Origin of the sequence: Halonotius pteroides (genome assembly GCF_003605635.1) — an archaeon.
GTDB lineage: Archaea > Halobacteriota > Halobacteria > Halobacteriales > Haloferacaceae > Halonotius > Halonotius pteroides.
Genome location: NZ_QMDW01000016.1, coordinates 1 through 54,022 on the forward strand (window position 1 = coordinate 1; position 54,022 = coordinate 54,022).

Annotated in this window: 46 protein-coding genes and 3 tRNA genes; 28 read left to right on the plus strand and 21 right to left on the minus strand. The window is 61.0% G+C overall.

Going from position 1 to position 54,022, the window contains the following annotated elements:
• On the minus strand, positions 1 to 629 hold a 629-nt coding region (locus DP106_RS10875), incomplete at its 3' end, for a DUF4399 domain-containing protein (protein ID WP_133305133.1).
• 465 nt (positions 630 to 1,094) lie between these two features.
• Here DP106_RS10875 and DP106_RS10880 point away from each other — a divergent pair.
• Positions 1,095 to 2,186, plus strand: a complete 1,092-nt coding sequence (locus tag DP106_RS10880; RefSeq protein WP_120085275.1) for an aminopeptidase — start codon at positions 1,095 to 1,097, stop codon at positions 2,184 to 2,186.
• Positions 2,187 to 2,258: 72 nt separating this feature from the next.
• On the opposite strand, the gene DP106_RS10885 is transcribed toward DP106_RS10880, so the two are convergent.
• Positions 2,259 to 3,521, minus strand: coding sequence for a DUF7094 domain-containing protein (locus tag DP106_RS10885; protein ID WP_120085277.1), 1,263 nt, complete (start codon positions 3,519 to 3,521; stop codon positions 2,259 to 2,261).
• A 121-nt stretch (positions 3,522 to 3,642) separates the two neighbouring features.
• Between DP106_RS10885 and DP106_RS10890 the strand changes: the two genes are divergently transcribed.
• From DP106_RS10890 to DP106_RS10900, 3 genes are all read left to right on the plus strand, one after another.
• Positions 3,643 to 4,842 (plus strand): helix-turn-helix transcriptional regulator, encoded by a 1,200-nt coding sequence (locus tag DP106_RS10890; RefSeq protein WP_120085278.1) that lies wholly within the window; start codon positions 3,643 to 3,645, stop codon positions 4,840 to 4,842.
• A gap of 96 nt (positions 4,843 to 4,938) precedes the next feature.
• Complete coding sequence (locus DP106_RS10895) at positions 4,939 to 5,781, plus strand: polyprenyl synthetase family protein (RefSeq protein WP_120085279.1); 843 nt, start codon at positions 4,939 to 4,941, stop codon at positions 5,779 to 5,781.
• Positions 5,782 to 5,837: 56 nt separating this feature from the next.
• Positions 5,838 to 7,151, plus strand: a complete 1,314-nt coding sequence (locus DP106_RS10900; RefSeq protein ID WP_120085280.1) for a HEAT repeat domain-containing protein — start codon at positions 5,838 to 5,840, stop codon at positions 7,149 to 7,151.
• A 480-nt stretch (positions 7,152 to 7,631) separates the two neighbouring features.
• On the opposite strand, the gene DP106_RS10905 is transcribed toward DP106_RS10900, so the two are convergent.
• Together DP106_RS10905 and DP106_RS10910 are read right to left on the minus strand one after the other, a co-directional pair.
• A tRNA-Ile gene (locus DP106_RS10905) sits at positions 7,632 to 7,706 on the minus strand.
• A 272-nt stretch (positions 7,707 to 7,978) separates the two neighbouring features.
• Positions 7,979 to 8,051 (minus strand) — tRNA-Asn (locus DP106_RS10910).
• Positions 8,052 to 8,150: 99 nt separating this feature from the next.
• Here DP106_RS10910 and cca point away from each other — a divergent pair.
• Positions 8,151 to 9,506 (plus strand): CCA tRNA nucleotidyltransferase, encoded by a 1,356-nt coding sequence (gene cca, locus DP106_RS10915; protein ID WP_120085281.1) that lies wholly within the window; start codon positions 8,151 to 8,153, stop codon positions 9,504 to 9,506.
• 40 nt (positions 9,507 to 9,546) lie between these two features.
• Here the strand turns inward: cca and DP106_RS10920 are convergent, their stop codons facing one another.
• The 3 genes from DP106_RS10920 to DP106_RS10930 all read right to left on the minus strand — a co-directional run bounded on the left by DP106_RS10920 (position 9,547) and on the right by DP106_RS10930 (position 12,623).
• On the minus strand, positions 9,547 to 10,554 hold the full coding sequence (locus tag DP106_RS10920; protein WP_120085283.1) for a histone deacetylase family protein: 1,008 nt from the start codon (positions 10,552 to 10,554) through the stop codon (positions 9,547 to 9,549).
• On the minus strand, positions 10,554 to 10,985 hold the full coding sequence (locus DP106_RS10925; protein ID WP_120085284.1) for a histone: 432 nt from the start codon (positions 10,983 to 10,985) through the stop codon (positions 10,554 to 10,556). The genes DP106_RS10920 and DP106_RS10925 overlap by 1 nt, the downstream gene beginning before the upstream one ends.
• Before the next feature lie 114 nt (positions 10,986 to 11,099).
• Positions 11,100 to 12,623 carry a single-stranded DNA binding protein gene (locus DP106_RS10930; protein WP_120085286.1) on the minus strand — a complete coding sequence of 508 codons (1,524 nt, stop codon included), beginning with the start codon at positions 12,621 to 12,623 and terminating at the stop codon, positions 11,100 to 11,102.
• A gap of 204 nt (positions 12,624 to 12,827) precedes the next feature.
• Between DP106_RS10930 and DP106_RS10935 the strand changes: the two genes are divergently transcribed.
• From DP106_RS10935 to DP106_RS16415, 4 genes are all read left to right on the plus strand, one after another.
• Positions 12,828 to 12,900, plus strand: a tRNA-Arg gene (locus DP106_RS10935).
• 363 nt (positions 12,901 to 13,263) lie between these two features.
• A complete protein-coding gene (locus DP106_RS10940; protein ID WP_120085287.1) occupies positions 13,264 to 13,995 on the plus strand; it encodes an SDR family NAD(P)-dependent oxidoreductase in 732 nt (243 codons plus the stop codon).
• 204 nt (positions 13,996 to 14,199) lie between these two features.
• Positions 14,200 to 15,780, plus strand: coding sequence for a cell division ATPase MinD (gene minD / locus DP106_RS10945; RefSeq protein ID WP_120085288.1), 1,581 nt, complete (start codon positions 14,200 to 14,202; stop codon positions 15,778 to 15,780).
• Between the two features lie 39 nt (positions 15,781 to 15,819).
• The gene (locus tag DP106_RS16415) at positions 15,820 to 15,948 is read left to right on the plus strand and encodes a hypothetical protein (protein ID WP_276310083.1); all 129 of its coding nucleotides are present in this window, start codon (positions 15,820 to 15,822) and stop codon (positions 15,946 to 15,948) included.
• On the opposite strand, the gene argS is transcribed toward DP106_RS16415, so the two are convergent.
• Positions 15,949 to 17,706 (minus strand): arginine--tRNA ligase, encoded by a 1,758-nt coding sequence (gene argS, locus DP106_RS10950; RefSeq protein ID WP_120085290.1) that lies wholly within the window; start codon positions 17,704 to 17,706, stop codon positions 15,949 to 15,951.
• 182 nt (positions 17,707 to 17,888) lie between these two features.
• On the opposite strand from argS, the gene DP106_RS10955 reads away from it, so the two are divergent.
• From DP106_RS10955 to DP106_RS10965, 3 genes are all read left to right on the plus strand, one after another.
• On the plus strand, positions 17,889 to 18,599 hold the full coding sequence (locus DP106_RS10955) for a DUF120 domain-containing protein (RefSeq protein ID WP_120085291.1): 711 nt from the start codon (positions 17,889 to 17,891) through the stop codon (positions 18,597 to 18,599).
• Positions 18,596 to 19,327, plus strand: a complete 732-nt coding sequence (gene ribB / locus DP106_RS10960; RefSeq protein WP_120085293.1) for a 3,4-dihydroxy-2-butanone-4-phosphate synthase — start codon at positions 18,596 to 18,598, stop codon at positions 19,325 to 19,327. Before DP106_RS10955 ends, ribB begins: the two co-directional genes overlap by 4 nt.
• Before the next feature lie 90 nt (positions 19,328 to 19,417).
• Positions 19,418 to 20,362, plus strand: coding sequence for a branched-chain amino acid transaminase (locus DP106_RS10965; RefSeq protein WP_120085294.1), 945 nt, complete (start codon positions 19,418 to 19,420; stop codon positions 20,360 to 20,362).
• Positions 20,363 to 20,584: 222 nt separating this feature from the next.
• On the opposite strand, the gene katG is transcribed toward DP106_RS10965, so the two are convergent.
• Together katG and DP106_RS10975 are read right to left on the minus strand one after the other, a co-directional pair.
• Positions 20,585 to 22,747, minus strand: a complete 2,163-nt coding sequence (gene katG / locus DP106_RS10970) for a catalase/peroxidase HPI (RefSeq protein WP_120085295.1) — start codon at positions 22,745 to 22,747, stop codon at positions 20,585 to 20,587.
• Between the two features lie 742 nt (positions 22,748 to 23,489).
• Positions 23,490 to 24,173: a DUF502 domain-containing protein gene (locus tag DP106_RS10975; protein ID WP_120085297.1), complete on the minus strand. Its 684-nt coding sequence runs from the start codon at positions 24,171 to 24,173 to the stop codon at positions 23,490 to 23,492.
• A 94-nt stretch (positions 24,174 to 24,267) separates the two neighbouring features.
• Between DP106_RS10975 and DP106_RS10980 the strand changes: the two genes are divergently transcribed.
• Complete coding sequence (locus tag DP106_RS10980; protein ID WP_120085298.1) at positions 24,268 to 24,810, plus strand: CDP-2,3-bis-(O-geranylgeranyl)-sn-glycerol synthase; 543 nt, start codon at positions 24,268 to 24,270, stop codon at positions 24,808 to 24,810.
• An 8-nt stretch (positions 24,811 to 24,818) separates the two neighbouring features.
• Here the strand turns inward: DP106_RS10980 and DP106_RS10985 are convergent, their stop codons facing one another.
• From DP106_RS10985 to DP106_RS10995, 3 genes are all read right to left on the minus strand, one after another.
• Positions 24,819 to 25,337, minus strand: coding sequence for a hypothetical protein (locus tag DP106_RS10985; RefSeq protein ID WP_120085299.1), 519 nt, complete (start codon positions 25,335 to 25,337; stop codon positions 24,819 to 24,821).
• 82 nt (positions 25,338 to 25,419) lie between these two features.
• Positions 25,420 to 26,049: a protein sorting system archaetidylserine decarboxylase gene (locus DP106_RS10990; protein ID WP_120085300.1), complete on the minus strand. Its 630-nt coding sequence runs from the start codon at positions 26,047 to 26,049 to the stop codon at positions 25,420 to 25,422.
• A gap of 2 nt (positions 26,050 to 26,051) precedes the next feature.
• Positions 26,052 to 27,083 carry an AAA family ATPase gene (locus DP106_RS10995; RefSeq protein WP_120085302.1) on the minus strand — a complete coding sequence of 344 codons (1,032 nt, stop codon included), beginning with the start codon at positions 27,081 to 27,083 and terminating at the stop codon, positions 26,052 to 26,054.
• Between the two features lie 126 nt (positions 27,084 to 27,209).
• Here DP106_RS10995 and rnz point away from each other — a divergent pair, with 126 nt between their 5' ends.
• From rnz to DP106_RS11035, 8 genes are all read left to right on the plus strand, one after another.
• The gene (rnz, locus tag DP106_RS11000) at positions 27,210 to 28,151 is read left to right on the plus strand and encodes a ribonuclease Z (RefSeq protein WP_120085303.1); all 942 of its coding nucleotides are present in this window, start codon (positions 27,210 to 27,212) and stop codon (positions 28,149 to 28,151) included.
• 90 nt (positions 28,152 to 28,241) lie between these two features.
• Positions 28,242 to 28,646, plus strand: coding sequence for a response regulator transcription factor (locus tag DP106_RS11005; RefSeq protein WP_120085305.1), 405 nt, complete (start codon positions 28,242 to 28,244; stop codon positions 28,644 to 28,646).
• 61 nt (positions 28,647 to 28,707) lie between these two features.
• On the plus strand, positions 28,708 to 30,684 hold the full coding sequence (locus DP106_RS11010) for a DUF460 domain-containing protein (protein ID WP_120085330.1): 1,977 nt from the start codon (positions 28,708 to 28,710) through the stop codon (positions 30,682 to 30,684).
• A 60-nt stretch (positions 30,685 to 30,744) separates the two neighbouring features.
• Positions 30,745 to 31,731, plus strand: a complete 987-nt coding sequence (locus DP106_RS11015; RefSeq protein WP_120085306.1) for a tyrosine--tRNA ligase — start codon at positions 30,745 to 30,747, stop codon at positions 31,729 to 31,731.
• A 58-nt stretch (positions 31,732 to 31,789) separates the two neighbouring features.
• Positions 31,790 to 32,896, plus strand: coding sequence for a hypothetical protein (locus DP106_RS11020; protein ID WP_120085308.1), 1,107 nt, complete (start codon positions 31,790 to 31,792; stop codon positions 32,894 to 32,896).
• Between the two features lie 63 nt (positions 32,897 to 32,959).
• On the plus strand, positions 32,960 to 33,244 hold the full coding sequence (eif1A, locus tag DP106_RS11025) for a translation initiation factor eIF-1A (protein ID WP_120085310.1): 285 nt from the start codon (positions 32,960 to 32,962) through the stop codon (positions 33,242 to 33,244).
• Positions 33,245 to 33,294: 50 nt separating this feature from the next.
• Positions 33,295 to 34,158, plus strand: a complete 864-nt coding sequence (gene rio1, locus DP106_RS11030; RefSeq protein ID WP_120085311.1) for a serine/threonine-protein kinase Rio1 — start codon at positions 33,295 to 33,297, stop codon at positions 34,156 to 34,158.
• A 65-nt stretch (positions 34,159 to 34,223) separates the two neighbouring features.
• Positions 34,224 to 34,757: a KH domain-containing protein gene (locus tag DP106_RS11035; RefSeq protein WP_120085312.1), complete on the plus strand. Its 534-nt coding sequence runs from the start codon at positions 34,224 to 34,226 to the stop codon at positions 34,755 to 34,757.
• 9 nt (positions 34,758 to 34,766) lie between these two features.
• Here the strand turns inward: DP106_RS11035 and DP106_RS11040 are convergent, their stop codons facing one another.
• Positions 34,767 to 37,292 (minus strand): CDC48 family AAA ATPase, encoded by a 2,526-nt coding sequence (locus DP106_RS11040; protein ID WP_120085313.1) that lies wholly within the window; start codon positions 37,290 to 37,292, stop codon positions 34,767 to 34,769.
• Between the two features lie 327 nt (positions 37,293 to 37,619).
• Here DP106_RS11040 and thsA point away from each other — a divergent pair, with 327 nt between their 5' ends.
• The 5 genes from thsA (at position 37,620) to ileS (ending at position 43,749) form a co-directional block, all read left to right on the plus strand.
• A complete protein-coding gene (gene thsA, locus DP106_RS11045; RefSeq protein ID WP_120085331.1) occupies positions 37,620 to 39,284 on the plus strand; it encodes a thermosome subunit alpha in 1,665 nt (554 codons plus the stop codon).
• Positions 39,285 to 39,547: 263 nt separating this feature from the next.
• The gene (locus tag DP106_RS15875; RefSeq protein ID WP_165857873.1) at positions 39,548 to 39,727 is read left to right on the plus strand and encodes a hypothetical protein; all 180 of its coding nucleotides are present in this window, start codon (positions 39,548 to 39,550) and stop codon (positions 39,725 to 39,727) included.
• Between the two features lie 156 nt (positions 39,728 to 39,883).
• Positions 39,884 to 40,189 (plus strand): DUF433 domain-containing protein, encoded by a 306-nt coding sequence (locus tag DP106_RS11050; RefSeq protein ID WP_120085315.1) that lies wholly within the window; start codon positions 39,884 to 39,886, stop codon positions 40,187 to 40,189.
• A gap of 11 nt (positions 40,190 to 40,200) precedes the next feature.
• Positions 40,201 to 40,527 (plus strand): DUF5615 family PIN-like protein, encoded by a 327-nt coding sequence (locus DP106_RS11055; protein ID WP_120085316.1) that lies wholly within the window; start codon positions 40,201 to 40,203, stop codon positions 40,525 to 40,527.
• Between the two features lie 54 nt (positions 40,528 to 40,581).
• Positions 40,582 to 43,749: an isoleucine--tRNA ligase gene (ileS, locus tag DP106_RS11060; RefSeq protein WP_120085317.1), complete on the plus strand. Its 3,168-nt coding sequence runs from the start codon at positions 40,582 to 40,584 to the stop codon at positions 43,747 to 43,749.
• A gap of 17 nt (positions 43,750 to 43,766) precedes the next feature.
• Here the strand turns inward: ileS and hisH are convergent, their stop codons facing one another.
• Positions 43,767 to 44,420 (minus strand): imidazole glycerol phosphate synthase subunit HisH, encoded by a 654-nt coding sequence (gene hisH / locus DP106_RS11065; protein ID WP_120085318.1) that lies wholly within the window; start codon positions 44,418 to 44,420, stop codon positions 43,767 to 43,769.
• Between the two features lie 108 nt (positions 44,421 to 44,528).
• Entirely contained in the window at positions 44,529 to 44,990 is a 462-nt protein-coding gene (gene lrp / locus DP106_RS11070; RefSeq protein WP_120085319.1) for an HTH-type transcriptional regulator Lrp, read from the minus strand.
• A gap of 125 nt (positions 44,991 to 45,115) precedes the next feature.
• On the opposite strand from lrp, the gene glnA reads away from it, so the two are divergent.
• Positions 45,116 to 46,483 (plus strand): type I glutamate--ammonia ligase, encoded by a 1,368-nt coding sequence (gene glnA / locus DP106_RS11075; protein ID WP_120085321.1) that lies wholly within the window; start codon positions 45,116 to 45,118, stop codon positions 46,481 to 46,483.
• 13 nt (positions 46,484 to 46,496) lie between these two features.
• Here glnA and DP106_RS11080 read toward each other — a convergent pair whose 3' ends face one another.
• The 4 genes from DP106_RS11080 to DP106_RS11095 all read right to left on the minus strand — a co-directional run bounded on the left by DP106_RS11080 (position 46,497) and on the right by DP106_RS11095 (position 51,733).
• A complete protein-coding gene (locus DP106_RS11080; RefSeq protein WP_120085322.1) occupies positions 46,497 to 47,390 on the minus strand; it encodes a phosphatase PAP2 family protein in 894 nt (297 codons plus the stop codon).
• Positions 47,391 to 47,501: 111 nt separating this feature from the next.
• Positions 47,502 to 49,088: an FAD-binding domain-containing protein gene (locus DP106_RS11085; protein WP_120085323.1), complete on the minus strand. Its 1,587-nt coding sequence runs from the start codon at positions 49,086 to 49,088 to the stop codon at positions 47,502 to 47,504.
• 166 nt (positions 49,089 to 49,254) lie between these two features.
• Positions 49,255 to 50,631 carry a methyl-accepting chemotaxis protein gene (locus DP106_RS11090; RefSeq protein WP_120085324.1) on the minus strand — a complete coding sequence of 459 codons (1,377 nt, stop codon included), beginning with the start codon at positions 50,629 to 50,631 and terminating at the stop codon, positions 49,255 to 49,257.
• Positions 50,632 to 50,803: 172 nt separating this feature from the next.
• Positions 50,804 to 51,733: an HhH-GPD family protein gene (locus DP106_RS11095; RefSeq protein ID WP_120085325.1), complete on the minus strand. Its 930-nt coding sequence runs from the start codon at positions 51,731 to 51,733 to the stop codon at positions 50,804 to 50,806.
• 635 nt (positions 51,734 to 52,368) lie between these two features.
• Here DP106_RS11095 and DP106_RS11100 point away from each other — a divergent pair.
• Positions 52,369 to 53,610, plus strand: a complete 1,242-nt coding sequence (locus tag DP106_RS11100) for an AI-2E family transporter (protein WP_165857874.1) — start codon at positions 52,369 to 52,371, stop codon at positions 53,608 to 53,610.
• Positions 53,611 to 53,661: 51 nt separating this feature from the next.
• Here DP106_RS11100 and DP106_RS11105 read toward each other — a convergent pair whose 3' ends face one another.
• The gene (locus DP106_RS11105) at positions 53,662 to 53,934 is read right to left on the minus strand and encodes a helix-turn-helix transcriptional regulator (protein ID WP_120085328.1); all 273 of its coding nucleotides are present in this window, start codon (positions 53,932 to 53,934) and stop codon (positions 53,662 to 53,664) included.
• Between the last annotated feature and the right edge of the window lie 88 nt (positions 53,935 to 54,022).

The following is a 54,022-nucleotide window of genomic DNA, read 5'->3' on the forward strand; positions in this document are numbered from 1 at the left end:
CCGTCACTCACGCCACTACTTGCGGGTTCTATTGTAAAGTCAGTCGCCTCCATTTCAAACGTGACTGGGTTTTGTTTGGTTGCACCGTCCTCAGGTGACGCAAACGAGACTGATCCAGTAGATGGGGTGTAGTTCACAGAGGGTTCAGCGGTTACACTCACAGTGTCAGTGAGATCATACGCTTTGTGACTGGCATCACCAGCTTGTAGACGAACAGTGTGTTCACCGGGATCAAGATCTAATTCGGCTGTCGTCTGCCCACCGCCATAGTGGTAGTATCCGTTTTCTTCGTTATTTGGAATTACTTCTCCGGGTGATAGCGGTCTTTGATTTACGAGAATGTGAAAGTGCCCTGCTCCGTCACTCACGCCACTACTTGCGGGTTCTATTGTAAAGTCAGTCGCCTCCATTTCAAACGTGACTGGATTCTGCTTGGTTGCACCGTCCTCAGGTGACGCAAACGAGACTGATCCAGTAGGTGAGGCGTAGTCAGGATCATTATCATCATAATTTGCCGTCACAGATGACGAGCCCACCACAGCAGTGACACCCACACCAGCGGTCAATTTTAGTAGATTTCTGCGTAGTGCAGTCGGTTGTGTATCGTTCTCTGCGTCCGAACCATCCATACAGTGATTACGGTTTCATTGGTGTAAATGTTATGCCGAGATATCCGTTGTTAGAGAGCCTGAAACCCATATTTCAAACAAACAATCTATTGAAATAATATATCCGAATAATATTATTGATTATAATGGATTGTCACTGTCTAGTTCAGGTATTATCGTTCAGTGATGTACTGTAACCTGCGCTGTGGACTGTATCAAAAGGTCGTCTATAGCCTGACTCGAACCTGACCGGTATAACACAGCAAATTGAATCGCTCAAATAGACAGTGCCCCATGAGTTAGCATCACTATCATTCTGACAGTACTGGTTGAGAGAGTTAGGTGCTGCACAGATCCTCTGTATGCAGCACCCCGATCGTGTCAGTTCATGCGGATTTCAACAGAGACTGCGTTTCTTTCGCCCACGTTATCGCGGCCGACTCACTGATCGATGACGCTTTTCCACCCGGCGACCCACATATCGGTATGGATCCACGCATCCGCGAGCACGCCGCCACCATTGTCGACCACGCGGTCGACCTGGAAGCCGGCGACCGCGTCGTCATCCAACTCCCACCCGAGGCCGAGGATCTCGCCGTCGCCCTCTACGAGCAGTGTGGCGACATCGGCGCGATTCCCGTCTGGCTCACCCACTCCGATCGCGCCTCCCGGGCGTACCTCCGGGCGGCCGGCGAGGAGTACGAAACCCCCGACCACCAACTCGCCTTCTACGAGGAAACGGACGCCTTCATCATCGCCCGCGGCGGCGCGAACGTCACCGAGACCAGCGACGTGCCGCCCGCAAACAACGCGGCGTTCAAACGCGCCTACCAACCCGTCCAGGAGGAACGGCTCTCGAAACGCTGGTGTCTCACCCAGTACCCGACCAGCGGTCACGCCCAACTCGCCGGGATGAGCACCGAGGCCTACCAGGACTTCGTCTGGGACGCCGTGGGGCTCGACTGGGACGCCCAACGCGAGTTTCAGGCGGGGATGGCCGACCGGCTTGAAGATGCCACCGAGGTTCGCATTATCGCCGGCGACGAGACCGACCTCACGCTCTCGGTTGCGGGCAACCACGCGCTCAACGATTACGGCGAGAAGAACCTCCCCGGCGGCGAGGTCTTTACCGCCCCAGTCGTCGACAGCGTTGACGGCGAGGTTCACTTTGATATGCCGCTCTACCGCCAAGGTCGGGAAATCCGCGACGTGCGACTCACCTTCGAGAACGACGAGGTCGTCGCCCACAGCGCGGGCCGCAATAAGGAACTGCTGACCGAGATCCTCGAAACCGACGACGGTGCGAACCGACTCGGCGAACTCGGGATCGGGATGAACCGCGCGATTGATCAGTTCACCTACAACATGCTGTTCGACGAGAAGATGGGCGAGACGGTGCATCTCGCGGTTGGGGCGGCCTATCCCGAAACCGTCGGCGATGACAACGCTGTCAACGAATCAGCCGAACACGTCGACATGATCGTCGATATGAGCGAGGATGCCCGACTCGAATTTGACGGCGAGGTCGTCCAGCGAAACGGGACGTTCGTCTTTGAGGACGGCTTTGACGCCGCCTGAGCCGGTGGTGTCGACGGCGAATCTTCGCCGATACACACTCGGAGTGTCTGTCGAGAGATGCTCCAACGAACGCTACACAACGCTATCGGCATCCTGCGGGGTGAGCTCCACGAACGCCGCGGAGTCATCCTCCGAAAGGATCGTGAGCGTAAACGTCCCTCGCGGCGTCAGCGTCCACACATGGCCGTCGTCGGCTGTTGAGCCAACGGAGACACTCTCTTGGCCGTTCTGTCCGATCGACACATCAGCGTCGACCGGTTGACCGGTATCGACATCAACAACACGCACATCGAGCGGCCCGCCGACGTAGGCGCGGTCGACGGTCACTGCTAATCCGTCCTGTCGTTTCGTTGTTCGCGTCACGGGAACGACCTCATCCAGCGCGATCTGTTGGTGTTCGACGAAGCGCTTCTCGGTTGTGCCGTCGATAAACGTCTGCAACGAGCCCTCGTCGATCTCGATCGACACCAGCGACAGCGAGCCCGGGCCACCGATACTCCAGGTGCCGCCGCTGCGTCGCTCCCAGAACCACGGATACTGTGTAGTGACGATATCCTCCGCGGTTGCGGCGGTGATCTGCCCACCGGTCGCACGGTTGTCGAACCGGTACGCCTCCCGAATGTAACTGCCGTCGTTAATCGCTGTGAGGGCAAGATTGCCATCGCCGACCTGTATCGACACCCGTCCAGCCGGTCGATCGCCGCTGAACACGGTGGCGGCGTAGGCCCGCACCGGGCCATCGAGCAGCCGAAGCTCGTAATCGACTGTGGTCAGCCGATCCGATAGCTCCCGCCGTCTGTCATTATCGCTGCTGGCTTCGATCTGGGCATCGATCACATCGAGACGGTCGCGCAGTCGGTCAGCCGTCTGGCCGATCAACACCAACTCTTCGAGAAACGCCGTCGGCTCGCGGTCGCCGGCTGCGAAGGCGTCGATTGCGTCAGCCTCCCGTTGGCGGAGCTGGTCGGCGGTCGCCGCGATCGCATCAACGCTGGCAGCGAGGCTATCGTTGGCACCCGCGTCAGCCGATACATTTTGTTCGATGGCGGCGGTGGCGAGTGTATCGGTCGCGGCCGCACTCTCGAAGCCGGCGGCCGGGCCGATATCAACGTGGTGTCGCCGCAGGCTGCTCCGACTGATCGCCCCTGCTCGCAGCGGTAACACGTTTCGTGGGGTCACATTCGCTGTCTCGGTTGTGCGGTCGCCGCCAGCCGTGGCCTGCAGCGGTGCTGATATTTGTGCGGCGGTGGTGTCGCTCCCGGCCGGGGGTATCGCGCCGGCACCGACCGTCGCTGTGACCAACAGCGCGGCGAGGAACAGCGGGAGGGCTCTCATTCATCGGCACTCTCTGGCGGATCGACAAAAATCCATCTACAGGCGACGAGGGATGGTGGACTCCTGTCACACAGCCGGTGTGATAGAAAGCGTTTTCCGCGACGACTGTGAGGCTCCGGTAATGCGGTTTGTAGCCCTCGGGGTGATCTTCCTCGTGTGCCTCGCTTCTGCCCCTCCAGCCGCCGCGGCCGCTGTTCCAAGCGACACCGCCGCGGCCACGTCGGTCGATACGATGGCCGCCAGCACCGCGGTTTCGCCGGTCGCCCAGACGACCGCTCCGGATGGCGCGCTTGCCGCCGATACGGTTGCTGAGCCAACGACAACCTTCGAACTCGCTCTCCAGCCCGACCGGAGTGCCGACTGGACGGTGACGGTCACCTACGATCTCCGCACCGACGACCAGCAGGCAGCCTTTGCTGACCTCGCGGCGGCCTACCGAGATGGGGAGGCCGATTTTGGCCCAAGCGCCTCGCTGTATGCGAATCTTGCCGCCCGCGCCAGCGAGACCACTGACCGAGAGATGACCATCGAGAATCCGACCTACAGCGCGGTTCGACGCGGGACGACCGGCCGGCTTGAGCTGTCGTTTACATGGACGAACTTCCTTGCCGACGCGGGTGAGGAACGACTCGTCTTCAACGACGCGCTGTCGACGCCCGACGGCACGTGGCTCTCGACACTCGGCGAAAATCAGGTACTCCGGATCACCACGCCCCGCGGCTACGCGATCACGAGCGCAAACGTTCCCTTCGCCGACAACACCGTCGAGATCGAAGGGCCACGGAGCTTCAACTCTGATGATCATATCCGCATCAGCTTTGAGGAGTCCGTGCTCGGGGCGGGCTCACTGCGGTTTGTTGGCATCGCCGTGATCATCGCCGCGATGCTTATTTCGCTTGCCGTCCTGTTGCGCCGCAACGATCGTATCGCCGTTCGCGACCGCGTTCTTCCGGGTGGTGGCGACGATCCTGACTCAACCGCGGCTGCGACGGCCGAGGAGCCGGCTGCGGCCGATCCGCCGGAAGAGGATCTTTCGCTGTTAGCCGATGATGAACGGGTCGAGCGCCTGCTTGAGCGCAACGGCGGGCGGATGCGACAGGCCGCGATCGTCGATGAAACCGACTGGTCGGACGCAAAGGTTTCACAGCTGCTGTCGTCGATGGCTGATGCGGATCGGATCTCGAAGCTCCGGATCGGCCGGGAGAATCTGATCACGCTGCCCGGTGTCGACGCAACCGGTGGTGATAATCCGACCGGGACTGAGAATGCTGCTGCCGACGATCCATCGACAGATGCAGGCCCCGACGCCCCACCGCGTTGATACCGTTACTCGGTTCCATCGGGCCGTCACCCGCGGCATCGGCGGGGTGGTTCGCGGTTTCGTCACCTACTTTGCTGACGCTCGCAAACCAGGCGTATGGAGTATTTGGAGCGTCGGGTAGGGCTGGTCAACGACCGGCTTGAGGCGGCCATCGAGGCCGCTGATCCCGACGCCTTAGGCGACCACCTCGGGCATGTCGTTCTCGCTGGCGGCAAGCGAGTACGGCCGGCGGTGACGGTGCTCTCGTGTGAGGCTGTCGGTGGCGACCGCGAGCAGGCGGTCGATTTTGCGGCCGGCATCGAACTCGTCCACAACGCCTCCTTGGTCATCGACGACATCATCGACCGCTCGGATACCCGTCGGGGAACGCCGAGTGCATGGGCCGAATACGGCTACGGCCCGGCGATTATCGCCAGCGACGGCCTCCTTGGGGAAGCCTTCGCGCTGTTTGCCGACAACGGCCACGCCATGGAGATTGTCGCCGATGCGATGGTTGAACTCGGAGAGGGCGAAGGGACAGAACTCGCCGCGAAGCCGACAACCGAGACCGAATATATGACCTTGGCCCGGCGGAAAACGGGCGCGCTGTTTCGGGCCTCGGCGGAACTCGGGGCGGTCGCCGGCGAAGCCGACGCGGAGACGGTCGACGCCTTCGGCGAGTACGCCGAGCGGGTCGGCGTCGCCTTCCAGATCCGAGACGACGTGTTGGATGCGACCGCAAGCACCGCCGATCTCGGCAAGCCTGCGGGCCAAGACGAAACGATGGATCGGCCCTCACTGATCCAGATCACCGATCTCACACCCGAGGAGGCCGACCAGCGCGCCCGCAAACAGTCAGATCTCGCCTTGGAGGCCCTTGGCGGGGTCGACCTCCCGGAGACCGACGCTGTGGCGTATCTCCGTGATCTCGCGGAGTTCGTTGTCGTCCGCGAGCGATAGCCTACCAACCCACGAATGGAAACGCTCTTTTGAGTATCGCCCGCAGTGTGTGACATATGAGCAACGGCGATGACGATCCGACCGACGCCGACGAGGTCGACGCCGAGGGTTCGGCCGACGCTGACGCCGGTGAGTTGGCCACAACCGAGGATCCTGATGAGCGCTGTGAGGCCGCTGCTGAGGCATTGGAGGCCGCAGCAACGGAGGCTGCCCTCGACGATGTGGAAGCGACGCTCGACGCTATCGAGGCTGACCTCCCACCGGTGCCGGAGGCCGATGAAGACGACGAAGACGGCCCCGACGATCCTCACGAGGAGGCTCGCTCCCGGCTTGCTGACCTCCGCGACGATCTTGCGGCGGCACGTGGCCCCTACGCTGCGGATGTAACCGGTGCGATCGAGTCGGCGACAGCCGCGATCGACGACGGCGACTGGACTGAACAAGGAGCGGGTGACGTTGCCGACGCCGTCGGGTCGTTCGTCGACGCCGTCGCCGAGCAGGTCGACACCGACGCGGAGCCGCCGACGACGGTTGAGGAAGCGACCACGGTACTTGACGAGGTCGCGGCAGCAGTCGAGACGGCCGGCCTCGATCCAGATGTTGACGACGAAACGATCGCCGCGCTGGTCGACGTAACCGACACCCTCGACAACGATATTGAGGCTGCCCAAGAGTGGGCTGACCTCTCGGTGCGGGAGACACTCCAAGCCGAGGGGTACTACGATGTCCTCGGCCACACGAAGGATTTCCCCATGGAGTGGGCTGCTCTCAAAGAGCATGAAAAACGCGGCAACACTGCCATGATCCTTAGTGCCCTCGAGAAGTTAGATTCGGAGTTCATGGAGGAACACTGTCTCGACGCCCTCGAACGAATGGGTCCGGTCGCGGCGACCGACGAGGCCATCGAGACGATGCTCGCCCGCGCCGAAAAGCGTGACAAACCCGCGGTTCGGATTCTCGGGAAGATGGGTGCGACCGAGGCCGTCGAGACGCTGATTGAGTACGTCGATGCCGACAGCGACGCACCGCTGCAGAAGGTTACCTTCCGCGCGCTCGGTGAGATCGGCGACGACCGCGCCGTCCAGCCGCTGGCCGACAAACTGCTGATGGACAACGATATCGTCCGGCCGCAGGCCGCCCGCGCGCTCGGCCTTATCGGCGACACCCGCGCGATCAAACCGTTGTCTGAGACCCTGAAGGCCGACGACGACGCCACTGTCCGGGCTCAAGCCGCCTGGGCGCTCCGGCAGATCGGCACCAAACGCTCCCTTGAGGCCGTGGTTGATCACGGCAGCGACGAGACGTTTGTTGTGCAGACCGAACTCGATAAGGCACGTGAAGAACTCGACGCCGCGGTGCCAAACGCCTGACCTGTGTTGGCATACTCACCGTAGAAGACCTTGAGATTCTCCGCGTCGTAGAAATACGTCATTTTTATTCCGAATATTTTGCTCACTGCACAGCCGGGACAGGCTGGGCCAGCAAACAATCGTCCCGTTCTGACGGGATCACTACAGGCAATCACTCCGCAGTTATGCCAGTCCCCACAGGGCTCGTCGGCACCTGCTGTTTCACCGCGGACACGTCGATGAAAGGCATCTTCGCTCGTCACTCGTGACGGTGTCCTTGATTAGCACGTCGCAGCCCGCATCAGCATGGCGGTCGGGTTGGCGGGAAGCTGTCACTTTCGACTATTAATTTCGACGTAAGGCGAGGGGGTGCATTTAGATTCTAGTTGAAGTCCCTCTTTCAGCAGGGGGCGTAGGCAACCCCCTAAAACGCCGATTTTAAGCAGCTTAGCATGTCCAAAGCCGGGGTTAGTTGCAATACAGAACTGCCTAACTACTAGATGGGCCCTATCGGATTTGAACCAATGACCACCGAGTTATGAGCTCGGCGCTCTTACCAGACTAAGCTAAGGGCCCTACCCGAGTGATACCGACTGCCCCCATATGAGAGTGTCGAGTTTCCGAACACAAGCGGCGATGCTTGAACTCGCTGTGAGAGTGGAGCATCGACGCCTCTCGCGTCATTGTTCGAGAAAACACGCCGTCGCCAGGGCTCGAACTCACCGAGACGGTCACCCTCGCTTCGCTCGCGTGCTGCGACTTGTCTGCACGAGCCCTTTCTGAGCGACCACACCCACGACAGTTGCTACTCGGAGCCAGGCTCCTCGTGAGTTGTCGCAGGAAAACGACGCCGTCGCCAGGGCTCGAACCTGGGACCACCTCGTTAACAGCGAGGTGCTCTACCATCTGAGCTACGACGGCCCGACGCGTCACAGGGTAGTCGGATCGTTTTAATATGGCTTTCGTTTTTCCCCCGACGGAAGCGACATCCTTTCGACGGCCGGTACTGAAATAACGCGTATGCCGAGCCTTGAGAGCGTCCTCGATACCGTCGCCGACCGCGTCACCCCCGAACGCGACGAACGAGAGCGGCTGGCCGACGCGGCAGCGACGCTGACCGACCGCGCCGAGGCCGCCCTCGTCGACCGCGACATCGACGGCGACGTGCTTCAGGTCGGTTCGACGGCTCGCGGTACCTGGCTCGCTGGCGACCGCGATATCGACCTGTTCGTTCGGTTTCCGACCGACTACGACCGCGCCGAGTTAGAACGCCTCGGGCTCGCCATCGGCCACGAGGTGCTCCCTGATGGCCACGAGGAGTACGCCGAACACCCTTACGTGACCGGCGAATTCGAGGGTTTTGCGGTTGACCTCGTTCCGTGTTATGCCGTTGACAGCGCGACGGCGATCCGTTCGGCGGTCGACCGCACCCCGTTTCATACTCGGTATATCGACACCCACATTGACGACACTCTTGCCCGCGATGTTCGCCTCTGCAAACGCTTTCTCAAAGGGATCGGTGCCTACGGCAGCGACCTCCGCACCGAGGGCTTTTCGGGCTATCTAGCCGAACTCCTCGTTCTCGAATACGACGGTGTTGACGCCCTACTTCGGGCGGCCGCCGACTGGCAGCCACCGCTCACGCTCGATCCTAAGGCGCACGGCACCGAATCCTTCGACGACCCGCTCACCGTTATCGATCCAACCGATCCCGAGCGCAACGTCGCGGCCGTGCTCTCGGCGACGAATCTCGCTCGGCTCCAGCATTATGCCCGCGACTTGCTTGCCGACCCTCGCGACGCAATATTCACCCCTTCAGAACTATCGCCGCTTGACCGCGAGAGCGTCCGGACGCATCTCGCCGACCGCGAGACGACAGCCGCCGCCATTGTCTTCGAAACACCGGCTATCGTCGAGGATCAACTGTATCCACAACTCCGCAAGTCACTGGCTGGGATCGTTGATGGCCTCGAACGCCACGACTTCGGTGTCGTTCGATCGACAGCCATCGCCGATGCTGATCGGAGCGTCCTGCTTGCCGAACTCGCGGACACGACGCGACCGGCGATCGAACGCCACGAGGGACCGCCGGTAGCTGTCCGCGATCACGCTGTGGGCTTTTTTGAGAGCTATGTCGACGACGACACGGTGTACGGCCCGTTTCTCGACGGCGATCGATACGTGGTCGAACGCCCACGCGCGGTGACTGACGCCCGCACATACCTCGACAGCGACGCCATTTTTGAGGTTGCCCTCGGCGCACAGATCGAGACGGCACTTGCTGACGGCTACGAACTCCTGTGGGATGAGGCGGTGGCGACGCTGGCCGACGAGTTCGGCACCGAGCTGGCGGCATACTTTGAGCCAACGCCCTAGCAACGACAGCTAACGACGCGAATATCGCTCGATGGCAACGCTACTCGATGTCGAGCCGTCGGCGAATGTCGTCGGTGATCTCGACGGTCGATGTCTCCGGGTCGTCCTCGCAGGTGATCGGCTCCCGGCCGTCGAAGGTTTCGTGTACCATCCCAACCCCCTCTGAGAGCGTATCCAACCCGTAGCCACCCTCTAAGACGAAGGCGAGGGCGGCGTCGTTGGCGTCGGCGATCGACCGCAGCCGATCGGTCAACAGCGCGTACCCCTCGGTCGACACACGGTGGCGGGAGATCGGATCATGTTCGTGGGCGTCAAACCCAGCGCTCACGATGACGAGATCCGGATCGAAGTCGGCGAGTGCGGGGGCAAGTGCCTCATCGACGACGTGGAGGAAATCGGCATCGCCAGCCCCTGCCGGAAGCGGCGCGTTCAGGGTTGCCCGTTCGCCGTCGCCGGTGCCAGTTTCGTCAACATTGCCGGAGCCCGGATAGATCCCTTCCTCGTGAATTGAGCCATAGAACACGTCCTCGCGGTCATAGAAGATATCCTGTGTCCCGTTGCCGTGGTGGACATCCCAATCGAAGATCGCAACCCGATCAACCTCGCCCTCATCGAGCAGCGTCTGGGCGGCGACGGCGGCGTTGTTGACAAAACAGAACCCCATTGCCTTGTGGCTGACCGCGTGATGGCCTGGCGGTCGCCCGAGCGAAAACGGGGTCTGGCGGCCGTCAGCCCCATCAAGGGCCTGCCGGGCGGCCCACAACGCGAGGCCAGCGCTTTTGCGAGCGGCATCCCAGGTGCCCTCGGAGGCGACGGTGTCGCGATCCCAACTGCCGCCGTCGTTCTCACAGAATCGCTTGAGCTCGTTGAGGTAGGTGCCGCGGTGGACAGCTTGTATCTGCTCGCGGGTTGCTGCTGGGCCATCTTGGTAGTCGACGTGATGTTTGTGCTGGAGCGCTCGCTGGATCGCCCGCAGTCGATCAGCCGTCTCGGGGTGTCGTTCGCCGGTATCGTGTTCCAGACACACGTCGCTGTAGCCGAACTGCATTATTCGAAGAGCGAAAAGTAGGTCTCGATGTCATCGGCCTGTACGGTGCGTCGGTCGGCGTGGTGGGCGAGGGTGACGGCGGCGGCGGCGACGTTGTCGGCGTAATCCTCGAGAATATCCGCCAGAGCGATCCGGGCGTCCATCGACACCCGGTAGCTGTCGTCGATCTCCAGTCTGGCGATCCGATCGACGGGGGCGATCGGGAGCTCAAGGCTCTCACGACCGACGACCGTTTCCACGCCGAAGTCGGTCGCCATCAGCGTTTTCCGGCCGTCGGCGGTTGCCGTCTCGGCGGCTCCCACCGCCAGCGTTGCCCCGTGGCGTTGCACGCGGCTGGCCAACGCCTCGGCGGCGTCGGCACTCACCCGGAGTGAGCCAGTGTTGCGCCGAATAATCGCATCAACCGGGGCGAACGGCAACTCGACACTCATACCCACATACCCGGTTGTGGATCGTATAATGCTTTCCGTTGTCCTCGTTGCCATCAGCGACCGTTCACACCACTGACAGACGATGGCCGGCGAACGGCACCGCAACAACACGGCTCAGAGCACGTCGTCGGCGTCGATCGTCCCGTCGGTTTCGGTGCCGCGGACGGTCACCTCCTCGCCGAGTCGGAGCTCGGCGTCGGCCTCGATCTGTCGGGTCTCGGTGCCGTTGTCGAGGATGATCGGACTGCCGGCTTGGACGACGGTGCCGGTGAACTCGACGGTTTCGCTGACCTGCGTGGCCGCCGCGGCCCCGCCGGCCTCGCTGCCGGTCGTCACATCGGTTCCTGCTGTCGCCGCCGCGGCCTCAGCGGTCGCATCCTCGGCAGCCGCTGCGTCCTCGCTCGCCTCGTCGCTGTCGGCATCCTCGAACGCTGACATCCCTGTTTCCGCACCTGCGTTCGATTCGGCATCTGAGCCTGTTGTCTCGGTCGTGTCGCCGGCGTCAGTCTCGCCGTCGAGAACGGTCACGGTCGACTGCCAGCCGGCGGAGGCTTCGAGGTCGTCCTGCCACCCTTCTTGGATCTCTGCGTCGGTTACGAGCACGCGGTCGGCCAACTCGATGTCCGTGTCGGCCTCTTCGCCCCACAGCGCGACCCGCATGTCGTCGGTCTCATCGCGGAGACGGATGTTACGAACCTGTCCCTCCGAGCCATCGTCGCGGTCGAAGGTGCGCTTCGAATCGGTCTCGATGACGCCGCCGGCGATGTCGACCGTCTGACCGATCTCAACGCTCTCGATGTCAGTCGTCTCAGGAACGTATTCGATCTCCTCATCGATCGTCTCAACCGCGCCGCGGGAGCCGACATGGAGCTCGAGGCTGCCGTCCCGCTCCTTGACATAGCCGTCGACGATCTCGACGGATTGGCCGTCGGTGAACTCCGAGACGAGGGGTGCCTGCTCGTCCCACAGTGTCACGCGAACCCGGCCTGTGGGGTCACCAACCGACAGATTCGAGACCTGTCCCTCGGAGCCGTCGTCGCGGTCGAAGGTGCGAACCGTGCCAACATCGAGAATGTTTCCTTTGAGGGTGACATCCGACAGCCCCATCGAGAGATCCTCGACGCGATACAGCTCTTGGGTCTCCACATCGAGTTCGGCGTCCTCGTCGGGTTCAGCTTTGTTGACGCTGACCTCAACGCCGTTGTACCCCTCTTTCGGCCGGCCGGCGATCCGCAACACGTCGCCGGCCTCGATCTCGCCGTGTGTGTCAGCCTCTGGATCGCCAACTGCCGAAACCGCCAGCTTGTCCCACATCGAGATCCGGATCCGGCCTGTTTCGTCGGCGACTTCGAGGTTGACAACGCGGCCATCCTCGGCGTCTTCCTCGTCACGTTCGAACGTTCGGAGATCGCCGATCGAGACGACCTTGCCGAGGAATTTCACCTCGTCCATGCCGGGTTCGATATCGGCGATGCCGTTGACCTCCTCGTCTTTCAGCTCGTGGGCGATCAGTTTCGCGGCTGTCTCCTCGTCGGCCAACCCACCCATCTGTTCGACCTTGTCCTCGACGGCTTCCCGGAACTCCTCAAGCGACACGTCGGTGTCGAGGGCCTCGTATTCGTCCGCTATGACACCCATAGGTATACACAGTGGCAGGGGTAGTTCCCGGTTAAGCGTTGTCCTTGGCTCGGTTCGTGGGCGGCCGACGGTGACCTCGATCGGCCGCTCGTCGTCGTGTTTTGGGCGCGCATGGCGAGGGTGTGTCGGGATCAAATAAAAACCTCAGGTGGGTGGCCGCCGTACCGTAACCGTCTTAAGTAAACCATGGGTATGAATAGATGAGTCCTGATAGGGTAGTGGACTATCCTCTTGGCTTGCGGAGCCAGGGACCGGAGTTCAAATCTCCGTCAGGACGTTCACTCTTTGTTGCTTCGCTTCGCTCAGCAACGGCATCGTTCACGCCCTGACGTGCCCTGCGCTCGTGTCACTCGCGCAGGACTCCGTCAGGACGTTTTCGCTGACACAACATCATTATCAGCCGATGTACTTGTACCGTTTTGAACCCAGCACAGCAACTATTGACACTGATTAGTTGCCGTACAAGGTGCACAGCGCGTATTTTGCATCTAACCTGCACGTAATGCCGGGTGGTAAGCCGTACAAAACTCCAAGGCAGATCAGTTGAGTTGAGCATACGGATGCACTCGATTGTCAAAGAACCGTCATACCCATAGACAAAAGATTTAGTTACTATACATTTATATAAGTTGGTTGTAGAATGAGCGTGCTCATTACAGGCGCGAGCCGGGGAATCGGACGATCAATCGCACTGAACCTTGCAGATGACCACGATATCGCAGTAAACTATCGAAACTCATCGGATGCTGCTAACGAGGTAGTCAACGTTATTCAAAAAGATGGTGGCAACGCGATAGCCGTGCAAGGTGATGTCCGTGACCCGGAGGATGTCGATTCGATGATTACTGAGATCATCGACGAGTTCGGTGAGCTTGATGCGGTTGTCAACAACGCGGGTATTGTTGAGCCAGATCTCACAACTGAGATTAACGATGACCAGTGGAATCGGGTACTTGATACGAATCTCACGGGAGCATTCTACGTAACACGGGCAGCCATTCCATATCTTGAACCGGACGGTGATGTAATATTCATCTCCAGCATTGGGGGAACTGGCGGAACGGTTGACGCTAGCTATGCAGCGAGCAAGGCGGGTCTTCACGGGTTGACTCGCTCGCTGGCACGAGAGTACGGTGACAGCGGGCTTCAGGTCAACGCTATTGCTCCTGGCCCTGCCGAGACAGATATGAACAGCACCATCGTTGGGTACTTAGAGTCGATCGACTTCCGGGGTCACGAGAACATCGATACACATCTTCCCGAGTATGCCTGCCAACCCGAAGACGTTGCTCATACTGTTACATATGTATTAGAAAACAACTACATCCAAGGCGAAATCATCAACGTCAATGGAGGTATGCAGTTCCAGTAACGATATAGGGTGCGATATGACCACTGGATCGACGCTATCTATCCTGCACAGGTTAATCTCTCAACTCCGATAGACGCCTTCTGATTTACCACCCCTCAGTGCGACCCTCACCCGCCATTTCGACCACCGAACGGTTCGAGTGGTCTCTCTGTCGTGCCACACCGAGGGACATCTTTTATATCCACGTCGTAGTACACGCTTAGTATGGCACGGGTCTTCGCGGTCGCCAGCGCGAAAGGGGGCGTTGGCAAGACGACGACAACGGCAAATCTTGGAGTGATCCTCGCCGAGACCGGAGCTGATGTTGTGGTGATCGACAGCGACATCGGCATGGCAAATCTCGGGGCGGCCCTCGGGATCGAGTCACCACCGACAACGCTCCATGATGTGCTTAATGGCACCGCCAAGGCCTCTGAAGCGACCTACGAAGGCCCTGGTGGCGTCTACGTTGTCCCCGGCGATACCGCTCTCTCTTCGTACGCCTCGGCCGACCCTGAAAAGCTCCCCTCGGTGCTCCGCACCCATTCACAGGCCGACTACGTTCTGCTCGATGTCGGTGCGGGCGTCAGCCACGAGACGAGCCTCCCGCTGTCGCTCGCTGACGACGTCCTGCTGGTGTCGACGCCCGAGCGCGACGCGCTCCGCGACACTGAAAAGACCCGCCAACTCACCGAACAGCTCGGCGGCACCGTCGCCGGCGCGGTCGTCACCCGCACCGACGCGTCGACGCCGGTCTCGGAGCTGGCGACCGGTACCCTCGCGGCGACGGTGCTGGCATCGATCCCGGAAGACGAGGCCGTCCGCGATTCCCTGGCGGTCGGCGAACCGTTGTCGACGTACGCTCCCAACAGCCCCGCGGCGGCCGCCTACCGCGAACTGGTCGCCGAACTCACCGATATCGACCCCGAGGCCCCGCCCGACTCCGAATCCGCGGCGACAGCTCCCGATTCGACACCGGACGCCGAACCGACTGACACCGACCCAGCACCAGCCACCGACACATCGACGGCCACAACCGCTGCTGTCGACGCAGAACCGGCTGCGTCAACAGCCGATCAAACCGACACCGACGCCGACAGCGACGAGATGCCCGAGGCCGAATCGAAGTGGGCGGAAGCGGCCACCGGCACCGGGATCGATGTCGACGAGCAGTTGGCCGACGAGGCGGCAGCTATGTCGGACGCCGCCGAGCCGCCGACAGCCACAGAAGCCGCCGACAGCCCCGAGACTGACCAGCCATCGGTTGACGCGGCTGACACGGATGACGATAGTGATGATACAGAGTCGGCAGCGGCTGACGCTGCTGTCGACGATGGACTGACGCCGGAGCCGACAACTGAGACGATCACCGAGACCGCGACCGATACATCTTCGCCTATCGCTGACGTGGCTGAGGGGATCACACCCGATCCCTCAGCCGACGATACCGACTTAGCTGACACCGAGTCGACGCCTGACCCCGAGGCGGCCAACGACGCCGACCCAGCCGAGGAGGCCATCCCGTTCCACGACACGGACACCGGCGACGATGCCGCTGCCAACGACACGACAGCCGAGTCAGACGCCCCCAAGCCGCCGACTACACCATCCGATGAGCCGGCTGTCGATGCGTCGAATGAGCCCGCGGCCGAGGAACCGCTCATCCCTGACGCCGAAGGCGAATCGTCGTCGACCACCGACGAGCCCTCGGCGATGACGACCGAGCTCGGCGCTGCTACCGATGAAAGATCGGATGACGATGACGATGACGACAAGGGCTTCTTCAGGCGGCTGTTTTTCGGCTAGAGCGATACGTTCTTACTCACGGCGTTGCCAAGCCGGCGTATGACAGACACCGATGGGAGTGTTCCGCTGTGGTGGATCGTGTTCTTCCTCGTATTGGCGCTTGGCGGTGCCATCGGCGCGATCAACTTTGTCGGCGGGAGCATCTTTTTTCTGCTGCCGGTCGCGTAGCTACATCGAGTCTGGAGCCTCGACACCGAGAACGGCCAACGCGTTGGCGACAGCATGTTGTGCGGCGGCGACAAGCGCGAGCCGCGAGCGACGGGTCGTTGCCGTGTCGGCTGACAACACCGGACACGACCGATAGAAGGCGTTGAACGCGTCGGCAACCTCGCGGGTGTAAGTCGCCACGCGGTGGGGTTTGCACTCGTCGGCCGCGTCCTCGATGACCGCCGGAAACCGGGCGATCGCATCGATCAACGCGGCTTCCTCCGGGGTCGACAACGCCGCGATGTCGATGTCCTCGACGGTTGGTTCGCTGTTGGCTTCGTCGAGAATGCCACAACAGCGGGCGTGGACGTACTGGACGTAAGGGGCCGACTGGGCCTCAAAATCGAGTGCCTCATTCCATTTGAACGTGATCCCCTTTGTCGGCTGTTTCGAGACGATATCGTAGCGTACTGCGCCGATCCCGACCTGGTGGGCGATGCGTTCGATATCCTCGTTGTCGAGGTCGTCGTCGCGGATGCGGTCGCCGAGGCGGTCTTCGACCTCTTCGCGGGCGCGGTCGATCGCCTCATCCAGCAGATCATCGAGCATGACACCGGTGCCACGGCGGGTACTCATCTTTCCCTCCGGGAGATTGACGTACGAATAGATCACGTCGTCGAGTCGGTCTGGATCGTTGCCGAGGATATCCAGCGTCGCCTGCAGCTGGCTGGCCTGCAGCTTGTGATCCTCACCGAGAACGGTCACCGCCCGATCGAAGTTGTCGAACTTCCACTCGTGGTGAGCGAGGTCGCGGGTCGTATAGAGGCTTGTCTCGTCGGAGCGGCGGAAAACGAGGTTTTTGTCGATGCCATAGCCGTCCAGTTCGAGCTGCCAGGCTTCCTCGTCGTAGACAGCGTGCTCGCTGCTCTTGAGCCGGGCGGCGACATCGTCGGTCGAGCCATCTCGCATGAACCGTGTTTCCTTGACGAACTCATCGAACTCGGCGGGCAGGCGGGCAAGACAGTCTTTCATGCCACCGAGGACGGTGTCGACAACCTCGCCAACACGCTCGTAGGTGGCCTCGTCGCCGGCTTCCAGTCCCTGCATAATCGCGGCGATCTCATCCTCGGCGGCCTCGGCTGTCGCCTCATCGGCGTCCTCGAGGAACGAGTTTCCTTTGCGGTAGTATCGTACCAGATCATACTCCGCGCGATCGCGAGCGGGCTCGCTGTCGAGATTGCTCTCGTCGAACGTCTCGTAGGCCCAGGTGAAGACGGCCATCTGCCGGCCGGCATCGTTGACGTAGTAGTGGCGTTCCACATCGTAGCCCGCCATCTCCAGCGTGTTGGCGACAGCGTCACCGAGGATCGGGTTGCGGGCGCGGCCGACGTGTACCGGGCCGGTCGGGTTCGCGCTCGTGTGTTCGACGACAACCGATTCGTCCCGTTCTGGGAGGTGGCCGTAGTCGTCGGCGTTGGCGGCTTCGATCGTTTCCTGTCGGTATCGGTCGGTCGTCTGAAAGTTGATGTACGGCCCTTTGGTCGTCACCGCACCGATGTAGTCGTAGCCGGCCGAGTCGATCGCGGCGGCCAGTTCGGCGGCAGCCTGCGGCGGTGCGGGCTCCAACTCGCCGGCCAGTCGGAAGGCGACACTTGAGGCCAGCGTCGCGTCAAGCTCTTCGGGTGGCTCCTCGATCCCGAGGTCGCCGGTCGGCAGGTCAAGCGACTCTAGGCCCGCCGTCAGGGCGTCGGCGACCTCCGTACGAAAGGCTCTGAACATGCCGTCGGGTTTCCGGTCGGTGCTAAAGGGCCTTCCGAACCGACACCCGTGATCCGAGGGGTCTTCAACGCGGGCATGCTACAGTATTCTACCGACAGGGACTTCGACGAACAATCTATAACGGTTTTGAGATGCATTCCATTTGCGATATGTTTATCACTCTCGGTCACCTTCCTCTAGCCATGTCAGAATCGGCAGCGGGCAGCCTCACCCACGACGAACTGCTCGCGTTGAAGCATGTCGCTCTTGACGGTGGCCTCACGGGCACGGTGACCGTCTCCTGTAGCGGCCTCGGCGACCGGCTCGATGCCTCGACACAGACTGCCTCGCGTCGCCTGCAGGGGCTTGAAGCGGGTGGTTATCTGGATCGCGAGCGGGTTGCTGACGGCCAACTCGTCTCTGTCACCGACGACGGCGAGCAGGCGCTCCGCTCGGAGTACGCTGACTACCGCCAACTGTTCGAGTCGCCGACGGAGTTGACGCTGACCGGCACCGTAACAACGGGCATGGGCGAGGGCAAACACTACATCTCGCTGCCGGGGTACGAACGCCAGTTCGAATCACAACTCGGCTACACACCGTTTCCGGGCACGCTCAATCTTGAGCTTGATACTGCCAGTATTCACGCCCGGGCCGACCTCCCGGGACAGGCGTCGGTGCCGATTGATAGCTGGGAGGATGACGACCGCACCTACGGCGCGGCGACCTGCTATCCGGCAACGGTCGAACGCGACGGCCGGGCGTTTGAGCCCGCCCACATTATCGTCCCCGACCGCACCCACCACGACGAGGAAAACCTCGAACTGATCGCGCCCATCAAGCTCAGAGACGAACTCGATCTCGATGACGGCGAGATGTTAGCTATCCACGTTGCGGAGGCAGAGCTCGAATGAGCCCACCAACCACTGACGCCAACAGCGACGCTGCCGGCATTGACGCCGACAGCTCTCAACCAATAGAAAACGGTGACAGCGACGCAGTCGACGCCGCGATCGACGCCTTCCGTGCGGGCCAGCCGGTGTTGATCCACGATTTCGCCGATCGTGAGGGCGAAACCGATATCGTCTATCCGGCAACCGGAGTCGACCCCGCCGCGATACGACGCCTCCGCAACGACGCCGGTGGGCTCATCTGCGTCGCTCTCGGCGACAGCGTTGCCGAGCGGTTCGACCTCCCTTTCCTCCAAGACGCGCTCGGGCATCCAGCGACGGAGAATCATACGCTTAGCTACGACGAGCGGTCGTCGTTTTCGATCACGGTCAACCACCGCACAACAGAGACGGGAATCACCGACCGCGACCGGGCGACAACGATCAATGAACTTGGGGCGGCTGCGGCAACCGCCGACTACGACGGCGAGACCTTTGGGATCGAGTTCCGCAGCCCCGGCCACGTTCACCTGCTGCGGGCGGCACCAGCTCTCCTGGCTGATCGGGCCGGCCACACCGAGTTAGGGATCGCCCTCGCCGAGGCAGCCGACCAGCCGCCGGCAGCCGTTGTCTGTGAGATGCTCGACGACGACACCGGCACCGCGTTGTCGCCGACCGATGCGGCCGGCTATGCGGCGCGCAACGATCTGGTCTACGTTGAGGGATCGGCCCTACTCGACCGACTTGGATAGCCACCGACCGCCCGCGCTGCGGCGAGACCAGCTGGTTTGATCGGTGGTTGCAAACTGTTAAGAATCGGTAGCCGAAGGTTGAGAGTAGCAATGGCATCCTTCGACGAGATGCGTGAGGCGGGCGATATCGAGACGATCTGGCAGAACGGCGAGTTCGTCGACTGGGACGACGCGACGATCCACGTCCTTACCCATGGACTCCACTACGGCACGGGGATCTTCGAAGGGGCCCGCGCCTACGATACCGACAACGGAACAGCCATCTTCCGGTGGGAGGAACATCTTGATCGGTTCTTCGCCTCGGGGGATCCCTACGAGCTGGAAATCCCCTACGACCGCGAGGAGCTCACCGAAGCAACCCTCGAACTCCTCCGCCGGCAGGATCACGACAGCGCGTACATCCGCCCGATCGCTTACTTCGGCTACGGCAGCCTCGGGATCAGCCCCGACGACTGCCCGACTGATGTCGCGGTCGCCACCTGGCCGTGGGGGGCGTATCTCGGCGAAGAAGCCCTCGAACACGGTATCGAGGTCATGGTCTCCTCGTGGCGGAAACACGCCTCCAGTCAGATCCCGACGAACGCCAAGACGACCGGGCTCTATGTCAACAGCCTACTGGCCGGCGAGGAGGCCCGCCGCAACGGCTATCAGGAAGCGATTGTCCTCAACAAGGAGGGCCAGGTCGCCGAAGGCCCCGGCGAGAACCTCTTTGTCGTTCGTGACGGCGAGCTCTACACGCCCGGGCTCTCACAGAGCATCCTTGACGGCATCACCCGTGATACGGTGATCACGCTGGCCCGGGAGCTCGGCTACACCGTCCACGATCAAGCGACGATCAGCCGCGGCGAGCTCAACACGGCCGACGAGCTCTTTTTTACCGGCTCGGCCGCGGAGGTCACCCCGATCCGCAAGGTCGACAACGTCGAGATCGGTGATGGCGACCGCGGCCCCGTCACCGAGGAGATCCAGTCAGCGTTCTTTGATCTCGTCGAACGGAAAACTGACGCCCACGACGACTGGTTCACATATCTCTGAGTGTTCGACTCCCGGAAGCCAGAAATTGACACTGTCGGCATCTGCTCGCTGTCGATCCTCATTTCGATACAACCTGTTGTATAGCGCAGCAAACTACTATCTTTAGACTCCTAATCGAGCGTGTCGTCCACGATAGAATGAATACGTTTTAGCTGAATCACACTGTTCGCAAAAATCTAGCAGTTGAAAAACGAGTTGGGAAGTCTACGGAATGTCCGGTGGTTAGGTTAGATCGAAGCGGTCTGCCTGCATTACCTTCGCCCAGGCGTCAACGAAGTCTTCAACAAGTTTCTCCTCACCGTCTGCTGCTGCATACACCTCGGCAATCGAGCGAAGCCGGGAATGCGACCCGAAGATCAGATCTGCGCGGGTTGCCTTCCATTTGAGATCACCGGTGTCGCGGTCGTAACCCGCAAACACCTGCTCTTCGACCGACGGTTCCCAGTTTGTCTCCATGCTCAGGAGGTTCACGAAGAAATCATTCGTTAGCACCGCCGGCTGGTCGGTGAGCACGCCGTACTCGCTGTCGCCGTAGGTAGCACCGATGGTTCGCATACCGCCGACCAACGCGGTCATCTCATCAGGCGTCAGGTTCAGCAGGTCAGCCTTGTCAACAAGCAGTTCCTCAGCCGGTCGGCTGATGTCGTCTGGAACGTAGTTGCGGAACCCATCAACCTCCGGCTTGAGCGCGTCGAATGAGTCGGCGTCAGTCTGTTCAGCGGTCGCGTCCGTCCGACCGGGCTCGAACGGCACGTCGATGTCGTAGCCGGCGTCGGCTGCGGCCGCCTCAACAGCCGCGTTCCCACCGAGTACAACGAGGTCAGCCAGCGACACCTGCACCTCGTCGCGCGACTCATTGAACTCCGCTTGGATGCGTTCGTATGTTTCCAAGACCTGCTCTAGCTGTTCTGGCTCGTTAACATCCCAACTTCGCTGTGGCTCTAGGCGGATGCGAGCCCCGTTTGCACCGCCACGCTTGTCGCTGTCGCGGTACGTTGAGGCGGAGGCCCACGCGGTCTTGACTAACTGCGCCCGTGTGATATCTGTCTCAAGGATTTCGTTCTTGAGGTGAGCCACTGCCTCATCGCCCACCAACTTGTATTCAGCATCCGGGATCGGATCCTGCCAGATCATCGTTTCCTCAGGCACTTCGGGGCCGAGGAACCGTTCCGGTGGCCCCATGTCACGGTGTGTCAGTTTATACCAGGCCTTTGCGAACGCGATTCCAAACTCCATGGGGTTCTCCTGGAACGTCTCCATGATTTCCCGGTACTCCGGATCGCGTTTTAGCGCGACGTCGGTCGTGAGCATCATCGGTGTAACTTGCTCACCATCAGCAAGTGCGTCCGGTGCGGAGTCCGCCAACTCATCGCTTTTCGGCGTCCACTGCCAGGCACCGCCCGGCCCTTTCTCGGGCTCCCACTCATAATCGAGAAGGTTGTTGACGTAGCCCATATCCCAGTTGATCGGCGACTGTGTCCAGGGGCCCTCAATACCGCTCGTGGTGACCTCGCCGTCCTCAACGGCAGCGTCGTTCTGCCAGCCAAGCCCCATGTTCTCCATCGGCGCGGCTTCGGGTTCAGGGCCGAGTACCTCTTCGGGATCGTCCTTTCCGTGGACTTTCCCAAAGGTGTGGCCCCCGGCAATGAGCGCGGCCGTCTGCTTGTCGTTCATCGCCATCCGGGAGAACGTTTGGCGGATGTTCTTCGCCGACGCCTCCGGGTCAGGTTGCCCATCCGGCCCTTCAGGGTTAACGTAAATGAGCCCCATCACCGACGCGCCGAGCCCTTTTTCAATGTCTCCGGGCTGCTCGAAGCGATCTTGGGTTTCCAACTCGTCTTCCGGGCCCCAATTAACGGCCTTGTCGGTGTCGAAGTCGTCTTCCCGGCCGCCAGCGAAGCCGTACGTCTGGAACCCCATCGACTCAACAGCCACGTTCCCAGCGAGGACGATGAGGTCAGACCACGATAGATTCCGGCCGTACTTCTGTTTCACCGGCCAAAGCAGCCGCCGAGCCTTATCGAGGTTCGCGTTGTCCGGCCAGCTGTTAAGCGGCGCAAACCGCTGGCGAGCACCGGCTGCGCCGCCGCGTCCGTCGTGTGCGCGGTACGTGCCAGCACTATGCCACGCCATTCGGATCATAAACGGCCCATAGTGGCCATAATCAGCCGGCCACCAGTCTTGTGGCTCCGTGAGCACGGCTTCGATATCCGACTTAACCTCCTCAAGATCGAGTGCCTGAAATGCCTCCGCGTAATCGAAGTCTGCTTCTAATGGATCGGATTTCTGACCATTCTGATCAAGTATCTCTAAACTTAGTCGCTCGGGCCACCAGTCCTGATTTGATTTCCCGGTAAACGTCTCATCTGCGTTGTTGCTAGACATCCACCCCGCTGTTCTGACTTCTGATTAATAACAGTTGCTTGGGATGGTTTCCCATTACGAAAAAAAGAACCTAATAATACAAAATAGATCTACGTTGGTCAGTAGCAAACATAATAAAATACTAAAAACCCTCATCTCGGTAATATTAACCTGTGATACAGTAGCGGTCGCCTGGGGTTCCACCCGATCGGCTCTCTGCTACCGGTATCAAATGTTGCTACACGAAGTACAACATCGAGTCAACGGTGCCGAGGAAACGCGCTGCCGAACCCTGGAGGCCGCTTGATAATCAACCGATCCCGACGGCGATTGTCCCAATACATCTTGAGGATAGCTCTCGATCATCATTTAGCCGGAATCAGTTTGTTGATTCTAGAGATGAAGCTACCAAGCCTCCAACAGAAAGTCTATTTATTGAAAATACCAACTCAATTATTATGACAAGTATATAATAATTTATACTATAATTGCGTGTACTCTGACTGTCGTCCATGATCCCTTGATTCATGATTGATATCTCAGATTCTTACTAACCAGTGTCCCCCTAATTCTCTATACACTCAGCACAGTGCTATGTCACCTGAACGATCTCAGTAGCCACGTCCCAGCCTGCTCTCGCCGTGTGAGCGTGTTTCTGGCCTGATGAGTTCCGAGGATTCACGCTAATGTGTGGTCGGGTACAGTATTAACCGGGCCCTAAAATCGCAGCGTACACTGCCGTATGCTGATCTAATACAGTTCGTTACTTCACTTCAGTATCTGTCGTCGCCCCATCGCCAGCCGTGTCGGTCGTAACTGTCGTTGCGCTCGTTCGTGCGGGATTTTCTTCCTCAACGGGGATCTGGTGGGCCGACTCGGCAAAGCCCGCGCTCAACACCCGCGTCAGGGCTTCCTCGACCTTCTCGTTGGTCTCCTCGATACGATCTGCCTCGACCTCGATGACGTATCCTGTGGTAATGTTTGGTGCGGTCGGGAGAAACAGCACGACCCGGCCGTCCTGTGTCTTTTTGCCGGTCTTGAACGCGGTCATCCGAACCCCGGGCCAGGTTTCAAGCCGGACGGGCTCTTGGAGGTCGTCGGTGCCGGAGAGTGCGGTTTCGACGGCGAGTTTCGTTGCGTTGTAGACGACCCGGAGCCCCGGCATGCGGTTGATCGCTCCATCCAACGCCGACTCGAAGAGCCGGCCGGCGGTCGTCCGCATCAGATAGCCCACCGCGAGGATCAATGTGATAATGAGAACGAGGGCAACGATGATCCGGGCCAACGGGACGAGGCTCTCAGGGACACCGAGGCCGATAAAATCGAGGCTGCTGATCAGCGGGAGGGCAATGACTCGCTCGTAAAGATAGTTGAGCACAAACAGGAGAATGCCCAGCGGTAACAGCACCACCAGCCCGCTGGCGATATCACGCTTCCACGAGGACATGTCCTATGGTTGGAGTGTGGACGCTTAGGTCATGTGGATCGCCCCCTGTCGGCGAACCAGTGTTCCTTTATTCCCGCCGCCGCCTCCCTCGGATATGGTAGTCGGGCTCGTTGTGACAGCGTTTTGGGCGATGCTGCCGGCCTACGTGCCGAACAATGCGGCGGTACTCGCTGGCGGTGGCCGCCCGATCGATGGTGGTCGCATGTGGGGTGATCGGCGACTGCTTGGCGACGGTAAGACGTGGCGCGGCACTGCTGTCGGCACGCTTGTCGGGATCACCCTCGCCGCCGGGCTCAACGTCGCTGCCGCGCCGTTGGGCTCCGCCATCGGACTCTCGCTGCCAACGTTTCCGCCGGCGGGGGCGCTTGGCCTTGCAGCCGGTGCGATGGCCGGTGATATCGCCGCCTCCTTTCTCAAACGCCGGAGCGGCCGTGCCCGTGGGGCGGCGTTTCCCGGCGTTGATCAGCTTGATTTTGTGGTGGGTGCCCTTCTTTCTGCCTTCGTTTTCGCGCCCGGGTGGGCACAGGCGACGTTCACGCTCGGCGTCCTCGTGGTCATCGTCGTCGTGACCCCGGTGTTACACGTCGGCACCAATATCGTCGCCTACCTCATCGGAGCGAAAAACGAGCCCTGGTAGTCGCCCTGCTACCGCGTAAACTGTACACCTGAATCAGTGATCGACTGTCGGAGAAAGCGATGGTCGATGAGCCGATCTATCGCACCGGCTTTGGTTCGTATTTCAAGCTGCTTGAACTCATACTCTCGCTGGATCGATCTGCCGAACCGGCAGGCGTGTCGGTGCTCCTGCAGTGAGCAGAACATGAACTCGTCGGTCACCGGAGCGACAGTCCAGGCCCGCTGCAACTGACTGTACGACACCCGAAGGCGTTTGAACTGGTCGTTCCACAGAAGGCCGCCGACGCTGTGGTCGGTTTCCCAGACCAACGCACATGGGTAGCGGCTTGTCGATAGCTGCTTGCGAACGGCGCGTTCGGCCAGCCGCCGATTTTCGTAGGTTGACAACGCTTTGGGGTCGGCCGCATCGTCGCTGACAAACTCCCGGACGACGCTCTCTCGCCCGTCGGCAACGATCTCGATCGGTGGTTTGCTAGGTGGCACGCTGACCGCGCCGATCGCTCCGGTGCCCAGTATCGCGTCGTCCACGGCTTAGGGTTCGTTACCCAGCCACGGTATAAAATTCCGTCCCAGCCCATCGATACTACCGGTTGTCACCGGCTCTGGCTGTTCAGTGCGTCGATGCCGACGGCTCAGTCGCAACCAGGCGCGTTTCACCGGCGGTGACCGTCTCGTCGACGGCGACACGGACATCGTCACGGTCGTATCGCGGCGGCAACACCACGTCAGCCCGACTCCCAAAGGAGACATGGCCGATTCGTTGGCCACGAACAAGATCGTCGCCGGCCTCGACGTAGGGGTGAATCCGGCGGGCGAACCAGCCGGCGATCAGCGCGATCTGGTAGTCGCCGCAGTCGACGACGACACGCTCGTTGCGATCGGACTCCTTCGAAAACGCCGGCTTGTACGCGCCGGGGCGATGCTCGACCGATTCCACCGTACCGGCGACCGGCGCGCGGTTCACGTGGACATCGGTGACGTTCATGAAGATCCCAACGCGAACCCGGTCACCCTCCTCGCGCAGCACCGACACCCGGCCGTCGGCGGGGGCGACGATCCCCGATTCCGGCGGGTTCCGACCGGGATCGCGGTGGAACCACAGGACTGCGACGCCGAGCGCAAGGGCGACGGCCACCCCCGGTGGGAAGACAACGACGGCGACGACAGCAGCGACAAAACAGGCCGCGGCGTATCGCCACGCGCCGGATGCGACGGCGATGGTGGGGAGCATCGGAAGCATGGTTAGGCCATCGCCCGAAGCTCAGTTCGGCCATCCGCCCATGCAGTCAGGAGATGCATGAGATGGAGCTTGTCGCCGAGGCCCTCGCTCAGTTCGTGGTCGGCCGCGCCGGCGAGCTTGTGGAGGCGGGCGATCTCGTCGCTGTCGAGGGCCGACTGTGAGCGGGCGACCCGCAGCAACTCTGTCAGGAGCGTCTTGCCGTCGTAGCCGCCATCCGACAGCAGGTCATCCAGCGTCCCGCGGGCATCGCTGAACTCGCCGGCTCGGGCGGCGGTCAGGGCGGCGGCGATCGCCTCGTCGTCGCCGATGTCGCCCAGCGTCTCGTAGGCGGTTTGCATCGTGAGTTCACCCTCCTGTTCGACGGTCGTCTGGGCGGTCAGAATCGCTTCCCGGAGGTCGCCGTCGGCCGCGCTGGCGACGAATTCGAGCCCGTCGGTGTCGTACGCGATGTCCTCGGCGTCACAGATGGCTTCAAGCCGAGCGATGGTCTCGTCGGTCGTCGGCGTTCGCATCGGCACCGGAAAACACCGCGAGTGGATCGGGGCGATCAGCGTTGTCGGCTGGCGGGTCGTGAACACAAACTGCGTCGTCCGGTGGTGTTGTTCCATCACCCGACGGAGAGCCTGTTGGAAATCCTCCCGGATCGCCTCGGCGTTGTCCAACAGGATCGTTTTGAACTCACCGGAGACAGGGGCATGGCTCGCCGACTCGGTGAGCACGTGGTTGATCATATCGGCTTTGCCCATCCGGCTCTTGCCGGCGAGAAACCCCTCGAATCGGGGATCGTTTGTGATCTCCTTTTTGCTGCGACCGAAGAAGTCGGCGACGTTGAGCTCGATCAGATCCGCATCGGGATCCTCGTGGACTGCTCGGGCCACCGCGCGGGCGGCGGCGGTTTTGCCGACGCCCGGCGGCCCCTGTAGCAGGAGATTCATCGGTTCACCGACGGTTCGTTGGAGTCGATCGCGCACCTCCGGCTGTGGGAGGTCAGCAAGCTCGGGGGCGTAGGTGTCGATCCACAGCGGTGCGTCCATTGGCGACGCTGGGGGCCGGTGGCGTAAGAATCGGTCGATCCCGCGCTTGCTCACGGTACTCTCGCCGCGAGCCCGTCGGGCTGTCGTTCCGAAGGGGGTTTATCGCTCGGTGGTTGAGCCCCGCCCATGTCGTTACGCGTGACGTTTCTCGGAACCAGTGGGGCCGTGCCGACGACCCAACGAGCCCCCAGTGCGATCATGGTCAACCGCGAGGGCGACCGCCTGCTGTTCGACTGTGGGGAGGGCACCCAGCGACAGATGATGCGCCACGGCACCGGTTTTAGGGTCTCAGACATCTTTGTCACGCATCTTCACGGCGATCACGTGCTTGGCATCCCTGGCCTCGTCCAGAGTTGGGATTTCAACGATCGTACCGACCCGTTGACCATCCACTGCCCGCGTGGTACATACAGCGATATCGACGACTTACTCGGGGTCTGTGGCCACTCGCCGTCCTTTCGGATCGATATCGACGAGCTCGCCGCCGGCGATATCGCTCACGAAACCGACGAGTATGTGGTTCGGGCCGTCGAGACCGACCACCGCGTCACCTCGGTCGGCTACGCGCTCATCGAGGACGACCGCCCGGGTCGCTTCGACCGCCAGAAAGCCGAAAACGAGTTGGGCATCCCACCAGGGCCGAAATACGGCAAGCTTCACAACGGCAAGTCGGTCGAACTTGATGACGGCCAGGTGATCGAACCCGACGATGTCGTCGGCGATTCACGGCCTGGTCGTCGGGTTGTCTACACCGGCGACACCCGCCCGACGGCGGCCGTCGAGTCGATCGCCGCCGACGCGGATCTCCTGATACACGATGCCACCTTTGCTGACGACCACGCTGCCCGCGCCCGCGAGACCAAACACGCGACCGGCCGAGAGGCCGGCGAACTCGCCGCGGCGGCCGGCGTCAAACGGCTTGCGCTGACACATATCTCCTCACGATACGGGGCTGATCCGTCGCCGATCAAAGCCGGTGCTGTCGACGCTGCCGACGCCGAGGTGTTTATCGCCAGCGACGGCCAGGAGGTTGCGGTACCGTACCCCGATGACGAGTCGGCACTGTAGTAACCGTCCTGGCTGGACGCTGCCCATGAGGCTTGTTCTCACAGGAGCCCTCCTAGCAGCGGTTTTGTCGGTCGCTGTCAACGCTCAGGCATGGGCAGCAACCCAGCGGTCAGTCTGGTTTTGATCTCTGATGACGCCTCGTACCGCGAGGCCGTGGCCGATGCCGTCGATCGCTGTCCGGATCTTACTCTGACAGCGACGGTAGTGCCGGACGACAGCCAGCCGGCGCATATCGCGGCGCCCGCTGACTGCGTACTCATCGACGCCGGCACCGGTAGCCTCTCATTGGCTGATTTTCGGGCAGCCCTCCGTGCCCACCACCCCTCACTGGCTGTCATCGTCGCCGCAGTCGAGTCGACAACACTGCCACCGTCGCTGTCGATCCATGCGCGTGTCGCCAAAGCCGACCCGGAGATCCTCCCCGAACTCACCCGCGTTGTCACCACAGCCACCCGCCGACAGATGTCGCCGTCGGTGTCGGCCAACAAACGGTAATCTTGCCGGCAATGGCCCACTCGGCGTGGCCTATTTATCGGTTGATGCCCTATCGCTGTCTGTGACTGTCCGGACAAACGCCATCGACGCACCGGTGTTCGGCGTCGATATCCAAAGCGGCGATATCCGGGGCGACGCGCCAGCGTACGCGTTAGTCGTCCTCAGTGACGGCGAAATCGAGCGCGATGTCGTTTCCTTCCGGAAGCTCTGCCGACTCATCGACGACGAGAACCCGGCACTCGTCGCGACCGACAACGCCTACGAACTCGCCGCCGACAAAAACGAACTCGTTGGCTTTCTGCGGTCGTTGCCATCGGCGACGAAACTCGTCCAGGTGACCGGCGACGAACGCCCTGAACCGCTCTCACGGGTGGCGTCCCGTCACGGCGTTCCCTACGAGAAAAAACCGATGGCCGAAGCCGAGGCCGCTGCGCGGCTGGCGACCGCCAACGTCGGCTGTGAGGTCTCGGCGTTCACCGATACAACGACGGTCAAGGTTGCCCGCGGCCGCTCAACCGGCGGTGGCGGCGGCTGGAGCCAGGATCGATTTACACGGCGGATCCACGGCAACGTCAAGAAGGTCGCCCGCGAGGTCGAATCAAAACTCGATGGTGCGAATCTCGACTACGAACAGGACGTAACTGAAAAATACGGCGGCTACTCGAACGCCATCTTCACCGTTGAGGCGACGCCGGACGAACTGCCCGTTTCGACCCACCGCGCCGGCGATACCCGTATCGAGATCGAACGCGAGCAGCGCGATGGGATCAGCTACGAGCCGCTCGTGAAACGACGCGACCGCGTCATCGTCGGCATCGATCCCGGCACGACGACCGCCGCCGCCGTTGTCTCGCTGGATGGCCGCGTGTTGGCGCGGTTTTCCAGCCGAACGGCCGACACCGCTGCAGTGACCGAATGGCTGATCGAGCAGGGCCGGCCGTTGATCGTTGCTGCCGACGTGACACCGATCCCCCAGACCGTCGAGGAGTTCCGCCGGAGCTTCGAGGCGACCGCGTGGACGCCCGAGAGCGATCTACCGGTCGACGAGAAGCTTCACCGCACCCGCGACCACGAGTACGACAACGATCACGAACGCGACGCGATGGCGGCCGCGCTGTACGCCTACGATGACCGCGAGGATCAGTTCGACCGCATCAGCGACAAGACGCCGCCGCAGTTCGACCGCGAGGAGGTCATCGCCCACGTCGTCGCCAACGAATCCTCCGTTGAGGCCGCGCTGGCAGAACTCTCAGACGAGGATGACGGCGACGATGAGGAATCAACCCACGAACCGCGGGAACTCACAACCGAAGAGCAGCGCATCAAGGATCTCGAAGCGCAGGTCGACCGGCTGCAGTCTCACACCGAGGATCTACAGGCCGAACTAGCTGATCGGGAGGACACAATCGAAACATACGAAGAGGAGCTCTCGGAGGCCAAACGCGAGGAACGCCGGGAGGCCCGCGAGCGGCGCGCAGTTTCTCGGCTCAAGCGTGAAACCGATCGGCTGGAGCGCGAACGCGACGAGGCTCAGGAGCGGGCCGATGAGCTTGAAGCCAAACTTGATCGGCTCAAGGAACTCTGGAAGCTCGATCACTCTGATGCCGCCGTCACCGGCGACCGGAACCTCGTCTCGGTGAAGATCGTCGAGCAGTTTACCAACCGCGCCCTCGACGACGCCGAGGATGAGGTTGGACTCACGCGCGGCGATATCATCTACTTCCGCGATGCCTCGGGGGCCGGCCGGAGCACGGCCGAGCGCGTCGCCGAGATCGATCCACGGGTCGTCATCCGCGGCGGCGGGTTGTCGGATGCGGCCGACGACGTGTTGTTCGAGGCCGGCATCCCTGTCGGCTCCGCCGGGGACGTGTCGATTCAGGAGATCGATGAACTCGCTGTCGTTGACGACAGCGAGATCGAGGCCGTCATCGACGACTGGGAGGAGCGTGCCGAAACGCGTGAACGCGAACAGAAAGCCAGCATGGTCGACGAACTCATCAGCGAGCACCGGGCGGATACAAAAAGCGGCGGCACATAACTCGGCCAGCTTCCGGCCGTATTCAGAAGTCATTTTACACCGCTGACCCGACAGGCGTACATGGACGCCTACGAGCTGATCACCCGGAACGCCGCCGAGGTGGTCACCGAGGAGGAACTAGCGGAGTTGGCCGACGACCCCGACGGCAAGCACGCGTATGTCGGCTACGAACCCTCCGGCGTTCTCCACATCGGCCACATGTTGACGGCGACAAAGCTGATCGACCTCCAGAAGGCTGGTTTCGATGTGACCGTCCTCTTGGCCGATGTGCATGCCTATCTTAACGACAAGGGTACGTTCGCCGAAATCCGGGAGACGGCCGACCGCATGCAAGAGCAGTTTATCGCCTACGGGCTCGACGAATCCCAAACCGAGTTTGTCCTCGGCTCAACGTTTCAACTCGATGAGGCGTACACGCTGGATCTCCACGCCGCTGAGCTCGAAACGACGCTCTCCCGTGCCACACGCGCGATGGCCGAGATCGCCCGCGGCGACCACGCGAAGGTCTCCCAGATGGTTTATCCGCTTATGCAGGCACTCGATATCGAATACCTCGACGTTGATCTCGCGGTCGGCGGCCTCGACCAGCGAAAGGTTCACATGCTGGCTCGGGAGACGCTGCCGGAACTCGAATACGACGTGCGGCCCGCCCTACACACGCCGATTATCGCCGACCTCGACAGCGGCGTCGGCAAGATGGCCTCCAGTTCCGGCGTGACGATCTCGATGGAAGACAGCGAGAACGACATCGAGGCAAAGATCAACGACGCCTACTGCCCGCCGACGGCCGATCCTGATCCCGATGGCGATGGCAACGAGCGGGAGAATCCGGTGCTCCAGCTGTTTCGCTACCACGTTTTCCCGCGGGTCGAGACGGTCGTTGTCGAACGGCCCGAGGAGTACGGCGGCGAGCTTGAGTACGACGACTACGAGACGCTGGAAGCCGATCTCGAAGCCGGTGAGCTTCACCCGATGGACGCGAAATCCGCGCTGGCCGCGGAACTCAACGCGCTGATCGAACCCGGCCGCCAGCAACTGAACGCCTAACGGTCACAGCTGTCGATCGGCCGATCTTTTTTATCCGATACCGCGACCACGCCCTTTGATGGATACTTCCGCCAGCCGCGGGCAGTCCCTGCAGATCGGTGCGATCCTGCTGTTCGGCTTCCTCGTGATCGCGCTGACGACCGCCCAAGCACAGTTCGTTCCGGCGGATATCAGCCGCGCTGAACTCGATCACAGCCAGCGAGTGGCCGATCAGCTGGTTGGGCTTGAGACGGCAGTTTTCGAGACTAGCGTGACCGGCCGCCCACAGCCGACGACGCTCGATCTCGGCGCAGAGTACGACGACCGCCTGCTGTTCGTCTATCCCCCACCCAAAGCTGGCACGCTTCGAACGACTGAGCCGGCGACGCTCCACATCGACAACGCCGAAGCCGTCGACGACGACGAAGCGTTTGCGAACTACTGGAACGGGACGACACACAGCTACATGACACGGGCGATCACCTACGAGCCCGCGTATCGGAAACTCGACGAGACGCCAAACTACCGCATCGAACACGGCGTACTCGCGGCCCAGCACGACTCGGACAGTCGAATCAAGATGGCCGACAACCGCCAGCCGGTCGTCGACGACACCGATCTCTCAATCCTCGTTGTCGACGGCGAGTTGGCGGTGGCCGGCACCGGCACCGAGTCTGTCGTTCCCGAGCGCGTCACCGAATCGACGACAGTAGAGATTGAGGACAGCGGCGATCCGATCCGGATGCGGCTACCGACCCAATTGTCGGCTGAGACGTGGCGCGAAACGATTCTCGACGGGCAGTCGACTGTCGATTCTGTCGCCGTCGCTGGCGACGTTGTCACTATCACGCTCGATAGCTCCGAAACCTACGAGCTGACGATCAATAAGATCGGTATCGGAACAAACACCACCGACCCGTCGTCGGCCTATCTCCGAAATGACACCGCCGACGATGGGGGGCCGTTCCCAGTCGACGTGCGGGATCAGTACAACGACCGTGTTGACGACCCGACAACGGTCTGGGTCTACAACGACAGCGATTACGACAGCCCGGAGACATCGTTTAGGGTTCCGGATGGTTCTGATCCAACGACAGCCGGTACTCTGTGTTACACACTAACACAAGATGTGGTCGATGACGACGCTCCAGAGACCGTCGAATCGGCCGCTGGCGGGTGTGTGTAGCCCCCTCTCGTTGCTCGCCCGCAACCCCACGATTTTTACACACGTGATTCCCAACGCTCGGATATGAGCGACAACAAGGGGCGACGTGACCTCCGCATGCCCGACGACGGGGAGGTTTTCGCCGAGGTAACCGACATGCTCGGTGCCAATCGCGTGACCGTTCGCTGTGCCGACGGTGTCGAGCGTACGGCCCGCATCCCGGGGCGGATGCAGAAACGCGTCTGGATCCGCGAAGACGACCTCGTCATCGTCGATCCGTGGGACTGGCAAGACGAGAAGGCCGACATCGTCCACCGCTACGAGCAAAGCGAAGCCGACCAGCTTCGTAACGACGGTCACATTCAGTAACGGTGGCCGACCGGCGATGCTTTTCCCGCTGCCGCGTGTAACCATCGGCAATGACCGACGAGTACGGACTGCTCGATACCGACCCCGAGGCCGCGATCGGCGACGAGTGGGAGGAGATCGACGTTACCGACACCGAGGCCGACCGGATCGCCCGCGAGCGCGACCGGAAGTTCGAGGAGTTTGAGGCACAGATCAAAGACGCCGAGCAGTTCAAAGTCGAGCAGTCGGTGTTCGACGATGCGACCTTCGGCGCGTTGTACAAACTTGTCGCTGACGACCACATCGAGGCCTTCGGCGGGCCGATCTCGACCGGCAAAGAGGCTAATGTGTATGAGGCTCTCGGTGCCGACAACACCGAAGTCGCCGTGAAGATCTTTCGGATCAACGCCTCGCCGTTTCAGCAGATGCGGACGTATCTGGAGGGCGACCCACGGTTTGAGGGGCTTGGCTCCGATAAGAAAGCGGTCGTCCTCGCGTGGGTGCGCAAGGAGTTTGCGAATCTCCAACGAGCCCGAGAAGCCGGCGTTCGCGTCCCCGCTCCGATCGCTGTTGAGCGCAACGTCCTTGTGATGGAGCTCGTCGGCCTCGTTGAGGATCGCGCCCGTCGGCTTGCCGAGGTCACCGTTGAAAACCCCGAAACAGCCTATGAGGTTGTCCGCGAATACATGCGCCGGCTCCACACAGCAGGGCTGATCCACGGCGACCTTTCGGAGTACAACATGATCATTCACGACGGCGAGCTCGTGATTATCGACCTCGGGCAGGCCGTCACCATCCATCATCCAAACGCCGGCGATCTGCTCCGCCGAGATTGTGAGAACGTCGCCGCCTTCTTCAGCCGGCAGGGGGTAGACACCTCCGGCAACGACCTCTTTGCGTATATCGCCGGCGACGACGACCGAGTCCGGTGGTGAAAGCCGACTATGGCCTCGCGTGGGCCGAGGAACACGCTTAAACAGATCCGCAGGGTATCAACCGTATGCAACACGTCACAGTCCCGCAGGATCGGATCGGCGTCCTCATCGGTGAGGGTGGCGAGACGATGCGGGAGATCGAATCTCGGGCGGAGGTGCGGCTGGATATCGACTCCGAGTCCGGTTCTGTCGCCATCGAGTCGGTTGGCGATCCCGTGAGCGCGCTTGTCGCTCCGGATATCGTCAAGGCGATCGGCCGAGGCTTCAAACCCGAAACCGCGTTGTCGCTGCTGGATGGCGATCTGCGACGCTTCGAGCTGATCGACCTCTCCGAGCAGACCCGCAACGACAACGATCTTCGCCGCCAGAAAGGCCGCATTATCGGCGAGGATGGCCGTACGCGAGAGCTCATGGAAGAGCTATCGGGTGCCGATGTCGTCATCTACGGCTCGACGGTCGGGGTTATCGGTGAATCTGAGGAGGTTGAGGCGGTTCGACGGGCGGTTGGGATGATTCTCGATGGCTCACCCCACGGTACGGTCTACTCGTTCCTTGAGGAGAAACACCGCGAGTTGACCCGCGGCCCGGATCTCGCCTGACCGGCGGCGTTAGGTCGATCCCTCTTCGTTTGTGTTGTCGCTGTCGCGGTCGGCTTTCTGCTCGGTGTCCCTCTCAGCGTCGACAGCAGCCGGTGTCTCTGCGTCCGCAGTCGAATCCTCGCGGCCCTCGTCAGCGTCGACCGTGCGTCCGCCGCTTTCGACACCCGAATCCGGTGGAACCACCGCATCAGCGGTGTCGGCCTTGTGTGTCTCAGCAGGCCCTTCGGCGGTTGCGTCGTCAGCGACCGCAGTGTCGTCTATATCGTCACCAGCCGCGCTGTCAGTCGCTTCGGTGGCGTTGTCGGCTGTGGCCTCGGTGTCGGCCTCGGTCACAGCGGTCGCGTCGTCGTCACGAGCAGGCCAGTCGATCGTTCGATCCTCGTCGCTGATCTCGTTGAGGGCGGCTTCAAACCCCGGACGTGTGAGTCGCATCTCCGCGACGACCGCCGGTCGCCCCTCATTGCGGGCATGGACATGGGCCCGCACGGCCTCGGTCGCTGCGGTTCGACAGAGGGCCGCCAACTCCGCGCCGACGAAGCCCTCGGTCGCCGCTGCCAACGCCTCAAGGTCGACATCGCCGGCGACCGGCCGGTCGCGGGTGTGGATCGCCAGAATCTCGCGTCTGGCTGCTTCGTCGGGTTCCCCAACCGGGATCTGCGCTTCGATTCGGCCAGCCCGGGTGAGGGCGTTGTCGAGAAGCTCCGGTCGGTTTGTCGCGGCGATCACGACCACCTCTTCGAGTGCTTCCAGCCCATCGAGTTCGGTCAGCAGTTGACTGACGACGCGCTCGCTGACCTGGGAGCCGCCCCCGCTGCCGCGCTGGGCGGCGATGGCGTCGATCTCATCGAAGAAGACGACCGCTGGGGCGTTCTCCCGTGCCTTCGCAAAGATCTCTCGAACGCCCTTTTCAGACTCGCCAACATACTTATCGAACAGTTCCGGCCCTTTCACCGAGATGAAGTTTGAGTCGGCCTCGTTGGCAACGGCCTTCGCCAGCAGTGTCTTGCCGGTGCCGGGTGGCCCATGGAGGAGAATGCCGCTCGGCGACTGGAGGTCAACCTGTCGGTAGGCCTCGGGATAGGCGAGTGGCCACTGGATCGCTTCCTGGAGTCTGGTTTTTGTCTCGGTAAGGCCGCCGACATCGTCCCAGGTCACAGCCGGGGCCTCAACGAAGACTTCTCTGAGCGCGCTGGGTTCGACATCCCTGAGCGCCTGCCGGAAATCCCCCGCGGTCACGGCCAGCTGTTCGAGCGTCTCGGCGTCGATCGTCGCCGCATCAAGATCGAGCGTTGGCCGCACACGGCGGAGGGCGTTCATCCCGGCTTCCCGCACCACGCTTTCGAGATCCGCGCCGACGAAGCCATGGGTGTTGCTCGCGTAGGCGTCGAGATCGATATCGTCGGCAAGCGGCATCTCGCGGGTGTGAATCCGGAGGATCTCTCCACGCCCGTTGGCATCCGGCGCGCCGACCTCGATCTCACGGTCGAAGCGGCCGCCGCGCCGGAGGGCGGGGTCGACGGCGTCGATGCGGTTTGTGGTGCCGATGACGGTGATCTGGCCGTGCTCGCCCAGCCCGTCCATCAGCGAGAGAAGTTGGGCGACCACGCGGTGTTCGACGCTGCCCTCGGTGTCGCCACGTTTCGGCGCGATTGAGTCGATCTCGTCGATGAAGACGATCGCGGATCCCTCGCTTTCGGCGGTCTCGAAGACCTCCCGGAGCCGCTCTTCGCTTTCGCCGTAGTATTTGGACATGATTTCCGGCCCCGAGATGGTCTGGAAATCCGCCTCGATCTCGTTGGCGACGGCCTTCGCGATGAGAGTCTTGCCGGTGCCGGGTGGGCCATGCAGCAAGACGCCCTGTGGCGGCTCGATCCCAAGGGCCTGAAACAGCTCAGGGTGGCGCATCGGCAACTCGATCATCTCCCGTACCGCATCGAGTTCGGCGTCGAGGCCGCCGACATCCTCGTAGGTGATCCCCGGCGGGTCGGCGTCGGCTGGCTCCGTTTCCTCGTCGTCGCGGTCGGTTGGCTCTTCGACGATATCAATCGTCGTTGAGTCGGTGACGACGATGGTACCGCCGGGGTCGCTGCCGACGATCTTCACCGGGATGCGGCGGTTCGAACTTCCGTTCAGCGAGCGAAAGCCCATGGTCACCGACACCGTTTTGCCGGGGCTGACCGCGCGGTTGGCGAGCTTATCGTGAATGTAGGCGGCGATATCGCCCTGGATTCGCAATCCTTCGGGGATGACGACCGCCAGTCGGGCGGCTGGTTCGACATCCGCCGAGGAGACCTCGACGAGTTGGTCGATGCGGGTGCCGAGGGTCTTCCGGGTTTGGCCGTCGATGCCGATGATCCCGCGTTGTCGATCCCGGTTTTGGCTGAGTCGTGCCCGGAGGACGGCTGTCTGATTCCCGTGGCTGATTGTGACAAAATCGCCGTTGGTGACCCCGAGTGTCGCCATCGACTCGCGGTCGATCGTTGCGATCCCGTTGCCCGGAGTCTCCCTATCGAGTGGTTTGACGCGTAGTTTCATCGGTTGGAACCGCCATCCTGTCGCGCTCGTCCAGACGCGACACGACGGCCACGTGTATAGGTGTCCTACGCCCACCTGCGTCAAATAGGTGGGTGCTTGCTACACCATCTGTACTCTGCAGGTGCCATCACTCGCCTCCGCCATCACCGACCGGCGTGAGCCGTGGTCGCTCGTTGCAGTATATAAACCACCTGATTGGTAGTAACTCACATGCTTGAATTTGTCAGACAGCGCGCCGCTCAGTGACCCTATACGAAGGGTTTATATAGAATCACAAACAATCCGGAGGTGACTATGTCTCAACAACAGCGGATGGGTAACCAGCCGATGATCGTCCTCTCGGAGGACAGCCAGCGCACCTCCGGGAAAGACGCCCAGTCGATGAACATCACCGCCGGCAAGGCGGTCGCCGAGTCCGTACGCACCACACTCGGACCGAAGGGCATGGACAAGATGCTCGTCGACTCCGGCGGCTCGGTCGTCGTCACCAACGACGGCGTTACCATCCTCAAAGAGATGGATATCGACCACCCCGCCGCGAACATGATCGTCGAGGTCAGCGAGACCCAGGAGAACGAGGTTGGCGACGGCACCACCTCTGCCGTTGTCGTTGCGGGTGAACTCCTCGATCAGGCCGAAGAGCTGATCGATTCCGAGATCCACGCGACGACCATCGCACAGGGGTACCGAGAGGCCGCCGAGAAGGCCAAGGATATCCTCGAAAGCGAGGCGATCGAAGTCTCCGCGGACGACCGCGACACCCTCGTCGAGATCGCTACCACGGCGATGACCGGCAAGGGCGCGGAAGGCGCGAAAGATCACCTCGCCGAACTCGTCGTTGACGCCGTGCTGGCTGTCGAAGACGACGAAGGGATCGACCTCGACAACGTTGACGTCGAGACCGTCGTCGGCGGCTCCATCGATGAGTCCGAACTCGTCGAGGGCGTCATCGTCGACAAGGAGCGCGTCGACGAGAACATGCCGTACTTCGCCGAGGACGCCTCGATTGCGCTGTTCGACGGTGCCTTCGAGGTCAAAGAGACCGAGATCGACGCCGAGGTCAACGTTACCGACCCCTCCCAGCTGCAGGAGTTCCTCGACCAAGAAGAGGAACAGCTCAAGGAGATGGTCGACCAACTCGCAGACGCCGGTGTCGACGTGGTCTTTGTCGGTGACGGCATCGACGACATGGCCCAACACTACCTCGCCCAAGAGGGTATCATTGCCGCCCGCCGCGCAAAGGACTCCGACCTCAAGGCACTCGCTCGCGCAACCGGCGGCCGCGTCGTCTCCAACCTCGACGATCTGACTGAGGACGACCTCGGTGTCGCCGGCAGCGTCGCCCAGAAGGATATCGGTGGCGACGAGCGGCTCTTCGTCGAGGATGTCGAGGACGCCAAAAGCGTCACGCTCGTCGTTCGTGGCAGCACCGACCACGTCGTCGACGAGGTCGAACGCGCGATCGAGGACTCCCTCGGTGTCGTTCGCGCCACGCTCGAAGACGGCAAGGTGCTCCCCGGTGGCGGCGCGCCCGAAACCGAACTCGCACTCCAGCTTCGTGACTTCGCCGACTCCGTCGGGGGCCGCGAACAGCTGGCTGTTGAGGCCTTCGCCGACGCACTCGAAGTCATCCCCCGGACGCTCGCCGAGAACGCCGGGCTGGACTCGATTGATTCCCTCGTCTCGCTGCGATCCCAACACGACGGCGGCGACTTCACCGCCGGGCTGGACGCCTACTCGGGCAACGTGATCGACATGGAAAACGAGGGCGTCGTCGAGCCGCTTCGCGTCAAAACGCAGGCGATCGAATCCGCAACCGAAGCCGCTGTGATGATCCTCCGCATCGACGATGTCATCGCCGCAGGCGACCTCGCTGGTGGCCAGGTTGGCGACGACGACGATGACGGCGGCCCACCGGCCGGCGGCCCAGGCGGTATGGGCGGCGGCATGGGTGGCATGGGCGGTATGGGTGGCATGGGCGGCGCGATGTAAGTTCGGCCACAGTCCGCTTACTCATCCACGCCGACCTAACCGCTGTACCGGCTTCGAATCGACTGCGTTGCGACCGCGGCCATTCCCGTTTTTATTTGCGGCGCTTACCAACGATAGCAACTAGTCCACTCTCGATTCTGTTAGGCTGTGATATGCAAGTGGGTTGGTGTGTTCCACAACAGAGTGGCAACGAGTGTAGCACACAGGAAAGGCTGAAAAGAAAGTACATTTTACATGTGCATACAATTGAGAGGCAGTAAACAGTGAATCTAAAAGATATTGGAGGCTCGATCATCTATGCAGTTCTCACAGTCATGGCTCTCTCTGTGGTGTTTCCTCTTGCAGCTCCCGGCCCGTTTTCACACGTTCTCAACACACTACAGGAGGTCGATGATTTTGTGATTGGCTCGCTTGTGATTGGTGGTTTTTCAGTCGGATATTAGATAATAAAACGATTAGGTGGTTGGTAATGGATAACTCCGCACATTCTATAGCATAATTGGAAAAATCCTTAGAGCAAATGTCGACAAAATGGATTGAATGTGACTACCCTCTGATCGCGTCCGAGCGTTTATGAATTGAGACGCACAACTCAACGTATGGTCGCAATCGTCACGGATTCCGATATTCGGTCAGGTGATCCGTGCATTGAGGGAACCCGAATCTCGGTTCTCGACATCAAACGTCGGGTGATCGATGGCAATGAGGATCCCTTTGCGGTCGCCGCCGAGTACGATCTCGACGGTGCGGCGGTGTTCGACGCGCTCGCGTACTACTACGATAGCGCCGACGAGATGCGCGAACTGGAGGCCGACGCTGCGGAGCGACGGCAGGAAATCAAACAGGAATCAGCACGGCTTCGGGAGCAACTCGACGGCCCTGACGCCGCCGAATCAGAACCCTAAGGTAATTTTCAATGCGGTTGCTCGCCGATGTCCATGTGAAGACGGCGTACATCAACGCACTCCGGAGCGAAGGCCACACTGTTGAGCGCGTCGTTGATATTGATACGCTCGGCCCAACGGCGACTGATTCCGAGATACGATCCTACGCACAGGCGGAAGGGGCTGTCATCCTGACGAACGACGCGAAGGATTTTGCGGCATTCGACGATCACGAAGGAGTCATCATTGTCCCACAGACCGAGGTAACTGCTGGCGCGGTCGCAGGGGCTATCAACCGTATCGAGCGCGTCGTGAGCGACCCCTCAAGTCTCGTGTTGCACGCGACGAATTGGCTGTAACCCTCTCGCCCTCGGATCACCGTTTTGATATACGCCGACCCACTCCCTTTCATTATGGACGACGTTAGCGACCAGTATTCGCCCGCCGACGTGGAGGCGGCCATCGACGACTACTGGGACGACCACGACGCCTACGAGGCGACCAAGGCAGCCCACGCCGACGATCCGACCTTCTTCTTCGTCGATGGTCCGCCCTATACCTCCGGGCAGATGCACCTCGGCACCGCCTGGAACAAGACGCTCAAAGACGCCGTGATCCGCCAGAAACGGATGACCGGCCACCAGGTCACCGACCGGCCGGGCTATGATATGCACGGCCTCCCAATCGAGGTCAAAGTCGAGGAGGAACTCGGCTTCGAGAGCAAACAGGACATCGAAGAGTACGGCATGGAGGCGTTCATCGAGGAGTGCAAGCAGTTCGCCGAGACCAACCGCGAGGCGATGGACGAGGATTTTCAATCTATTGGCGCGTGGTTCGACTGGGACAATCCCTACAAGACCATCTCGCCGGAGTACATGGAAGCCGCGTGGTACGGCTTCAAACAGGTCGCCGACCGTGGTCTCGTCGAGCAGGGCAAACGCTCGATCTCCCAATGCCCGCGGTGTGAGACCGGGATCGCCAACAACGAAGTCGAGTACGATCAGGTCGAAGACCCCTCAATCTACGTCAAATTCCCACTCAGCGACCGTGAGGGGAGTCTCGTCATCTGGACGACGACGCCGTGGACGATCCCCGCAAACACCTTCGTCGGCGTCGGCGAGAAGCTGACCTACCAGAAGGTTCGTGCGACCACGGGCAACGATGAGGACGTGCTCTACATCGCCGCCGAGTGTGTCGACGATGTCCTCGGGAAGGGCCGCTACGACGACTACGAGATCGAAGCCGAACTCGACGGCGCCGACCTCGTCGGCTGGGCGTACGATCACCCGCTGGCTGAGGAAGTTCCCGACTATCCAACTTTCGAGGGCGCGGGCGAGGTCTACACAGCTGACTTCGTCGAGGCCGACCGCACCGGGCTCGTCCACTCCGCGCCCGGCCACGGTGAGGAGGACTTCCACCGCGGCCAGGAACTCGGCCTCGATATCTTCTGCCCCGTCGCCGGCGACGGCACCTACACCGACGCCGGCGGCAAATACGCTGGTCAGTTCGTCCGCGACGCCAACGACGAGATCACCGCTGATCTCGACGCTAACGGCGCGCTGCTGGCCGAGGAAACATACGAACACTCCTACGGCCACTGCTGGCGCTGTGACACGGATATCATCCAACTCGCCACCGACCAGTGGTTCATCTCGATCACCGATATCAAGAACGAACTGCTGGACAACATCACCGAGGCCGAGTGGCACCCCCAATGGGCCCGCGACAACCGGTTCCGGGACTTCATCGAGGATGCGCCCGACTGGAACGTCTCCCGACAACGATACTGGGGGATTCCGATTCCGATCTGGGTTCCGGAAGACGCAGCCAGCGACGGCGGCGATGGCGACGCTACCCTCGACGAGGAGATGATCGTCATCGGGACGCGCGAGGAACTCGCCGAACGCGCCGATGGGGAGATCGACCCCGACGAGATCGACCTCCATCGCCCAACCGTCGACGACATCACGATTACCGAGGACGGCACAACATACCGCCGCATCGAGGATGTCTTCGACGTGTGGCTGGACTCCTCGGTGGCGACGTGGGGCACACTGGGCTATCCAACCGAGACCGACGACTTCGATGAGTTGTGGCCCGCCGACCTCATTATCGAGGCCCACGACCAGACCCGCGGCTGGTTCTGGTCGCAACTCGGGATGGGGACGACCGCCTTTGGCGAGAGCCCGTACAAAGAAGTGCTGATGCACGGCTTCGCCAACGACAAACACGGCCGCAAGATGTCGAAGTCGGTCGGCAACATCGTTACACCGGAGGAGGCTATCGACCGGGCCGGCCGCGACCCGCTGCGCGCATACCTCCTGAGCCACGACCAGCAGGGTGTTGACCTCTCCTTCGACTGGGACGGCCTCGGCAGCATGGTCGGCACGCTCAACATCTGCTGGAACGTCTTCCGCTTCCCGCTCACGTACATGGATCTCGACGGCTATGATCCGGCTGAGCCCGACCTCAGCGAGGGCGAGCTAACCACGGTCGACGAGTGGGTGCTTTCACGGCTGCAATCCGTCATCGAGGAATCCAGCGAGGCGTGGGCCGATTACCGCATCGACGACGCGCTCAACACCGTACTGGAGTTCATCACCGAGGATGTCTCGCGGTTCTACATCAAGGCGACCCGCGAGCGAATGTGGGAAGAGGGTGATTCGCCCACAAAACTCGGCGCGTACGCGACCCTCGCCACTATCACCAACGCGGTCATTCGCCTACTCGCGCCGGTCACGCCGTACATGGCCGAGGAGATGTACCAAACCATCGACGGCAGCGCGACGACCGTCCACGCACTCGATTGGCCTGCGGTCGACGCAGACCGCCGCGACGCCGAGCTTGAAGCCGACATGGCCGTCCTCCGTGACGTGGAGGAAGCCGCCGCCAACGCCCGCCAACGTGGCGGTCGGAAGCTCCGGTGGCCCGTCTCGCGGGTTGTCGTCGAGACCGACGACGAGGATGTCGCTGGCGCGGTCGAGAACCTCGCCGATCTGCTTGGCGAACGCATCAACACCCGTGATATCGAGGTCGTCGACGAATTCGACGAACTCATCGCGTACGCCGACCCACAGATGGGGGAGATCGGCCCTGCCTTTGGCGGCGACGCCCAAGACGTGATGAATGCCGTCGAGGGTGCGACACGCGAGGAGGTCGAATCCGGTATCGAACTCAACGGCGAGGCTGTCGAGCTTGAGGATGAAATGATCGAGTACCGCAAGGAACCGCCGGAAGGCGTCACCGGCACCGAGTTCGAGGGCGGCACGGTCTACGTCGATACGACGCTGACCGACGAGCTCGAAGCCGAGGGGTACGCCCGCGACGTGATCCGCCGGATTCAGGAGATGCGCAAGGAACTCGATCTCGATGTCGAAAGCGAAATCAGCGTCGGCCTCGCCGCCGCCGACGACCGCGTTGCCGGCTTCGTCGACGACCACAGCGATCTTATCAGCGAGGAAGTCCGCGCCGCCGAACTCACTGACACGCCGAGCGATGAGGCTGACCGCCTGGAAACGTGGGAGATCGAGAACACTGAGGTTGAAATCGGCGTCTCGGTTGTCGCAGAACAGACAGCCTAACTCTCGGGGACGCTCGACTACTGCTCCGCACAGAGGTCGACGAAGTTCCGGAGGATCTGCAGGCCGGTCTCGCCGCTTTTCTCGGGGTGGAACTGCGTGCCGAAGATCGTGCCGTCCTCGTTGGCGATCACCGAGGGGAAATCGACGCCGTAGTCCGTGCTGGCGACGATCGCGTTGTCGTCGTCGGGGGCGGCGTGGTAGGAGTGGACGAAGTAGGCGTATTGGCCATCAATCCCCTCGACCAATGGGTGTTTGCGTTGCACATCGAGTTCGTTCCAGCCCATATGCGGGACTTTCTTGTCGACATCGAACCGGACGTTGGTGCCGGGGATGAAGTTCAGCCCCTCAACCTCGCCCTCACCGGCGTGCTCTGCTTCTTCGCTGGAGCCCAGCAGCATCTGCATCCCGAGACAGATGCCAAAGATCGGTTGCCCACGGTCGGCCGCCTCGGCAAGGGCGTCCCGGTAGGGGCCGGCGTTGTCCATCCCCTCGCGGAACGCGCCGACGCCCGGAAGAACGATCCCATCGGCGTCGGCGAAGCTTGCGGGGTCGTCAGTGATCGTTACGCCCGCGTTTGCACGTTCGAGCCCGCGGGTGACACTCCGGAGGTTGCCAAGCCCGTAGTCGACGACGACGACCTCGGCGGCTGTCGTCTGTGGTGTTGCGTTCATACCGCCTCTCTGTGGGCGACGGGCAAGTCCCTTTCCGTTGGCTCAATTGTTCAGCGCGACGCTGTCACTTGGTGGGTTTGTGATCGCAGACAATAGCTACGTACGTCGTTACTCCTCGTCGACGTCGAGTTCGAACTGTTCGTCTTCGCAGGCCGCATTGAGCACGACACTCGTGTTTGATTCCCGGATGTCCACATCGGTCAGCAGCTCCTTGATCTGATCGTTCATCCCGTCGGTGTCCCCGAACTTGCCGACAGCGACGATATCGTAGTCGCCGGTGACCTCATAGACGCTGACCATCTGGTTTTGTTGTCGTAGGCGCTCGGCGACCGTCTGCAGCGCGCTGCCCTCGACTTTGAGGTTGATGATGGCGGTCACGTCGTAGCCAAGGGTGTCGTAGTCGACGATCGGCGTATAGCCGTTGACAACCCCCTCGGCTTCCAGATCGCGGAGGTGATTTGAGACGGTCGTCACCGAGACATCAAGCTGCTCGCCAAGACTGCGTAGACTTGCTCGACCGTTGCCAAGTAATGCATTGATCAACTTCGCATCCAAGTTTTCGTACGTCATACAACCTACCGACGGACTGAGGGGTTTATAATTTTACGAATATCCACTTTCTGAGTTTGAGCGGTGTAATTGCCATAAGCGGTAAGACCTTTATACTGGCACCAAATGGTCTACTCGTCCGGAATATGACTGAAACGAACGTTGCCACAGACGGTGGACTGACCGAGAAAGAACAAGACGTTATTGATGAGATTGCTGATGAAGGAATCGATTTCCTTCGGCTCCAGTTTACTGATATCCTTGGCACGGTGAAAAATGTGTCAGTGCCGGCCGACCAAGCCGAGAAAGCCTTCACTGAGGGCATCTACTTTGATGGCTCCTCGATCAACGGCTTTGTGCGGATTCAGGAGTCCGACATGCGGCTCAAACCCGACCCTGACACGTTCGCCATCCTCCCATGGCGCAACGACGAGGAAAGCGGTGCCGCCCGACTCATCTGTGATGTGATCAACACCTCAACCGGCGAACCGTTTGAGGGCGACCCACGCTATGTGCTCCAGGAGGCTATCGACAAAGCCGAGGAACACGGCTTCGATGTCAACATGGCCCCCGAACCGGAGTTCTTCCTGTTTAAGACCGACGAGGACGGCTATGCGACCACGGAGTTCGCCGATCACGGCGGCTACTTCGATCTCGCGCCGAAGGATCTCCAAAGCGATGTCCGTCGTGAGATCATCTTCACGCTCGAAGAGATGGGCTTCGAGATCGAAGCCAGCCACCACGAGGTCGCTCAGGGCCAGTATGAGATCAACTTCGAGTACGACGACGCGCTGACCACCGCCGACAACGTTGCCACCTTCCGCTTTGTCGTTCGGGCGGTTGCCGCCCAACACGACCTCCACGCGACGTTCATGCCGAAACCGGTGCCGAAGATCAACGGCTCGGGCATGCACACCCACATGTCGCTGTTCAAGGACGGCGAAAACGCTTTCCACGGCGAGGGTGACTTCGATCTCAGCGAGACCGCCCTGTCCTTCCTCGGCGGGATTCTCGACCACGCCCCGGCGATCACCGCCGTCACCAACCCGACGGTGAACTCCTACAAACGCCTCGTCCCTGGCTACGAGGCCCCGGTCTACGTTGCGTGGTCGGATCGCAACCGCTCGGCGCTCATCCGGAAGCCGGCGGCCCGCGAGCCGGTCGCAACCCGCATCGAGGCACGCTTCCCCGATCCGTCCTGTAACCCGTATCTCGGCTTCGCGTCGCTGCTCAACGCCGGGATCGACGGCATCGAGCGCGACATCGACGCGCCGGATCCGATCCGCGAGAACATCTACGAGTTCGACGAGGAGAAGATCGAGGAGTATGGCATCGAAACGCTGCCGAAAAACCTCGGCGACGCCGTTGAGGCACTTGAAGACGACGAGGTCATTCTTGGTGGACTCGGCGATCACGTTGCCGAGAAGTTCGTCGAAGCGAAAAACGAGGAGTTCACCGACTACCTCGTCAGCGTCTCCGAGTGGGAGATCGACCGCTACCTCGAGAAGTTCTAAGCGGCCACACCCGTCACGTTCTTTTTTGCGCCCACGACTCGACCATCGGCAGTCCCAGAATAATCGTCACACCGACCGCGCTGGCGACGGCCGCACCGAACAACCCAAACAACCCCTCGTAGGCTCCGATCCACAGCCCGCCGGCAACACCGAGGCCACCAGTCACAATCGGCACCGAGACCGCCGGTGCCGAGATCAGTCGTTCGCCATACTGGTGCCACACGCCGCCACCGCCGACTGCGGTGCCGACGCCGATCATCCCATGTCGCAGTTCCTCGGCGTGGCCGCCCTGCCAGGCAACCACGACGCCGACAACGGCGGCGACACCGGCCAGCAGGAAGCCACGGTCGACTCGCCAGCGATCACCATCACGGACAACCCACAGCCCCCCGGCGACCAGTCCCGCACCGAGGGCCATCCCGGCAAGCACGTCTCGGGGGTAATGCACCCCCAAGACGAGCCGTGAGAGGCTGATCAGGCCGATCGCCCCGCCAGCAACAAGATGCCGCCATCGCCGACGCCCAACAGTCAGCAACAGCCCGAGACTGCCGTAGACCGCGGTTGCACCGGTGGCGTGGCCGCTCGGAAAACTAAAGCCACCGGAGTCGAGTTCGCCGGCGACAAAGCCGGCAAGCGTTCCCGGAAGACCGGCGGGATCGATCGGCATCGCTGTGGGCCGCGGGATCGCGGTGTAGCTTTTCGCCGCGAGGACGACCGCCAAGGCGAGTGTGGCGATGGCGATCCCTGTGGCTGCGGCCGGCCGGGTGGTCTCGTCACTCCGTGGGCCGATCCAGTAGCCCAGCGCGAGGCCAACAACGAGAAACCACGCATCGCCAAACAGTGTCACAAACGCGAAGGTAGTTACGACAAGTTCGGCTGGTGTCAACAGTAGCGTGGCTGTCAGCATTTCCTAACATTGTGTTTTACACACACCGGATAGTGGTTATCGAAGTTCTTCTCTACTGATCAACTCATCTACTATACACCCAGCGTACGCTTGATCGAACCGCTCAGTCAGTTAGGTAAAATCGCCGAGTGACGATTGGCCAGCCTGCTCCGGTGCGGTGTCAGTCAACTCCCCGATCGCAACATCGGCTGTTGGCTGCGTTGTACCCCCACGTTGAGAGAGCGACGCACGGCGATTTACCTCGGGGTGTTGCAGTGCTTCTGTGGCCGCCGCTTGAACGGCCTCGAACTTCTCGATGATCGCCGCTCTGGCCGCTTCGTACTCAACGATCGGGTATGGATACGTCTCGCCGATCCGCACACCAACCTCATCCTGTACATGGAGCGGTGTTTTTTCGGGTTGATCTAGGTACTCGACCGGCAGTGCTTCGAGTTCTGGCACCCATTTTTTGATGAACTCGCCGTCGGGGTCGTTGTCACGAACCTGTTTTCGGGGATTGTATATCCGCAGCATGTTGGTGCCGTCAACGCCGGCCTGGAGTTGAAACTGGGTGTAATTAATCGCGGGATCCGCATCGAGCAGATGGTAATAAAAGAAGTCCGCGCCGATCTTCCAGGGTTGTTGGAGCAGATCACACAGGAAGGAGGCACACATCGCTCGCATCCGAAAGTTGAGCCACCCGGTCTGACGGAGACACCGCATCGATGCATCAACCATCGGATACCCTGTCATCCCTGTTTTCCAAGCCTCAACACGGTCTGGATCATGTGTCTCCCGATGGAAGTCCGCTAAGACGGGGTTTACCGCCTGCTCCATCCAGCCTGCCCAATCGGCGAGCTTTTGATTGTAGTGGCGATTCCAGTAGAGCCGCGATGTGAACATCTCGGTGGCCTGTGCGCTTCCGGGTGCGTTGTCGACAGCCTGGTAGACCTGCCGCACCGAGAGACAGCCAAACCGCAGATACGGCGAGAGTTGACTGGTTCCAGTGCGTGCATCGGTCGGTGCTGAGATGTTCCCTGGATACTCCGAGAGGCTACCAGTAAAGTCGTTCAACACCTGAACTGCGTGTTCGGTTCCGCCGATCCGAGAGATCTGCTTGTCGGGTGAGATATCGTAGTAGTCTTCGACCCACGCCGGATCGATACCGGTGTCGACATGCTGAATCGGTGTCGCCTCGCCGTCGGCCTCGTGGATCGACGCGGTGAGATACGACTCAACATGGTCGCTCCAGCCGTCTCGTGTGTCGGGGACATCACGTCGAAGCCCGTCGGCATCGACGAAGGTGATATCACACGCCTCGGCGACAGCGTTGTCTCGGCGGAGGCCGTATCTTCCGGTTGGGTCTGCGGTTGTGACGATCTGGGCCACGTGTGCATCGAGTTTGTCGAGTAGTTCCACCGGCTCGCCATGCAGCATGGTGAGTCCACCGCCAAGCGATTCGTACTGGCCGGCCAGATCAGCAAGCGATTCCAGCATGAACTGAATCCGGGCGTCACAGGCCAACCCATCCGCGCCGTAGAACGCCGGATCAACGATAAAAATCGGGAGTATCGCCGCATACCGCCCGGTCGCATACTCGATCGCCGGGTGGTCGTCTGTGCGCAAGTTGCGGCAGTGCCAGACCAAACAGACATCATCGACACCATCCACCTGTTGTGACACCGCCGCAATCTGTTCGTCGATGGATGGGTTGTTCACACAGATTGGTTGGTCGTCGGTCGTAATAAGCCGCGTGCCAGGCCTCTCTTAACAGATGCGCCTAAACGCTGATACCGGTCTGACATGGTGTTCTCAGCAGGAGACGCCCGCTGAACTGGTGGTCAGCCGCCAACGGTATTAGGGTCGAACAGTATCCTCCTGCGTTTCAGTGGTTGATCAGCTCGTTTACTGACATTTCTATTTCATCTACCTGGTTCACTTGATGGTTTGCGATCTCGGTCAACTCAGCGATCTGTGACTCAAGATCATCGAGTTTGTTCACCGCATCCTCGACCGTGGCGGCGATCTCCTCGGAGCTAGCTGCTTGGTCATCCGTTGCGCGAGCAACCTCATTTGTCCCGGTTGCGGTCTCAGTAACTGCGTCTCTGATCTGGTGTAACGCTTCAACTGTCTCCTCAACCGCGTCGATAGCCACTGACAGCTCTTCGGTTGTTTGGTCGAGTTCTGTCGCCGTTCGCTGGGTCACCGTGACGATCTGTTCGATGCGGGTTTCGATCTCGTTTGCTTGCTGCTGGGACTCTTCTGCCAGCGCCTTCACCTCATCGGCGACGACCGCAAACCCTTCGCCGGCTTCACCCGCCCGGGCGGCTTCAATCGAAGCGTTGAGCGCGAGAATGTTCGTCTGATCAGCGATATCATTGATGACATCGATAATCTCGCTCATCTCGTCGGCCTGGGTGGTCAGGTCATCGATCGTGTCGCTAACATCATCGGCAGCCTGCTTGACATCTGTCATCCGCTCAATGGCTGCATCGGCGGTCTCCTCGCCGTCGTCGGTACGTGACTGTGCACGCTCTGCGGCCTGACTAACCTGGTCTGCGGTTGAGGCCAACTCCTCAATCGTCGCCGACTGATCACTAATCTCGGCTGCAACCTGATCCATTCGGGTTGTTTGCTCGGTCGCAAACGTTTCTACGCTATCACTGACCGAAACGATATCCTCTGTCGACTCCGATAGCTCCTCTAACCGCTGACAAACGGATCCATTGACCTCTGCTTGGAGCGTCTCAAGCTCTCGTTTTCGCTGGATATGCTCGGACACATCAGGGGTTACCTCAAACGCGCCGACAACGCTTTCCTCAGGGCCACGCAGCGGAACCCCGTACACCTGAAAGACAGCGTCGGTTGTTGGCACTTCCCGGATGTCATCTTCCTCGATCGGCTCTCCTTTTCTGGCAACCGCCTCAGCCAGCGTCTCATCCTTGTTTTCGGTTCCGATAACATCATATGCGTTTTCTCCAATCACTTCGGCAGCACTGACGTTCAAATGAGCCTCGATCTCGGCATTCCAATGCGTGAGCGTGCCGTCATTGGTTGTCGCAAAAACGCCTTCTGGGAACTCATCAACTAACTGATTAAACATCGACTTCCAGAAATCGCGTTCGTGCCGAAGTGTTTCGTTTTCGCCGGCGTCAGCAATATTGAGATCTGTTGTGTTGCGATAGGACTCCCAAAGCTTGCCGGCACCGTTATCGGACTGTTTCGATGTGCGAGTATCCTCAGTTGAAGATTCGAGGCTCATAGCTGCGAGTACATTTCTAAACAAATAAATGCAAAGATAATGTGGTTATAAAATCAAAAATTCTAACTAATATCCGGAACAGACGTGTCGGTATTCATTTTATAGTCGTTTACTATTAATCACTCACCGTTCAACATCGTCTCAATTCCTTGCTGCTCAACTCGACGAAGAGTCAGCGTTGGAGTCGGGCTACGGTCTCGTCCGCCTGCTCGCTCAGCTCAACTAACCCATCGTCAGCAAGGTCGGCGACCAGCCCCTTTAGCCACTCACGACCGGTGTCACCACCGTAATCGACGCGGATCCGCGGGCCCAGTTTTGACAGTGGTAGTTCGTCGTACTCACCAAGTGTCTTGATTACCCGTCCACGGAACTGCCGTCGACTCCCCTCAAAACTCGGCTGGGTTGGCACATCTGGGGCGGTAAAATCACCTGTCTCGTAAGCCTGACACCACTCCCGCCACGGACAGCCCATCTCATCACACCGCGGTGTCTTCTCGCAGGCAACCCCACCGAGCTCCATGATCGCATTGTTCCAGACCCGTGATTCGCCTGCCGGCATGAGCTCGTCGGCGACACCTTCGAACGCGGCGTCGTCGTCAGGCACATCGAATGCGCGATACAACACGCGTTTGACATTGGTGTCGACGACGGCGTTGCCAGCGTTAAACGCGAAGGAGGCGACGGCATTGGCGGTATACGGGCCGACACCCATCAACTCTTGAAGCTCACTGGGGGTCTCCGGAAACTCCCCGTCGTATTCGGTGATGATCTGGGTCGCCGCCTCATGGAGGTATTTTGCGCGGTTGTTGTAGCCGAGGCTGTGGCTGCTCCAAAACGAAACTACCTCGCCCCGCGGCGTGTCGGCCAACGCTTCCACGGTCGGCCATCGATCGAGAAAGTCCGCCCACGCTGAAACCACGCGATCCAACTGTGTCTGTTGGCTCATGATCTCCGAGACAAGAATACCATAGGGATTGTCGGTTTTCCGCCATGGATACTCCCGGTGATCGGCCGCATACCACTCGATCAACGCCGACTGGACGGCAGCGAGGGTGTCTTCGCTCGGAAGCAACGCGGTCGCGTTGTCGTTGGCCTCGCTCATTGGCGACGCTCAGTGGTCGGTAGGCTTAGGGATACTGTTCTCGGTGTGAATCAACGCGTAGCTGTGGTTCACTACCGAAATTATAATGAGGAAGGGGGTTGTACATCATAACTGCAGTGCTACCACCATGGCAGTGGGGTAGCGGGGTTCTAGGGGGGTCAATGTCGCCTTCTCTTTATCTGACGACACCAGTACGTTGCCGATGAGAGTATAAATATTCATCGCGGACAGAATCAATTCTAATAATTCAGTTGAACTACGATACCGCACTCGACTCTCGTCGCGCCTCGATAAACCGGATTCTCCCGTGTGGTGTGTTTAGTTCAGATCGCAGAAATCGAAAGACGGGAAGTCGGGGGAACTTCCACACCTGTTCGGGGGGTAGTCGCCTTGAGTAACTCAAGGGACTACGTGATTGTGGGTGAGATGAGTATAAATATCTCTCGCTCAATTTTTCATAACTGATATTGGGCTACCGTTTACCGGTGGTGATGTCTGTTTGTCAGAGACCGCACTGTGGGTGTGTCGCCCCCGACCGACGCGATGTGGCTGCTGTGGCTGGTAGCTCACATAGCCTGTCGTTTCGGCGGTTGTGTGCCGGTATGCTTTTTTCGTCGCCTGCCGGCCATGGTGATATGTCCCTCCGCTCTGTTGTCCGTGACCGCCCGCTGTGGCTGCTCGCTGGGGTCGTTCTTCTGGGAGCAGTCAGCTACATCCTCAGCTCGTTTATCGGCCTTGTCGTTGTCGGACTGTTCGTTTACTACGCCGCCCGCCCGGTGTACCGCCGGCTGGTCGATCGGATCAACCATCCGACCGTTGCCGCCGGCCTCTCGATTATCGCCCTCGTGTTGCCGGCGTTTCTGCTGGTCGGCTACGCGTTGCTCATTGTTTCCCGTGAACTCCGGCGGCTGACGAATATTCCGGCGTTTGGCCCCCAACAGCTCGGAGTTGCTCCCGGCACCTACAGCCGGCTGACCGACCCCTCATTTCTGCTGTCGCCGGACGGCCGCGAGCTGATTACCGGCGAGCTTTCCGGATCGATTCTCCAATCGGTGGTTTCGATTGCCCAGACGGCGACAACGCTCGGCATTGTGACAATCAATCTGCTTGCTGTCGTCGTCTTCGCCTTCTATCTCCTCCGCGACGATGACCGCCTTGCCGGGTGGATTCACGCCAACTTCGACACCCGAGAGACGGTGTTTGAGGAGTTCTTGCAGGCCGTTGACCGCGATCTGAGCAGCATCTTCTTCGGCAACATCCTCAACGCGATCATCACCGGCACCATCGCGGTCATCGCCTTCTCGGTGCTGAATGTTTTTGCACCGACGGGCGCGGCCATTCCGGCAGCCGCCCTCGTCGGTTCGCTTGCGGGCGCCGCAAGTCTGATCCCGATTGTCGGCATGAAGATCATCTACGTCCCGGTCGGGCTCTACATGGCTGCCCGTGGGGTGGTGACCACCGGCGGCGAGACGCTGTGGTTTGTGGTGCTCTTTGCGGTTGTCTCGGTCATCGTCGTCGACTCGATCCCGGATTTTCTTCTCCGACCATACGTTTCCGGCAAGAACATCCACATCGGTTCGCTCATGCTCGCCTACATTCTTGGGCCGCTGTTTTTTGGCTGGTACGGGCTGTTTTTGATGCCGGCCTTACTGGTTGTGGTCGTCCAGTTTGCCGTTGTCGTTGTCCCCTCGCTCAATATTGGCTCGTCGTCGACCCTCGACAGCCAGCCGCCGCTCCAGCGGTTCGCTGCGCCGGGCGCTACCGAGCCGGACGCGGAGCCGGCTGCGACGAGCCCTACACCCGATGCTGGCGACGGGTCGACAGACTCCGATGAATCCACAACCGGCTCAGAATCGACCGCTGACGACAACCGGTGAGCGGCCGGGGCCGGGCGCAAGCGGGCTGCTGTCCTCAGCTGATCGGACGCGTTAGTCGATGTACTGCGCTTCCCACTCGGAGCGGGCGTCGATCTCGCGGCTGCCGCGGCGGGTAAGCGTATAGAAGTTTGTTCGTCGGTCGCGTTGGCCCTTCTCGACGAGTCCCTTGTCGACGAGGGTATCGAGGTTCGGGTAGAGCCGGCCGTGATGGATCTCCTTTTCATAGTACGATTCAAGCTCGTCTTTGATCGCCAGCCCGTGTGGCTCATCGAGGCCGGCGATCACGTACAGCAGATCACGCTGAAAGCCTGTGAGGTCATACATTGTAATGTTCGTTTGATTGTTATTCTTTTGTTTACGCTCTTGGGTAGAGGATTGTTGGTCAGCTCTCAGCAGTAGCTGGAAGTCACAG

Coding starts and splice junctions, on each gene's coding strand:
- DP106_RS10880 (WP_120085275.1), top strand. CDS start 1,095: ATGGATCCACGCATCCGCGAGCACGCCGCCACCATTGTCGACCACGCG.
- DP106_RS10885 (WP_120085277.1), bottom strand. CDS start 3,521: ATGAGAGCCCTCCCGCTGTTCCTCGCCGCGCTGTTGGTCACAGCGACG.
- DP106_RS10890 (WP_120085278.1), top strand. CDS start 3,643: ATGCGGTTTGTAGCCCTCGGGGTGATCTTCCTCGTGTGCCTCGCTTCT.
- DP106_RS10895 (WP_120085279.1), top strand. CDS start 4,939: ATGGAGTATTTGGAGCGTCGGGTAGGGCTGGTCAACGACCGGCTTGAG.
- DP106_RS10900 (WP_120085280.1), top strand. CDS start 5,838: ATGAGCAACGGCGATGACGATCCGACCGACGCCGACGAGGTCGACGCC.
- cca (WP_120085281.1), top strand. CDS start 8,151: ATGCCGAGCCTTGAGAGCGTCCTCGATACCGTCGCCGACCGCGTCACC.
- DP106_RS10920 (WP_120085283.1), bottom strand. CDS start 10,554: ATGCAGTTCGGCTACAGCGACGTGTGTCTGGAACACGATACCGGCGAA.
- DP106_RS10925 (WP_120085284.1), bottom strand. CDS start 10,985: ATGAGTGTCGAGTTGCCGTTCGCCCCGGTTGATGCGATTATTCGGCGC.
- DP106_RS10930 (WP_120085286.1), bottom strand. CDS start 12,623: ATGGGTGTCATAGCGGACGAATACGAGGCCCTCGACACCGACGTGTCG.
- DP106_RS10940 (WP_120085287.1), top strand. CDS start 13,264: ATGAGCGTGCTCATTACAGGCGCGAGCCGGGGAATCGGACGATCAATC.
- minD (WP_120085288.1), top strand. CDS start 14,200: ATGGCACGGGTCTTCGCGGTCGCCAGCGCGAAAGGGGGCGTTGGCAAG.
- DP106_RS16415 (WP_276310083.1), top strand. CDS start 15,820: ATGACAGACACCGATGGGAGTGTTCCGCTGTGGTGGATCGTGTTCTTC.
- argS (WP_120085290.1), bottom strand. CDS start 17,706: ATGTTCAGAGCCTTTCGTACGGAGGTCGCCGACGCCCTGACGGCGGGC.
- DP106_RS10955 (WP_120085291.1), top strand. CDS start 17,889: ATGTCAGAATCGGCAGCGGGCAGCCTCACCCACGACGAACTGCTCGCG.
- ribB (WP_120085293.1), top strand. CDS start 18,596: ATGAGCCCACCAACCACTGACGCCAACAGCGACGCTGCCGGCATTGAC.
- DP106_RS10965 (WP_120085294.1), top strand. CDS start 19,418: ATGGCATCCTTCGACGAGATGCGTGAGGCGGGCGATATCGAGACGATC.
- katG (WP_120085295.1), bottom strand. CDS start 22,747: ATGTCTAGCAACAACGCAGATGAGACGTTTACCGGGAAATCAAATCAG.
- DP106_RS10975 (WP_120085297.1), bottom strand. CDS start 24,173: ATGTCCTCGTGGAAGCGTGATATCGCCAGCGGGCTGGTGGTGCTGTTA.
- DP106_RS10980 (WP_120085298.1), top strand. CDS start 24,268: ATGGTAGTCGGGCTCGTTGTGACAGCGTTTTGGGCGATGCTGCCGGCC.
- DP106_RS10990 (WP_120085300.1), bottom strand. CDS start 26,049: ATGCTTCCGATGCTCCCCACCATCGCCGTCGCATCCGGCGCGTGGCGA.
- DP106_RS10995 (WP_120085302.1), bottom strand. CDS start 27,083: ATGGACGCACCGCTGTGGATCGACACCTACGCCCCCGAGCTTGCTGAC.
- rnz (WP_120085303.1), top strand. CDS start 27,210: ATGTCGTTACGCGTGACGTTTCTCGGAACCAGTGGGGCCGTGCCGACG.
- DP106_RS11005 (WP_120085305.1), top strand. CDS start 28,242: ATGGGCAGCAACCCAGCGGTCAGTCTGGTTTTGATCTCTGATGACGCC.
- DP106_RS11015 (WP_120085306.1), top strand. CDS start 30,745: ATGGACGCCTACGAGCTGATCACCCGGAACGCCGCCGAGGTGGTCACC.
- DP106_RS11020 (WP_120085308.1), top strand. CDS start 31,790: ATGGATACTTCCGCCAGCCGCGGGCAGTCCCTGCAGATCGGTGCGATC.
- eif1A (WP_120085310.1), top strand. CDS start 32,960: ATGAGCGACAACAAGGGGCGACGTGACCTCCGCATGCCCGACGACGGG.
- rio1 (WP_120085311.1), top strand. CDS start 33,295: ATGACCGACGAGTACGGACTGCTCGATACCGACCCCGAGGCCGCGATC.
- DP106_RS11035 (WP_120085312.1), top strand. CDS start 34,224: ATGCAACACGTCACAGTCCCGCAGGATCGGATCGGCGTCCTCATCGGT.
- DP106_RS11040 (WP_120085313.1), bottom strand. CDS start 37,292: ATGAAACTACGCGTCAAACCACTCGATAGGGAGACTCCGGGCAACGGG.
- thsA (WP_120085331.1), top strand. CDS start 37,620: ATGATCGTCCTCTCGGAGGACAGCCAGCGCACCTCCGGGAAAGACGCC.
- DP106_RS11050 (WP_120085315.1), top strand. CDS start 39,884: ATGGTCGCAATCGTCACGGATTCCGATATTCGGTCAGGTGATCCGTGC.
- DP106_RS11055 (WP_120085316.1), top strand. CDS start 40,201: ATGCGGTTGCTCGCCGATGTCCATGTGAAGACGGCGTACATCAACGCA.
- ileS (WP_120085317.1), top strand. CDS start 40,582: ATGGACGACGTTAGCGACCAGTATTCGCCCGCCGACGTGGAGGCGGCC.
- hisH (WP_120085318.1), bottom strand. CDS start 44,420: ATGAACGCAACACCACAGACGACAGCCGCCGAGGTCGTCGTCGTCGAC.
- lrp (WP_120085319.1), bottom strand. CDS start 44,990: ATGACGTACGAAAACTTGGATGCGAAGTTGATCAATGCATTACTTGGC.
- glnA (WP_120085321.1), top strand. CDS start 45,116: ATGACTGAAACGAACGTTGCCACAGACGGTGGACTGACCGAGAAAGAA.
- DP106_RS11080 (WP_120085322.1), bottom strand. CDS start 47,390: ATGCTGACAGCCACGCTACTGTTGACACCAGCCGAACTTGTCGTAACT.
- DP106_RS11090 (WP_120085324.1), bottom strand. CDS start 50,631: ATGAGCCTCGAATCTTCAACTGAGGATACTCGCACATCGAAACAGTCC.
- DP106_RS11095 (WP_120085325.1), bottom strand. CDS start 51,733: ATGAGCGAGGCCAACGACAACGCGACCGCGTTGCTTCCGAGCGAAGAC.
- DP106_RS11100 (WP_165857874.1), top strand. CDS start 52,369: ATGTCCCTCCGCTCTGTTGTCCGTGACCGCCCGCTGTGGCTGCTCGCT.
- DP106_RS11105 (WP_120085328.1), bottom strand. CDS start 53,934: ATGTATGACCTCACAGGCTTTCAGCGTGATCTGCTGTACGTGATCGCC.